Below are 55,464 nucleotides of genomic sequence, written 5' to 3' on the forward strand. Positions count from 1 at the left end.
CCGCTGAGCGGGAGGGTGGCGATCCGGTCGGCGGGCAGCGGCAGCACCCGCGCCATGATCATCGCGATGTCGTCCTCGGTGCCGTCGGTGACCAGGGCCGCGAGCACGGCGTCGCAGCTCTCCTCCAGGGTCCGGCCGGGCCCGGAGAGGGTGCGGGCGAGCAGGTCGATCCCGTCGTCCAGGTCCTGGCCGCGCCGCTCCACCAGGCCGTCGGTGTAGAGCGCGACCATGCCGCCCTCGGGGATGGTGAACTCGATCGACTCGAAGGCCACCCCGCCGACGCCCAGCGGCACGCCGGGCGGCACCTCGACCTTCTCGGCGGTGCCGTCGGGGGAGACCCGGACCGGTGGCAGGTGCCCGGCCGCGGCGACCTGGACGGTGCGCTCCAGCGGGTCGTAGACCGCGCAGATGCAGGTGGCGAACTGGCCCTCGCCGATTCCGGAGGCGGTCTCGTCCAGCCGGGTGAGGACCTGCTCGGGCGGCATGTCGAGGGTGGCGAGGGTCCGGGCGACGGTGCGCAGCTGCCCCATCGTGGCGGCGGCCCGGATGCCGTGGCCCATCACGTCGCCGACCACCAGGGCGACCCGTCCGCAGGACAGCGGGACCACGTCGAACCAGTCGCCGCCGACCTCGCTGACCACGCTGCTGGGCAGGTAGCGGTAGGCGATCTCCAGGCCGAGGGTGCGGTGCACCTCCTGCGGCAGCAGGCTGCGCTGCAGGGTGAGGGCGGTCTCGCGCTCGCGGCGGTAGAGCCGGGCGTTGTCCAGCGCGAGCGCGGTGCGCGCGACCAGCTCCTCGGCGAGGGCGACGTCGGCGGCGGTGAAGGGCTCGGGGTTGCGCATCCGGATGAACTCGGAGCCGCCGAGGACCATGCCCCGGGCGGTGATCGGCACCATCAGGTACGAGTGGATGCCCGCCGCCATGCCGGGGGCCACCCGGTCGTCGCTGGAGACCAGCCCGCGCAGCACTTCCTCGTCCACCTGGGCCCGCAGCAGGGGCTTCCCGCTGCGCAGGCACTGGGTGTAGCTGCGGTCGGGGGCGTACTCGGAGGTCTCGCCGACGACGTCGACGGCGCTCGCGAGGCCGGTCTCGTAGGACTCGCCGACGGCGACGGCGCGCAGGGTGACGGCCCGGTCGGAGGGGATCGGGGTGGGCTCGGCGCCGCGCAGCACCGGCTCCAGCAGGTCGACGGTGGCGAAGTCGGCGAACCGGGGGACGACGGCCTCGATCAGCTCCTCAGCGGTGCGCTGGAGGTCGAGGGTGGTGCCGATCCGCGCGGTGGCCTCGGCGATGGTGGCGAGCCGCTCCTGGGCCCGGGCGGCGCGGGCCTCGGCCTGGAAGCGCTCGGTGACGTCGATGATCGAGGAACAGACGCCGAAGACCCGGCCGGTGGAGTCCTCCAGGCGGAAGTAGGAGGCGGACCAGGCGCGGTCCCGCTTGGGGTCGCCGGGGACGCGGCCGTGCGAGCGGGCGTCCACCACGGGCTTACCGGTCTTCAGCACCTGCCGCATGGTCTGCTCGATCTCGGCGGTGTTGATGCCGGGCAGCACGGCCGATATCCGGCGGCCGAGGTGGGCGGCGACCGGCACGCCGTTCATCCGGGCGAGCGCCTCGTTGATCCGGACGAAGCGCAGGTCGGTGTCGTAGACGGCCATGCCGATCGGGGAGCCGCCGAAGATGCCGTCCAGCACCGCGAGGTCGGCTTCGACGGCGTGCAGGGCGCGGGTGTCGGAGGCCGTGGCGAGGAGCAGCAGGGTGCCGCCCGGGCCGGCGATGGGGTAGGTGCGGAACTCGAGGTCGATCTTGTGGCCGTCGCGGTGGCGGACCGGGAAGACGCCGGACCAGCCGGTGCCGCTCATGATCCGTTCGAAGAGGGCCAGCACCTCGGCGCGGTCGCCGCCGTCGGTGAGCAGCTGGGCGGCGTAGCTGCCGACGGCTTCGTCGGTGGTGTAGCCGAGCAGGGCCTCGGCGTCCTCGCTCCAGTGCAGGATCAGGCCGTCGTCCTGGAGCAGGGCCGTCGCGAGCGGGACGACCCGGTGGCCTTCGGGGCGGGCGCCTCCGGGGCGTATGCCCTCGGGACGGGTGCCCTCGGGAGGTATGCCCTCGGGACGTGCCGGAGTGCCGCCCGGTGCCGGGTCGGCGGCGGTGGCGTCCCACTCGTGTCCGTGCATGATCAGGCAGCACCCCGGTTCGGCTCGTGCCCGGCCGGGTCGGCCTCTCGGTCCGTGCCGGCCGGGGTTCTTCTCCAGACTGCACGGACATCGGCCGCCCGGCGACCCCTTGGTCAGGGGTTGTCCGGCCGCTCCTGGTGTACGGGCGTCATGGGCGTACCGGGCGCAGCGTACCCTCAAGAACGCCCGCCCACTGCCGGATCACTCCGGATCGTCGGAGGCTGTCGTCGGTGAGCAGGTTGGCCAGGCCCAGCCCGCGGGCGAGGTCCAGCGTGGCCTGCACGGATTCGCGCACGCCGGGGCGGGTTTCGTCGGCGTCGAGGAACTCCACGGCGGCCCGGTGGGCCTCGCGACCGACCCGGCCCTCGAGGGCGATGATCCGCTCGCGCAGCGCCTGCTCGGTGGCGGCGGCCGTCCACAGGTGCAGGGCGGCGCGGAACAGCGGTCCGGTGTAGAGGCGGACGATCATGTCGACCACCGCGCGGGTCCGGTCGGGGCCGGCGGCGGGCAGCTCGTCCGCGTGGGCGCGGACGGCTGTCAGCCGCTCGGCGGTGACGTGCTCGACGGCCGCGGTGAAGAGGTCCTCGCGGGTCGGGAAGTGGTGCTGGGCGGCGCCCCGGGAGACGCCGGCCCGCTCGGCGACGACCGTGACGGTGGAGCCGTGCCAGCCGAGTTCGGCGAGGCAGTCCACGGCCGCCGCGAGCAGCCGGGCCCTGGTCGCGCGGCTGCGGTCCTGCTGGGGGGTGCGGGCGGCGGCGTGGCTGGTCATGGCTGCGGGCGGCTCCTGTTCCGGTGGGGGCGCGGCGGGTCGATCCTCACAGACGGCTGCCGGTCTCCGCCCGCCGGGTCCCGGTGCGGCCCGGTCCGGTGCGGCCCGGTCCGGTGCGGCGGCAGCTCCGATGGACGGCAGCGGGCTCAGCCGACGGCGGCGCGCGCGGCCTCGCGGGCGCGCAGTTCGCGGCGGAGGATCTTGCCGGCCGCGGACTTGGGCACGGCGTCCACGAACTCCACCACGCGGACCTTCTTGTACGGGGCGACCAGCCCGGCGACGTACCCGGTGACCTCCTCGGCGGTCAGGTCGCTGCCCGGGGCGCGGACCACGAAGGCCTTGGGGCACTCGGTGCCCTCGGCGTCCACGACGCCGATCACCGCGGCGTCGGTGATCTGCGGGTGGCCGAGCAATACGGCCTCCAGCTCGGCGGGGGCGACCTGGTAGCCCTTGTACTTGATCAGCTCCTTGACCCGGTCGACGATGTACAGGTAGCCGCGCTCGTCCACGTAGCCGACGTCGCCGGTGTGCAGCCAGCCCTCGGCGTCGATCACCGCGGCGGTCTCGCAGGGGCGGCCGAGGTAGCCCTTCATCACCTGGGGGCCGCGGACCAGCAGTTCCCCCCGCTGCCCGGCGCCGAGGTCGCCGTCGGAGCCGTCCAGGGCGGCGATCCGCAGTTCGGTGGACGGGACCATTCGGCCGACCGAGCCGCGCGAGGGGTCGCCCTCCCGGGGGGAGACCACATGGGTGACCGGGGAGAGCTCGGTCATGCCGTAGCCCTGCAGCAGGTGCGACAGGCCGAGGCGCCGGGCGCAGGCGTCGGCGAGCTCGCGGTCCAGCGGGGCGGCCGCGCACAGCAGGTACTCGACGGAGGACAGGTCGAAGCGCTCCACGACCGGGTGCTTGGCCAGGGCGAGGGCGATCGGCGGCGCCACCACCAGGGCCTGCACCCGGTGCTCCTGGACGGCGCGGCAGAACTGCTCCAGCTCGAAGCGGGGCAGCACGACCACAGTCGCGCCGCAGCGCAGCGGCTGGTTGAGCAGGGCGGCGAGGCCGTAGATGTGGAAGAACGGCAGGACGGCGAGCACCCGCTCGCCCTCGGCGGGGCGGTAGAGGGCGTCGCACTGGGCGAGGTTGGTGGCGATCGAGCGGTGGGTGAGCATGACGCCCTTGGGCAGGCCGGTGGTGCCGCTGGAGTACGGCAGCACGGCGACGTCCTCGCCCGGGTCGATGGCGACCTCGGGGGCGGGGCCGGGCACGGCCAGCAGGTCGGCGAGCGAGCGGTGGCCGTCGGCGCCGTCCAGGACGACGATCTCGGTCAGCCGCCGGCCCTGCTCGGCGAGCAGCTCGGCGGCGGTACGGGCGGTGGGCAGGAACGGGGAGACGGTGACCAGCCAGCGGGCGCCGCTGTCGCGCAGCTGGCCGGCCAGTTCGGCGGGCGTGGCCAGCGAGGACACCGTGGTCACGGTGGCGCCGGCCCGGGTGGCGCCGTAGAACGCCATCGGGTAGGCGGTCGAGTTGGGGCTGAAGAGGGCGAGTACGTCGCCCCGGCGCAGGCCTGACGCGGCGAGTGCGGCGGCGAGCCGTTCGACGGCGTCGGCGAGCTGCGCGTAGCTGACGCACTCCCCGGTGAGGCCGTCGATCAGGGCCGGCCGGTCGCCGTAGCGGGCCGTGGCGCCGAGGACCGCGTCATGGATCGGCAGGTCGACCACGGGGACGTCCGGGAACTCGCTTCGGAACACCAAGGTAAGCCTCCAGTAAGGAAGTTGACGCGGCAACAAAACCTGCGAGGGCGCGTTCAGGAGCATACGGACAGCCAGGGGGGAGGCTGGGCCATTGTGGGGAACCGGGGGTGGAGCACGCGTGGCACATTTGCTCCGGGGGGCGCCCGCCCGGACGGTGTTGCACCACGGCCGCCCTTGCCCAGGAGCGGCCCCCCAACCCTGGAGCACCCCACCGTGAGCACCGTCTCCCATTCCACTTCCATGCCCCCTGCCCGCCGGCTGCTCGCCGCCGCCGGCGCCGCCCTCGCGCTCACCCTCGGCGCGGCCCCCGCTGCGTTCGCCGCGCCGGGCGACAACGGCGACGTCAAGATCCACAGCGACACCACCCCGGTGGCCGACACCCGCGACGATTCCAAGGTCTGCACCTTCTACCTGGACGCCTTCGACTTCGACACCGTCCAGCTGGTGAGCTGGACGATCTCGCAGCAGCCGCCGACCGGCACCGCGCTGGTGCTGGCCGACTCCATCGCGCTGACCAACGGCACCGGCCACACCCAGACGTACAGCCTTCCGGACGGGCACTACAAGCTCGAGTGGACGTTCGTGGGCGACAACGGCAACGCGAAGCAGAAGGTCTTCGACGTCGTCTGCGCCACCTCCTCGCCCTCCCCGACCAACTCGCCCTCGCCCACCGGCTCCCCCAGCCACTCGTACAGCCACTCCCCCGGCGGCTACCCGAGCCACTCGCCCAAGCCCGGCCCGCACGGCGGGGTCGGCACCGGTGGCGGCGGCACCTCCGGGACCGACGCCGCCGAGGTGATCGGCGGTGTCGCCCTGGTCGTCGGCGCGGGCGGGCTGGGCATCCGCGCGATGCGCCGCCGTCCCGGGCACAATGCCGAATCCTGACCGTCCGCACCGAGCGCCGCGCGGCGTCTCCGACCCCTGGCGGGCCGGGGTCGCCGCGCTGGTGCTCGCGGCGTGCGGCGTCTGGGTGGTCCACCACGGCACCACCGGCCGTACCGGACCACCGCTGCCGCCCGCGTCCTCGGGGCCCGCCCCCTCGGCCGCCGCCACGCCGTCGCCCGCGCCGGTCGCCACGGCGCCCCCGGTGCCCGCCGCACCGCCGCTGCCGGCCTCGGTGCCGACCAGGATCCGGATCCCGGCGATCAAGGTCGACGCCCCGGTCACCGGCCTCGGGCTGACCGCCGAGCGACAGCTCGCCACCCCGCCGATGGCGCAGCGCAACCTCACCGGCTGGTACCGCGACGGCGCCGCGCCCGGGGCCGCCGGGAACGCGCTCGTCGTCGGACACGCGGACAACCGCAGCGGGCCGGCAGTCTTCTACCGGCTCGGACTGCTGCGCCCGGGCGACACCGTCGAGGTGGTCCGCAAGGACCGGCACACCGCCGTGTTCACCATCGACTCCGTCCAGGTCTTCCCGAAGAAGGACTTCCCGGACGCCCTGGTGTACGGCGGCGGCAGCGCCGACCGCGCGGAGCTGCGGCTGATCACCTGCGGCGGCAGGTTCGACCCGAAGACCGGGTACGAGGCCAACACCGTGGTGTTCGCCCACCTGTCCTCGTCCAGGTGACGGCCCGGCCCGGCTCAGTACGACTTCGGCAGGCCGAGGGTGTGCTGGGCGACGTAGTTGAGCACCATCTCGCGGCTGACCGGGGCGACCCGGCCGACCCGGGTGGCCGCCAGCAGCGCGCCCAGCCCGTACTCCTGGGTGAGGCCGTTGCCACCGAGGGTCTGCACCGCCTGGTCGACGGTACGGGCGGCGGCCTCCCCGGCGGCGTACTTGGCCATGTTGGCGGCCTCCCCTGCGGCGAGGTCCTCGCCCGCGTCGTAGAGCAGCCCGGCCTTCTGGGTCATCAGCCGGGCCAGCTCGATCTCCACCGCGCACTGGGCGAGCGGGTGGGCCAGGCCCTGGTGGGCGCCGATCGGGGTGGACCAGACGGTGCGGGTCTTCGCGTACTCGACGGCCTTGCCGAGGGCCTGGCGGGCCAGGCCGAGCGAGAACGCGGCGGTGAGGATGCGCTCGGGGTTGAGCCCGGCGAACAGCTGCAGCAGGCCCGCGTTCTCGTCGCCGACCAGGGCCTCGGCGGGCAGCCGGACGTCGTCCAGGAAGACCTGGAACTGCTTCTCGGGGGCGACGAGCTCCATCGGGATCGCCCGGTACTCGAAGCCGGGGGTGTCGCGCGGGACGACGAACAGGCAGGGCTTGAGCTTGCCGGTGCGCGCGTCCTCGGTGCGGGCCACGAACAGGACGGCGTCGGAGTGGTCGATGCCGGAGACGAACACCTTGCGCCCGGTGAGCAGCCAGTCCTCGCCGTCGCGGCGGGCGACGGTGGAGATCCGGTGCGAGTTGGAGCCGGCGTCCGGCTCGGTGATGCCGAAGGCCATCTTGCGGCTGCCGTCGGCGAGCCCGGGCAGCCAGTGCTGCTTCTGCTCCTCGGTGCCGTAGCGGGCGATCACCGTGCCGCAGATCGCCGGGGAGACGATGAGCAGCAGCAACGGGCAGCCGGCGGTGCCGAGTTCCTCCAGGACGATGGCGAGGTCGGTGATGCCGCCGCCCCCGCCGCCGTACTCGACGGGCAGGTTGACGCCGAGGTAGCCGGCCTTGCCGGCCTCCGCCCAGAGTTCGTCGGCGGGTTCGCCGGCCCGGGCCTTGGCGAGGTAGTAGGCGGAGCCGTAGCGGCGGCCGAGGTCGCCGACGGCCTGGCGCAGGGCCCGGCGTTCGGGGGTTTCGAGGAGCTGACTGCCGATGGCGGACATGCGGGTCCTTCCTCAGGGCTCTCGGGGGGGGTTACTGCGGGGACTTGACGACGGCCAGCAGCGTGCCGAGTTCGACCTGCTGCCCCGGGGTGGCGAGGAGTTCGACGAGGACGCCGTCGGCGGGGGCGGTGACGCGGTGCTCCATCTTCATCGCCTCCAGCACGAGCAGCGGCTCTCCGGCGGTGACGGCGTCGCCGACGGCGGCGGTGGTGCGCAGCACCGTGCCGGGCATCGGGGCGAGCAGGGCGCCGGGGTCGGTGCGGACGGCGGGGTCGGGGAAGCGTGGCAGGGCGGTGAGCGCGGTACTGCCCGCGGGGGTGTCGACGTACACCCGGTCGCCGTACCGGGCGACGCGGTAGGGGCGTTGCACCTCGCCCTCCCGCAGGACGACCGACTCCGGTGTGGCGCTCACGAGTTCGACGTCCGGGTGGTCCTCGGCCCGCAGACCGGTGCGGGTGAGGCGGTAGCGGACCTCGAACTCGGTGCCGTCGTCCGCCCGGTAGCGCTTGAGCTGCGGTTGCGAGGGCAGGTTGCGCCAGCCGGACGGGAGCGCGGTGCGGCGGGCAGCGGCGTCGGCGAGGGCGGCGGCCAGGGCGGCGCGTCCGGCGCCCTCGGCGTCCGGCGCGGTGAGCTCGGCGCCGTGCTCGACCAGGAAGCCGGTGTGCAGGCGCTCGGCCAGGAAGGCCGGGTGCCGCAGCGAGCGAACCAGCAACTCCCGGTTGGTGGCGGGTCCGTGGATCCGGGCGCGGGCCAGCGCGTCGGCCAGCCGGCGGGCGGCAGCCGCGCGGGTCGGCGCCCAGGCGATCACCTTGGCGAGCATCGCGTCGTAGTGCGGGGTGATCACGCTGCCGACCTCAACCCCGGAGTCCAGCCGCAGGCCGCGCCCGGTGAACTCCTCGTGCGCAACGGTGAGTTCGAGGCTGCGCAGGGTGCCGGTGGCGGGCTGCCAGTCCTTGGCCGGGTCCTCGGCGTACAGCCGGGCCTCGATCGCGTGGCCGCGCGTCGCGGGAGGCTCCGGCGGCAGCTCCACCCCTTCGGCGACGGCGAGTTGGAGCGCCACCAGGTCCAGGCCGGTGACCGCCTCGGTGACCGGGTGCTCGACCTGGAGGCGGGTGTTCATCTCCAGGAAGAAGAACCGGCCGTCCTCGGCGAGCAGGAACTCGGCGGTGCCGGCTCCGACGTAGCCGATCGCCCGGGCAGCGCTCACGGCGGCGGCGTGCAGGTCGGCGCGGACGCCCGCCGGGAGGCCGGGCGCCGGGGCCTCCTCGACCACCTTCTGGTGCCGCCGCTGCAGCGAGCAGTCGCGGTCGCCGACCGCCCACACCGTGCCGTACACGTCGGCCAGCAACTGGACCTCGACGTGCCGCCCGGTGGGCAGGTAGCGCTCGCAGAACACCTCGTCGGGGCCGAAGGCCTTGGCCGCCTCGGCGCGGGCGGCGGCCAGCTCGCCGGGCAGGTCCGCCAGCCGGTGGACCACCCGCATACCCCGGCCTCCGCCGCCCGCCGCGGCCTTGACCAGCACCGGCAGATCGGCCTCGGTCGGCTCGGCGAGCGCGCCCAGGACGGGCACCCCGGCCTCGGCCATCAGGCGTTTGGCGGCGGTCTTGGAGCCCATCGCGGCGATCGCGGCGGGCGGCGGACCGATCCAGATCAGGCCTGCGTCCAGCACGGCCTGCGCGAACTCGGCGCTCTCGGAGAGGAATCCGTACCCGGGGTGGACGGCGTCGGCCCCCGCGGCCAGTGCGGCGCGGACGATCAGCTCGGCCCGCAGGTAGGTGTCGGCGGGCGCGGCCCCGGGCAGCCGGACGGCCGCGTCGGCCTCGCGTACGTGCGGGGCGCCGGCGTCCGGGTCGGAGTGGACGGCGGTGGTCGCGATGCCGAGCTCCCGGCAGGTGCGGAAGACCCGGCGGGCGATCTCGCCGCGGTTGGCGACCAGCAGGTTGCCGATCACGGTCTTGGAAGTCATCAGTGGCTCCATCGCAGGTGCTCGCTTACAGGGGATTCCCCCAGGGGGTCGCTCAGGGGCTCGCTCAGGTGCTCGCTCGGGGTGGCCCGCTCGGGGTGGCTCGCTCAGAGCCGGAAGACGCCGTAGCCCCGCGCGCCCTCGACCGGCGCGTTGTGGATCGCGGACAGGCACAGGCCGAGCACGGTGCGGGTGTCGCGCGGATCGATCACGCCGTCGTCGTAGAGCCGGCCGGACAGGAACACCGGCAGCGACTCGGCCTCGATCTGCTGCTCGACCATCGCCCGGATCGCCGCGTCCGCGTCCTCGTCGTAGGGCTGCCCCTTCGCCGCGGCCGACTGCCGGGCGACGATCGACAGCACCCCGGCGAGCTGCTGCGGGCCCATCACCGCGGACTTGGCGCTCGGCCAGGAGAACAGGAACCGCGGCTCGTAGGCCCGGCCGCACATGCCGTAGTGGCCGGCGCCGTAGGAGGCGCCCATCAGCACCGACAGGTGCGGGACGGTGGAGTTCGCCACGGCGTTGATCATCATCGCGCCGTGCTTGATGATGCCGCCCTGCTCGTAGTCCTTGCCGACCATGTAGCCGGTGGTGTTGTGCAGGAACAGCAGCGGGGTGTTCCGCTGGTTCGCCAACTGGATGAACTGGGCGGCCTTCTGGGACTCCTGGCTGAACAGGACGCCCTGGGCGTTGGCCAGGATGCCGACCGGGTAGCCGTGCAGCCGGGCCCAGCCGGTGCACAGGCTGGTGCCGTAGAGCGGTTTGAACTCGTCGAAGTCGGAGCCGTCGACCAGCCGGGCGATCACCTCGCGCGGGTCGAAGGGCACCTTGAGGTCGCCGGGGACGATGCCCAGCAGCTCCTCCTCGTCGTACTTCGGCGGCTCCGCGAGCGGGTCCGCCTCGGGGCCGGGCTTGCGGTGGTCGAGCCGGGCGACGATCCGGCGGGCCAGCCGCAGCGCGTCCGCCTCGTCCACCGCGAAGTGGTCGGCGAGGCCCGAGGTCCGGGCGTGCATCTCGGCGCCGCCGAGCGACTCGTCGTCCGCCTCCTCGCCGGTGGCCATCTTGACCAGCGGCGGGCCGCCGAGGAACACCTTGGCGCGCTCCTTGACCAGCACGGTGTGGTCGGACATGCCGGGGACGTACGCGCCGCCGGCCGTCGAGTTACCGAACACCACCGCCACGGTGGGGATTCCGGTGGCGGACAGCCGGGTGAGGTCGCGGAACAGCGCGCCGCCCGGGATGAAGATCTCCTTCTGGCTGGGCAGGTCCGCGCCGCCGGACTCCACCAGGTTCACCAGCGGGAGGCGGTTGTGCAGCGCGATCTCGTTCGCCCGCAGGGCCTTGCGCAGCGTCCAGGGGTTGCTGGCGCCGCCGCGCACGGTGGGGTCGTTGGCGGTGATCACGCACTCGACGCCCTCGATCACGCCGATGCCGGTGACCAGCGCGGCGCCGACCGGGTAGTCGCTGCCCCAGGCCGCGAGCGGGGACAGCTCCAGGAACGGCGAGTCCGGGTCGACCAGCAGCTCGATCCGCTCGCGGGCCGGCAGCTTGCCGCGCTTGCGGTGGCGCTCCAGGTACCTGGGGCCGCCGCCGGCCAGCGCCTTGGCGTGCTCGGCGTCCAGCTCGGCGAGCTTGGCGAGCATCGCGGCGCGGTGCTCGGCGTACTCGGGCCCGGCCGGGTCGACGCGGGTGGGCAGGACGGTCACAGCAGGGCCTCCGGGATGTCGAGGTGGCGGGAGCGCAGCCACTCCCCGAGGGCCTTGGCCTGCGGGTCGAAGCGGTGCCGGGCGGCAACGCCCTCGCCGAGCAGGCCGGTGAGGGTGAAATTGACCGCGCGCAGGTTCGGGAGCAGGTGCCGGGTGACGGGCAACTCCGCCGTCTCGGGCAGGAGTTTGCGCAGCCGGTCGACCGTGAGGGCGTGCGCGAGCCAGCGCCAGCCGTCCTCGGTGCGGGCCCAGACGCCGAGGTTGGCGTCGCCGCCCTTGTCGCCGCTGCGGGCGCCGGCCACCAGTCCGAGCGGGGCCCGGCGGGTGGGCCCGGCGGGCAGCGGTTCCGGCAACTTCTGTTCCGCATCGGCGGGTTGGGCGGTGAGCGGCGCGGGCGGGACGGCGATCCGGCGGCCGTCCGGCAGCACGGCGGTGTGCTCGACCGCCTTGGCGTCGACGTACCGGGCGGTGAACACCCCGTACGGCGTGCCCGGACCCGGCGGGGCGGTGAGGTGGAAGCCGGGGTACCCGGCCAGCCCCAACTCCACGGCAGCCTTGCCGAGTTCACGACCGACCTTGGCCGGGTCGGGGTCGCGGGCGGTCAGCCGGAGGAGGGCGGAGGCGCACTCCTCGGTCGGGGCGTCCGGGTGGTCGGTGCGGGCGAGCGTCCAGCGCAGCTCGGCGGGACGGGACTCGGGCGGCAGGGCCGCGGCGAACTGCCTCTGTACCAGGGCGGCTTTGGCCTCGATGTCCAGTCCGGTGAGGACGAACACCACCTCGTTGTGGTGGCCGCCGAGCGCGTTGAGGCCCACCTTCAGCGTGGCCGGCGGTGCCTCGCCCCGTACGCCGTCGATCCGGACCCGGTCCGGGCCCTCCTCGGTGAGGCGGACGGTGTCCAGCCGGGCGGTGACGTCCGGGCCGAGGTAGTGCGATCCGGCTGTCTCGTACAGGAGTTGGGCGGTGACGGTGCCGACGGTGACGGCGCCGCCGGTGCCCGGGTGCTTGGTGATCACGCTGGAGCCGTCGGCGTGCAGCTCGGCGATCGGGAAGCCGGGGTGCGTCACGTCGTGCTCGCGGAAGAACGCGTAGTTGCCGCCGGTCGCCTGGGCGCCGCACTCCAGCACGTGCCCGGCGACGACCGCGCCGGCGAGGGCGTCGAGGTCCTCCGGCGCCCAGCCGAACCGGGCGATCCCGGGCCCGACGACCAGCGCGGCGTCCGTCACCCGGCCGGTGACCACCACATCGGCGCCCTCCCGCAGACAGGTCGCGATGCCGAACGCACCGAGGTAGGCATTGGCGGCCAACAGGCCCTCGGGCAGACCGAGTTCCTCCCGGCGCGGCAATAGGTCGTCACCCTCGACGTGCGCGACGGCCGCCTCGACACCCAGGCGCCGGGCCAGTTCGCGCAGCTCATCGGCGAGCCGCGCCGGATTGAGGCCGCCCGCGTTCACCACGACCGTCACGCCGCGCTCGCGCGCCAGGCCGAGGCACTCCTCCATCTGCCGCAGGAAGGTCCGGGCGTACCCGCGCGACGGGTCGTTCAGCCGGTCCCGCGCCAGGATGAGCATGGTCAGCTCGGCCAGGTAGTCCCCGGTGAGCACGTCCAGCGGCCCACCGGTGAGCATCTCCCGCACCGCGGCGAACCGGTCCCCGTAGAACCCCGAGGCGTTGCCGATCCGCAGGACCGCTCGCTCGCGCACCAATGCCCCTCCCCTGACGCCGAGTTGGCGACGCTCCCACACGAGCACCGTCGGGCAGCAGCGTGGCACCGGCCGGAGAAAAAAGCAATCATGCCTGCTTGTTTTTCGGCATCCGGCTCCCGGCACGTCGGCAGGCTTCCTGTGACTGCGATCGATGGATTGGGAATGCGAGCTCAGGTTTGTGAGCGGCGGTCCGGACGTCGTCCAGCGACGCAGCCAGCCACCTGCCAGCCGGTCGGCGTCCTGGAGGCCCTGCCACAACCGTTCGAGCTGGACTTCGAGCATCGGGGCGGACGGTCGGAACGGACCATGATCCATCGCGTCGGCCGGCGGATGTACCTCTCCCTGGCCATCGGCCCGGGGGTGTACCCCGCGACCCCGCGTACATCCCCGGGGCGACGCGGCGAGCCGACGCCACTGAATACGATCTCCGTATGGAAGAGCTTCTCCAGCGTCTCTCGACATCGAAGCGCGTGACCTGGCTGACTGACCGGGCCGTGGTGCTGGCCACCACTGGCTTCTACGCGCTGATGCTCTGCTGGTCGATCGCTCAGGTTCGGGACCACGACGGCCTGTTCCGGTTTCCCGGCCTCGGGCCCTTCCAGATGATGGGTCTGTGTGTCGTGCTCGCCCTTCCGGTTCTCCTGATGCGCCGTCTGCCGGCGGCGGTCTTCGCGGTGATCCTGGGCGAATCGGTCCTCGGCGACATCTTCGGCGTGCGGCCCTGGATCGTGTTCGTCCTGCTCGTCGTCTTGGGCGGGCACCTCGCCGTCCGGCGGCCGAAGGCTGCCGCCGTCGGCTCCGTCGCGGCCGTCGCGGCCGCGTTCGTCGAGAACATCGACGTCTACCCCGGGGAGACCCTCGGCGACGCGGCCCAGTGGGCCGGGCAGTTCGCGTTGTGGTTCGCGGTCGCGTGGGTCTTCGGCGGGGTGTATCGCAAACGCCGTGAATACCTCGAAGCCCTCCACGAGCAGACCGCGGCCCGCGCCGTCATGGCCGAGCGGCTGCGGATCGCCCGTGAACTTCACGACAGCGTCGCGCACAGCATCGGGATCATCACGGTGCTGTCGGGAGCGGCGGCGCGGGTGGTGGAGACCAAGCCCGAGCAGACGCGGCAGGCGCTGACCGGCATCGAGACCACCAGCCGGGAGACGCTGCTCGGGCTGCAGCGCATGCTCGGGGCGCTCCGCCGCGCCGAGCCTGACGACGCCATGCCGCGGGCCGCTCCGCTGGCGCCGGCCGGCAGCCTGGCCGACGTCCCGCGGCTCGCCGAACGCACGGCCGACGCCGGGGTGCGGGTCCACGTGGCCTGGCGGGGCGAGCGGCGTCTGCTGCCGCCGGAGATCGAGCTGTCGGCGTTCCGGATCATCCAGGAGTCGGTGACGAACGTGGTGCGGCATTCCGGGGCGCGGGCGTGCCGGGTGGCGGTCGGTTACGAGCCGGAAGGGGTGACGATCGAGGTGGTGGACGACGGGGACGACGGTCTCGGCGGGCCGGGCCGTCCGAGGCACTCCGCGGCGGGCGGGAGCGGCTTCGGCCTGCTCGGCATGCGCGAGCGAGTGACGTTGCTGTCCGGCCAGTTCAGCGCCGGCTGGCGTCCGGAGGGCGGATTCCGGGTGACGGCGAGGCTCCCGGCATGAGCGTGCGGGTGCTGCTGGTCGACGACCAGCCGCTGATGCTGGTCGGGCTCGGGATCCTGATCGGCGACACCGACGACCTGGAGGTGGTCGGCGAGGCCGGCGACGGCCGCGAGGCGGTGCGCCTGGTACGTGAACTGCGGCCGGACGTCGTGGTGATGGACATCCGGATGCCGGGCATGGACGGGATCGAGGCGACCCGGCAGGCGACCGCCGAGCCGGACCCGCCCAAGGTGCTGGTGCTGACGACCTTCGACGACGACGAGTACGTCTACGGCGCACTGCGCGCCGGCGCCAGCGGATTCCTGCTCAAGAGCATGGCCCTGGACGCGATCCTGGACGCGATCCGCGTGGTGGCGGCCGGCGACGCGTTGATCGCGCCGAGCGTGACCCGACGGCTGATCGCGGACTTCGCCGGAACGTCCGGCCCCGCGGCCCCCGAACCGGACGCCGAGCCCGCCGCGGACTCGAGTCCCATCGCGGGGATCACCGACCGGGAGCGCGAGGTGCTGGCACTGGTCGGACAGGGACTGTCGAACGGTGAGATCGCCGAGCGGCTGGTGATCAGCGCGGCGACGGCGAAGACTCATGTCGCGCGTCTGTTCGCCAAGCTCGAGGCTCGGGACCGCGTCCACCTGGCGATCATCGCCTTCGAGTCCGGACTCGTGCCGCGTAGACGGTAGGGCAGGATGAGAAGGACGATCGCCGGCCACGACACCCTGGCCCGACGTCCACGACGCCGCGGCCAGTTCGCCTCCCGCGACGAACTGGCCGCGGCCATCGACACCTTCGTCTCGGCCTACGACGAACACGACGTCAAGCCCTACCGCCGGACCTACGACGGCAGCCCACTCAAAGCCGCATGAACCCCCGAAGGATCAACGCGGCGCTGCACTAGGACTGGAAGGCTACTTCCGGATTGTTCGGCGAGGGGCCGTCCAGCAGCGGACTGTGGATCCCCTTCAGCGTCTGGTCGAAGAACGCCGTCACGTACTCACGCGTGATCACGATTCCACGTTCGGGGTCGAGGGGCGGCACCGGGAACCCGGCCTGCTCCTCGAGCAGGTCCACGTCGATGAAGCTGGCGTGGTTGGCGCCGGTGACCGCCAGCCACTTCTTGTAGCCGCCGAGGGCGGCCCAGGCCTGCCCCCAGTTGTCGCCACCGCCGGCCGAGTGGACGTCGGCCCTGCCCAGCATGAGGAACGGCCGGTTGATCTGGCCGGGCAACGGGGCCGGGAAGAAGGAGCCGTCCATGTTCACCCCGGCCCGTACTCGCGGGTCGGCGATCATCGTGGCGGCGGCTGACGCTCCGCCGATGGAGTGTCCGGCCATGCCGATCTCGTGCTTGTCGATGAGGTGTGCCAGGGGCCACGCGCTATTGCCGTGCGTCAACTGGTCGATCAGGAAGGACACGTCCAGCGCGCGGCTGGCGGCGACGGAGTCGAAGTCGAACGTTTCCGGGTGATCGCAGATCGCGCACGGCGGCGTCTGGCCGTTCGCCAGCGTCTCGCCGCTGTCCTCGTAGGTGTGGCCGACGAGCGCGACGACGTAGCCGTGACTGGCCAGGTCGGTCGCGAGCGAGGTGAGCACCATGCGCTGGTCCCCGAACCCGGGTGAGAGGACCACCAGCGGATGCTTGCCCCTCTGCGGCCGCGCGCCGTCGAAGGCGTGAGTGGTGATGCTGGAAACGTTCTGCGGGGTGATGCCGGAGCTCGCCGGAATCTTCGCCTGCTGGATGTGTCCGGCTGCCTCGGCGAGGGTCATGTAGGGGGCCGGAGTCCCGGTCCCGGGGACGGCGGGGTAGACCATCGTGACGGTCAGTTGGCGGGGGCCGGACGACGGCACCCACGGGTCGAGGCGGCTCGTGTCGGTGAGGTGGATGATCTCCTCGCCGGCGGCGTAGGGGCCGGTCGGCGCGGGGAGGGCGCCTTGGAAGGACCGCGTGGGCGCGGTGGCCGGGGCCGGTGCGGTGTCGAACGTGTGCGTGGCCACCGGTGTGGCCGACGGTGCGGTCGTGGCGGCGAACCCGGCGCCGGTTCCGGTGACGAGGGCGGCGAGCGCCAGCGCCGCGACAGCGCTGATACGGCGATTGCGTTTCATGGGATCGACGCTAGGTTCCGCAGCTCCGTATCGAATCAGCCCATGGATGTAAACGCTCTGGTGTCGTTCGTAGCCCCCGTGAGGTACCGGAGTAATCCGCCGGGAGTATGTCGTGCGGCGCGGGGTTCCCTTCGCCGGCATCGTCGAGCGCCACCTTCGTCTTGGCCTACGACGAACTCGACGCCAAGCCCTACCGCTGGACCTACGACGGCAACCCACTCCAAGCCGCATGAACCGGGACGAACCGCAGACCCGCCCACCAACGACGACGTCCGGTCACAGCTTCCGTGATGTCCGTTCGCAGGTGATCTGGTGGATGCACTTGCTGAACTCTCGCTTGGCCTCTTGCGCGTCAGTCCGGCAGCCAGTGCAGCTCGTGCGCCAGGGTTTTGGCGACGGCACGGATGCGGCGGTGTAGCGGCGACTGCTCGCGCGGGAGGACCAGGTGGAACGTCAGGCTGGGCGCGTCCCGCAGCGGTCGCCAGGTGAGACCGGCCGGTTGTACCGTGGCTGCGGCTTCTCCGGCCGGGGCGAGGGTGACCCCGTCGCGCAGGTCGCGCTGGGACATGTCGAAAGCGACTGCGGGCGTGTGGAATCGGGGGCGCGGTCGGATGTCTCGGAACAGCGCGGACAGCTGATCGTGGATCACGGGGTTGGCCGCACGGTGCGGGAGTCGCAGCGGATACGCGGCCGCGTCGGCGATCTCGATCTCCGGGCGTTCGGCCAGCGGATGGTGCTGCGCCAGCTGGACCCCGATGCGCGCACGCCGCAGCAGGAACCGGCGCACGCCACGGCCCGGCTGTTCACCGCGGGTGATCCCGGCATCGATGCGGCCGTCGGCGACCGCGGGGGAGATCTCCGGTGTCGCCATCGGGACCGCGCCGACCTCGAGTCCGCTGTTGCCGCGAATCAGCCTGTCCACCAGAGCCGGTGCCGTCTCGGCCCCGGCGCTGAGGCTGTATCCGATGCGCAGCGTGCCCAGTTCACCGGCCGCCGCGCTCCGGGCGGCGGCCCATGCCCGATCCAGCGCCGCCAGCGCGGGCGGCGCGGACTCCGCCAAAGCCGCACCGGCCGGGGTCAGTACGACGCTGCGCGTGTTGCGGACCATCAGGGCCGCGCCGAGTTCCGACTCCAATCGGCGCATCCGGGCGCTGAGTGCGGGCTGTGCGATACCGATCCGTGCGGCCGCGCGGGTGAAGTTCAACTCCTGTGCCAGCACCAGGAAGTACTGCAGGCTCACCGTATCCGGCGCCACGTGCCCTCCGTGCCGATTGATAACGATTCGTTCTGAGCCTATCCCGTACCGGTCTTTCCCTCGACCGCACAGCAGGCCCTAGCGTGCGCATATGACGATCCGACTGACGGCAGTTCCTGTCGCCGGGATCGATCGATCCGAGTGTCCATTCGACGTCGGACATGTCCGGCCGAACGCAGGAGGTTTCCATGGCCAAGGGCTACTGGGCCAGTGTCTACCCCGCCCTTCCCGACCCGGAGACGCTGACTGCCTACAGCAAGCTGGCGGGTCCGGCGGTCCGGGCAGCGGGCGGGCGGACCCTGTCCCGTGACGGTCGAGTCGTCGCCCATGAGGCCGGAATCGCGCAACGCGTCGTTCTGATCGAGTTCGACAGCTTTGAACAGGCCGTCGCGGCCTACGAGAGCGAGGCATACCAGAAGGCGCTGGTGGCCCTCCCCGACGGCTTCGAGCGCGACTTCCGCATCATCGAAGGCATCGACTGACCGGCACCCGGCCGTCACTGGGCATCCGTCACCTGATACGCACACGGTGCTCAACGACGACTCACGAGCCGGTCGGATCGCCATGTCCACTGAGAACGGACATCTGCGACTGCCGCCGTTGGACGGCCACGGTCGGCGACAGCCGGCCACGTGGGGGAACTACCGGAGACGGGTCGCAGTCCGGACGAGGTCGGCGACGGCTCTGGACCGGCTGTGCGGCGGCCAGGCGATCACGGTGGTGACGTTCGGCGCGTCCAGCACGGGCACGGCGGCGAGGTCACCGGGCAGTTGGGCTCGGCACGACTCCGGTGAGACCGCGCAAGCCCGGCCGAGCGCGACGAGCTGCAACAACTGCGCGTGGTCGCGGACTTGCGGGCCGGGGCCGGGCGGGTAGGTGCCGTCGGGGTCGGGCCAGCGCGGCAGGGGCAGGCCGGGCAGCCCGGTGATGTCGGCCATGTGCACATGGGTCCGGACGGTGAGCGGATGCCCGGCCGGCAGGACCGCGACCTGGCCCTCCGTGCCGAGGTCTTCGGTGTGGAACCCGGCCGTCGAGTCGAACGGCCGGTGCAGCAGCGCCACATCGGCCCGGCCCTCGCGCAGAAGTCGTTCCTGCTCGGCCGGGCCGCACAGGAGGACGTCGACGGGGACCGCGCCGGGTTCGGCAGCGTACGCGTCCAGCAGTTCCGCCAGCAGTTCGCGGGACGCGCTGGCCTTCGTGACCAGGACCAGGCCGGGACGGCCGGCCGGGGGAAGGGCGGCGCGGCGGGTCCGGCGCTCGGCCGCGTCGACCGCGTCGAGGGCCGCCCGGCCCTCGGCCAGCAGCACCGAGCCGGCTTCGGTCAGCGTGACGGTACGGCTGGTCCGATCCAGCAGCGCTGCCCCGAGTCGGCGTTCGAGCTGCTGGATCGCCCGTGACAGCGGCGGCTGTGCGATCCCGAGCCGCTGCGCGGCGCGCCCGAAGTGCAACTCTTCGGCGACAGCGACGAAGTAGCGCAGTTCCCTGGTCTCCATCCGGCCACGGTACTCCGGATCAATACCTGGAAGGTATCGCTGCCCACCCAATCGGTCTTGGACCCCCGCCAGGGTCCGAGAGCAGCATGGTCCCCATGAGCGAACGAACGATTGCGCTGGTCACCGGCGCGAACAAGGGAATCGGCTACGAGATCGCCGCGGGCCTGGGCGCCCTCGGCTGGAGCGTCGGCGTCGGCGCCCGCGACGATCAGCGTCGCGAGGCCGCGGTGGAGCGACTGCGCGCGGCCGGCGTCGACGCGTTCGGCGTACCGCTGGACGTGACCGACGACGCGAGCGCGACAGCCGCCGCACGGCTGATCGAGGGACAGGCCGGGCGCCTCGACGTGCTCGTCAACAACGCCGCCATCACCGGCGCCATGCCCCAGGAGCCCACCCGCGTCGACCCCGCCACCATCCGCACGGTCGTGGAGACCAACGTCATCGGCGTCATCCGCGTCACCAACGCGATGCTGCCGCTGCTGCGCCGCTCCGCCTCACCGCGGATCGTCAACATGTCCAGCAGTGTCGGCTCCCTCACCCGGCAGTCAGGGACCGCCGGCGAGCTGACCACCGGTCCGGTGGCCGCGGCGTACTCGCCGTCGAAGACGTTCCTGAATGCCGTCACCCTCCAGTACGCCCGGGAGCTGAGCGGCACGAACATCCTGATCAACGCCGCCTGCCCCGGCTACGTCGCGACCGACCTCAACGGCTTCCGGGGCGTGCGCACCCCCGAACAGGGCGCGGCCATCGCCATCAAACTCGCGGCCCTGCCCGACGACGGCCCGACGGGCCGGTTCTTCGACGACGCCGGAGTAGTGCCCTGGTGACGTGCACGGCGGTCATCACCGGGTGAGGTTGTCCGTCATCAGTCCGAGGGGGAACTCGAACCGGTCGTTCAGAACCGCCGTGGTTTCACGCCTCCGACGGCGCGTCACTGCCCTGGCGCTGCCGTCGGCGGTGTTTGCGCATGGACACCTGAGAGCCGCAGCCGGTACTGCAGTACAGCCCTCCCCCGTTGCGGGTGCGGTCGAAGAAACCGAAATGGCACGGGGGGGGTTCCGGCACGCCTTGATGCGGCTCCAGTCGCCGGTCTGCGCGAACGTCGTCACGGCAGCCAGGACGGTTCCGAACACGCGCGGCACCCCCGCCTGCGGCCAGGCCAGCTCCACACCGCCGGCCGTGACCACCTCGCCAGCGGGTAGAGCGAACCCACCCGTCGCAGGTGCCGCTCGGCACGCAGCAGCGGCTCACCCAGGCTCTCCTCGTCGCCCGAGTGCGCGAGCAGCAGAGTCACCAGGGCATCGCGCAGCTCGCGCGCGACCGCGGCGTCAGCGTCGGTCACCACGGTCTCGCCGCCGAACTGATGCAGACCGATCAGGATTGGAGAAGCATCCGCCCCGGGCCCGCGCCTAGCGTTGCGGTCATGAGCGACATCACCATCCACTGGACCTTCCTCCCGCACACCGACCCCGAGGCCTCCCTCGCCTTCTACCGCGACCTGCTCGGCTTCGAGGTCCGCAACGACGTCGGCGGCGGCGCGATGCGCTGGATCACCGTCGGCCCCGCCGACCAGCCCGGCGTCTCGCTCGTCCTGGAGCCGCCGGCGATCGACCCGGGCGTCACCGAGGACGAGCGCAGGACCATCACCGAGATGATGGCCAAGGGCACCTACGCCCGGCTCGTCCTCGGCACCCGCGACCTGGACGGGCTCTTCGACCGGCTGAAGTCCGGCGGAGCCGAGCTGGTGCAGGAGCCGACCGAGCAGCAGTGGGGCGCGCGCGACTGCGCCTTCCGCGACCCGGCGGGCAACCTGATCCGCTTCAACGAGGTTCGCTGACCGGACGGCCAGGCCATCCGGCAGCCGAAGCCCGGCAGCCACCGCCCGACGGGCCCGCCCCCGCAGCACCGGATTCTGGTTGGATCGAAGGGATCCACCGGTGACCGCGGGGCGGGCCCGCCCGATCGACAGGGAGAGACGAGACGATGCCCAAGAGGACGGACGCGCACTCCGTGCCGCACGCCGCCGACAGCCACGACCTGATCCGCGTCCACGGCGCGCGCGAGAACAACCTCAAGGACGTCAGCGTCGACATCCCCAAGCGCCGGCTGACGGTGTTCACCGGTGTGTCCGGCTCGGGCAAGAGCTCGCTGGTCTTCGACACCATCGCCGCCGAGTCCCAGCGGCTGATCAACGAGACCTACAGCGCCTTCGTCCAGGGCTTCATGCCCACCCTGGGCCGCCCCGAGGTGGACGTCCTCGAGGGCCTGACCACCGCGATCATCGTCGACCAGCAGCGGATGGGCGCCGACCCGCGCTCCACCGTCGGCACCGCCACCGACGCCAACGCGATGCTGCGCATCCTCTTCAGCCGCCTCGGCACCCCGCACATCGGCTCCCCCAAGGCCTTCTCCTTCAACGTCCCCTCGGTCAGCGGCGCCGGCGCCGTCACCCTCGAGCGCGGCGGCAAGACCGTCAAGGAGCGGCGCAGCTTCAGCATCACCGGCGGCATGTGCCCGCGCTGCGAGGGCCGGGGCAGCGTCTCCGACATCGACCTCACCCAGCTCTTCGACGACAGCAAGTCGATCTCCGAGGGCGCGATCACCATCCCCGGCTGGAAGACCGACAGCTGGTGGACGGTCGGCGTCTACGCCAACTCGGGCTTCCTCGACCCGGACAAGCCGATCCGCAAGTACACCGAGAAGGAGCTGCAGGACTTCCTCTACCGGGAGCCGACCAAGGTCAAGGTCAACGGCGTCAACCTCACCTACGAGGGCCTGATCCCCAAGATCCAGAAGTCCATGCTGTCCAAGGACAAGGACGCGCTGCAGCCGCACATCCGCGCCTTCGTGGAGCGGGCCGTCACCTTCACCGACTGCCCCGACTGCGGGGGCACCCGGCTCAGCGAGGCCGCTCGCTCCTCCAGGATCGCGGGCATCAGCATCGCCGACGCCTGCGCGATGCAGATCAGTGACCTCGCCGACTGGGTCCGCGGGCTGGACGAGCCCTCGGTGACGCCGCTGCTCACCACCCTCCGGCAGACCCTCGACTCCTTCGTGGAGATCGGCCTCGGCTACCTCTCCCTCGACCGCCCGTCCGGCACGCTCTCCGGCGGCGAGGCGCAGCGGGTCAAGATGATCCGCCACCTCGGCTCCTCGCTCACCGACACCACGTACGTCTTCGACGAGCCCACCACCGGCCTGCACCCGCACGACATCGACCGGATGAACAAGCTGCTGCTGCGCCTGCGGGACAAGGGCAACACCGTGCTGGTGGTCGAGCACAAGCCGCAGACCATCGCGATCGCCGACCACGTGGTCGACCTCGGGCCCGGTGCCGGTACGGCGGGCGGCACGGTCTGCTACGAGGGCGGCGTGGACGGGCTGCGGAGCAGCGGCACCGTCACCGGCCGCCACCTGGCCGACCGGGCGCCCCTGCGGGAGGAGGTGCGCAAGCCCACCGGGAAGCTGGAGATCCGGGGCGCGAACACCCACAACCTGCGGGACGTGGACGTGGACGTCCCGCTCGGGGTGCTCACCGTGGTGACCGGGGTGGCCGGCTCCGGCAAGAGCTCGCTGATCCACGGCTCGCTGTCCCGACGGTCGGGGGCCACCGCCGAGGGCGTGGTCTCAGTCGACCAGGGCGCGATCAAGGGTTCGCGGCGCAGCAACCCGGCCACCTACACCGGGCTGCTGGAGCCGATCCGCAAGGCCTTCGCGAAGGCCAACGACGTGAAGCCGGCCCTGTTCAGCGCCAACTCCGAGGGCGCCTGTCCGACGTGCAACGGCGCGGGCGTGGTCTACACCGACCTGGCGATGATGGCCGGGGTCGCCACCACCTGCGAGGACTGTGAGGGCAAGCGCTACCAGCCGGCGGTGCTGGAGTACCGGCTGGGCGGCCGGGACATCGCCGAGGTGCTGGCGATGTCGGTCACCGAGGCGGAGGAGTTCTTCCGCACCGGCGAGGCGAGGCTGCCGGCCGCGCACCGCATCCTGGAGCGGCTGGCGGACGTCGGGCTCGGCTACGTCAGCCTCGGCCAGCCGCTCACCACGCTCTCCGGCGGCGAGCGGCAGCGGCTGAAGCTGGCCACCCACATGGCGGACAAGGGCGGGGTCTACGTCCTGGACGAGCCGACCACCGGCCTGCACCTGGCCGATGTGGAGCAGCTGCTCGGGCTGCTGGACCGGCTGGTCGAATCGGGCAAGTCGGTGATCGTGATCGAGCACCACCCGGCGGTCATGGCGCACGCCGACTGGATCATCGACCTCGGCCCGGGCGCCGGCCGCGACGGCGGGCGGGTGGTCTTCGAGGGCACCCCGGCCGAGCTGGTCGCCGCCCGCTCCACGCCGACCGGCGAGGCCCTGGCGGCGTACGCGGGCTGAGGGGTCGTCGAGGACGATGCCGCCCCTGGCCCGGCGTCAGTCCAGCGGGAGGACCATCTCCAGGATCCGCGCCGAGGAGTCCAGTACGTACGGCGTCTCGCCCCCGGTGTACGAGAACCCGCGCCGCAGGTAGAAGGCGGCGGCGCGGGGGTTCGCCTCGTGCACCCCGAGCAGCATCCGCCGCGCGCCCCGGCCGCGGGCCCAGACGAGGACGGCGTCCAGCATGGCGTCCGCGACGCCGCGCTCGCGGCCGCGGTGCGCCGGGTCCACCCAGACGCCGATCAGGTCGACGGCGTCGGCGTGGTCCTTGTCGGGAACGGACAGCATGGTGCCGACCCACTCCCCCTGGTCGTCCACCGCGACCAGCCCGACCTTGTCGGGTTCGTTGACCCAGTTCGTCCGGGCCCGCCACTTGCCCTCGCCCTGGTGGCTCGCGTACTCGTAGGGTTCGCCGAACGCCAGCGGGGTGTCGAGGAGTTGGGCGAGGCGCACCTTCCGCAGCCGCTGCCAGTCCTCGCGCCCGATCCGCTCGATCCGGTACCGCACCTCGCCCGACCCCCCGTGAAAAAGCCTCCGCTGCCGGTGACCACCGGCAGCGGAGGCAGCATAACCGCGGCTCGGGCGCCGGCCCGCGCTACGGCTTGATGCGGACCACCTGCGGGTCGTGGTCGCTCGCCTGCTGGGCGAACTCGGCGTTGATGTGCACGACGTCGTACTTGGCGTAGCCGACCTCGGGGCTGACCAGGATGTGGTCCAGCACCTGCGAGTTGCCCTGGTAGACGTACGAGTACTGCTCGGTCTCCGGCAGTTCGTTCACCAGGTCGCGCAGCACGCCGCCCTTGGTGAGCGCGGCCAGGGCGGGCGAGAACTGGTAGTCGTTGAAGTCGCCGAGGGAGACGACCCTGGCCTCCTTGTCGGCGGCCAGCAGCCCGGCGACGAAGGCCTGCTCGACGGTGGCCTGCTTGACCCGCTGCACCTCGGAGCTGCGGGTCGGGGCCTGGAAGCGGCTGTCGATGCCCTGGTCGCCGCCCTTGCTGTTGAAGTGGTTGGCGATGACGAAGACCTTCTGGCCGCGGAAGACGAACTGGCCGACCAGCGGTTTGCGGCTGTTGGTCCAGGCCTCGTCGCCCGGCTCGATGCGCCCGGGCGAGGCGGTCAGCGCGGTGGTGGCGCCGGTGCCGGTGACGCCGACGGCGGTGGTGGCGTTGCCGCCCGGGATGTCGGTGAATGAGACCCGCTGCGGGTTGAACAGGAACACCTGGCGGATGTTGCCGCCGGGCTCGCCGCCGTCCTTGCCGTCCTGCGGGTCGATCGAGCGCCAGTCGTAGGCGGGGCCGCCGGCCGCCTTGATCGCGGCGATGAACTTGGCGACGGTCTGGCTCGCGCCGACGGTGCCGTCGTTCTTGGAGCCGTTGTCGTCCTGGATCTCCTCCAGGGCGACGATGTCGGGCGAGCGCAGGTTGGTGACGACGCCCTTGGCGAGCTCGGCGAACTTGGCGTCCGGGTTGTTCGGGGCCAGGTTCTCCACGTTGTAGGTGGCGAGGGTGAGTTCGCGGTCCGCGGCCTGGGCGGTGACCTCGCGCTGGAGGTGGTTGTCCTTCAGCGTGCCGACGGTTCCGGCGACGAGCGTGTAGCCGCCGAAGTTGTTGTAGTCCAGCGGGCCGGTGGTGGCGCCGGTCAGCTCGTCGCCGACGTTGGCCACCGGGAAGGGCTGCTGCGCGGCCGGCGCCTGCTGCTGCACCATCAGGCGGCCGACGTTGGGCTCGCGGTAGGACTCGTACAGGACGCCGCCGCGCTTGCTGCGCTGGTCCTGGCGGTCGGCGGCGACCCACAGCTCGTTGTACTTGTCGGTCGCCTGGACCACCCGGACGTCCTTGACCTGGACGAGCATGCCCTCCAGGGACTCGTAGAAGTCCAGGGCGTACTTCTCCGGGTCGAGCTTCACGCCGTCGATCGAGCCGTCCGCACCGGCCGCCGGGCTGTAGGTGCCGGGGATGTTGCGGGTGTCCACGACCACCGGGGCGGGCAGCGGGTTTCCGGAGGAGACGACCGTGATGCCGGGGGCGGAGATCTCGGTGAGGGACTGCGAGCCGCCGGAGTAGTTCGGGTAGTACTCGGTGACCTTGCCGCTCACCAGCACCGAGTCGCCGACCTTGACGGTCGGGTTGCCGCCGGTGAAGACGAAGACGCCCTCGCTGGTGGCCGGGTCGGCGTCCGGGTTCGGGTCCTGGATCCAGAAGCCCTTGGAACTGCCGTACGCACGCACGCCGGTGACGATGCCGGGCACACCGGTGACGGGCTTGCCGGCCTGCGGGGATATCCGGGTGGCGCCCTGGACGTCGTGGATCCGCAGCGGGCCGGCCTCGGTCGGGGCGGGGGTGGCGGCACCGGCGGCGTTGGCCACCGGGAGCGGGACGAGCACCAGCGAGGCGGCCAGCGAGGCCGGGATCAGGGCGGCACGCAGGAGGGTTCTGTGCGGGCGGGGTGCGGGGGCGGTGGTCACCTGGGCAGGGCTCCTAGCTCCGTCGTGCGGCACGGTCGTGGCACGGCGGTCCGGGCGGAGGCACGCTTCGAGCGCGCGCTACTCGCGTAGAGAAGAGCAGGGGACGGATCGCCGCCCCCCGCGGCGCCCCTCAAGATACGCGCGTAGAAAATGCCCCGACAAGACCCCGTCAGTGAACTGTCGGTTCCGTACACATGACTTGACGCCCGCTCAGTCCGCGCAGCTCACAGCCCGTTCACAGGCCGCTCCCAGCGGACTCCCAGGAACCCTCGACGCGCTCCACCACCAGCTCGCACAGCTCGTGGGTGCGCAGCGCGTCATGGGCGTCGAGGGTCCTGCCGCCGCGGACGGCGTCCAGGAACGCCAGCACGCACTGCTCGATGCCGCGCTGACGGGCGACCGACACCCAGTCGCCCCGGCGACGGACGGTGGGCTGGCCGCGGTGGTCGATCACCTCGGCGAGGTTGCGCACCTCGCGCTTGGAGTCGCCGCCGGAGACCTCCAGCACCTCCTCCGTCGAGCCGGACAGCCGGTTCATGATGCCCAGCGCGGTGAACCCCTCCCCGCCGAGGGTGAGCACCACGTGCTCCACCAGCCCGTCGCGCACCCGCGAACGGACGTCCACGTGCTCGATCTCACCGGGCGCGAGGAAGCGGAGCAGGTCCACCACGTGGATGAAGTCGTCGTAGACCAGGGTGCGGGCGGCCTCGGACAGGCCCTCCCGGTTCTTCTGCAGCACGATCAGGTCCCGCGGCCGCTCCTTCGCCTGGACGTAACCGGGCGCGTGACGCCGGTTGAAGCCCACCATCAGCGAGCGGCCGGTGCGGTCGGCGAGGTCGACCAGGCGGCGGGCGCCGTCCAGGGTGTAGTCCAGCGGCTTGTCCACGTACACATCGACGCCCGCCGTCAGCAGCTGCGAGACGATCGGCACGTGCTGGTCGGTGGCGGCGTGCACGAAGGCGGCGCGGATCCCGCTGCCGATCAACTCCCCGAGATCGGTGAACCGCTTCTCCGCCGCGATCCGGTACGCATCACCGATCCGGTCCAGCTTCGCCGCGTCCCGGGTCATCAGCCGCAGGTCGAGGCCGGGCAGCGCGGTGAGCACCGGCAGATAGGCCTTCTGCGCGATGTCACCGAGCCCGATCACCCCGACCGGAAGAAGGGCGCCGTCGGGGACAGAGGTCGAACTCATGGGATTCTCCATTGACGCGCCGACACCATCACCCCACCCTATTCACCGGCTCCCGCACCCCACCAACCCGGCTCAGCGGCGGATCTTGGTGAAGCAGAGCGTGAAATCGGTGCTGCGGCGGGCGTAGTACTGGATGCCGTAGTCGAAGTCCTTGCCGCAGTGCTTGCCCGCGCCGAGCAGACGGTCCGCCGTCTTGTACTGGGCCTCGGGAGAGGCGCAGTCCACGATGGTCGGCACCGGCTCCCCCTCCGGGTCCGCGATCTTGACGCAGTCCCCGATGTTCGGATCATGCGTCTTGGCCTCCACCGCCTGCGCGGACCGCGACGCCTCCGCCTTGGCCTTGCCGCCGGTGGGGCTGGTGTTGTAGTTCCACACGTACCAGGCACCGCCGCCGAAGACCGCCAGCACGATGCCGACGGACAGCACCGAGTGCAGCGGGCTGCGGCGCCGGGGCCCCGACGGACCGGCCTGCGGGCGTGGCGCGGGCGCGGGCGGCTGGCCGTAGCCGGGCTGACCGTAGGCGGGCCGGCCGTCGTAGGGCTGCGGGGCCGGCGACTGCCCGTACGGCTGGTGCGGGTAGGGCGGCGGTGCGGACATGAGTGGGTAACCCCCGTGGCTGACGAATGCGAGCGACCACCTGAATGGTGATCACCGAAGGGTAGTCACTCGGCGCACCTCCTCGGCCCACTGAGCGGCGCCCCGGCGAATCCCCCCACAATTCCCGCACTTTGCCTGGCCTTGACCTCCACGAGAGGGTGGTCTCGGGTTCCGATCACCGTCGCGTCGCGGTCACCTGCGCGGTGTCCCGGCCGGGGCGGGTGGCGGCTACGGACGGGGACTGGGGGGCGAGGAGGGACTCCGCGATGGTGCGGGCGCGCCAGGCGGCGTCGGGGGTGCCCTCGCGCAGGGCGGTGACGATGGCGCCGTCCATCAGGAGCGCGAACTGCCGTGCGCGGCAGTCGGGTTCGGGGATGTCGGCGTCGCGCATGAGCTGCTCGACCAGCTCGATGACGCGCCGTTTGTGCAGCGCCGCCATCTCGCGGGCCGGGCTCGCGCGGTCGGCGATCTCGGTCATGGTGTTGATGGCGACGCAGCCGCGGTAGTCCTGCGCCGAGAACCGTTCGGCCAGCGCGTCGAAGACGTGCAGCGGGTGGCCGCCGAAGGCCGCGACCCGCTCGGAGAGCCAGGCCCGCCACCGTGCGTCGCGGCCCTCCAGGACCGCGGTCACCAGGGCCTCCTTGCCGGTGAAGTGCCGGTAGAAGGAGGCCCGGCCCACTCCGGACTCGGACAGGATGCGCTCCACACCGACCGCGTGGATCCCGTTGGCGTAGAAGAGGGACTCTGCCGTGCTCAGCAGGCGCGCCCGTGCGTTGACTGCCATGGCAGCGATCCTAACCGCCCTTGACGCCAAACGGCACCGATCGGTACCGTCTTCGACGTCGGAACGGAACCGATCGGTACCGTTTCGGGGGAAGAGCCTTCCAGGGACGGTCCCTTCGGGGACCACCGTTCAGGGGACAGCCGAACAGCGGGGGGACGCGGTCGGACCTCCGACAGCCCCCGAGGACCAGCGGCTGCACGGCCGCCCGGGCCGGGACGCCACGCCACCTGCACACGGCGCGGCCGCCCGACCCGGGACGCCGAGCAGCCGCACAACCTTTCCGGAGACCCCTTTCCGGACGCCGGCCGGAGCGCTACGCGCCCGCGGCGGCCGCCTCGGCGAGGGCGTCGAGGACCGGGCGGATCAGCGGGTGCCCGTCCGCGCCGGCCCGGACGGCGGCGAAGACCCGCCGGGTGGCGAGCTCGCTGTCCACCGGGCGGACGGCGACCTGCCCGAGGTCCACGCCGCGCAGCGCCGAGCGCGGGACGAGGGCGACCCCGGCGCCCGCCGAGGCGAGGGCGACGACGGCGCGGAAGTCGTCCGAGGAGTGCACCAGCCGGGGCTGGAACCCGGCGTGCTCGCAGGCCAGCAGCACCACGTCGTGGCAGGGGTTGCCCGGGTAGGGGCCGATCCAGGGCTCATCGGCCAGCGCGGCGACGGCAAGTGGTCCGTCTTCGCCCGCCAGCGGGTGGCCGAGCGGCAGGACGGCCTCGAAGGGCTCGGCGTACAGCGGCACCCTGGTCAGCCGGGCGTCGTCGGCGCGCGGGGCGCCCCGGTACTCGACGGCCACCGCGAGGTCGGCTCGGCCCTCCAGGACCATCGGCAGGCTGGCGTCGCCCTCGGCGTCCAGCACCTTGAGCCGCACGCCCGGCGCGCGCTCGGCCAGCAGCCCGATCGCGGGGGCGAGCACCAGCCCGATGCCGGTGGCGAAGGAGGCGACGGTGACCTCGCCGGAGACGCCCGCGCTGTACGCGGCGAGGTCGGCCTCGGCGCGCTCCAGCTGGGCGAGCACGACATCGGCGTGGCCGAGCAGGATCTCCCCGGCGGCGGTCAGCCGCACGCCCCGGCCCTCGCGGGCGAGCAGGTGGTGCCCGGTCTCCTGCTCCAGGGCGGCCAGCTGCTGGGAGACCGCGGAGGGGGTCAGGTAGAGCGCGGCCGCCGCGGCGGTCACGGTGCGGTGGTCCGCCACGGCCCGCAGGGTCCGCAGCCGTCGTGCGTCGATCACATGCCAATTCTGCCAGCGCCGCGGAGCGGACCGGACGGGTCGAGTCCCGTCGGCCTCCCCCGGCGGGAACGGCCCGTCGGGCGGAGCTACGACCGGTGGCGTATTTCCGGACGGGATCGCTTCGCTTCGTTGACCACCGGGCCGTACGGCGCTTGGCTCGTGCCCTACCGGGCCGCGGGGGTCGAGCGGGCCCGGCACCGCTATCTGGGGAGGATGATCGATGACCACCGCACGCACCCGCCGCCGGCTGGCGCGGACGGCCTGCGTCCTCGCCGCCGCCACCGCGGTCGGCGCCGCGATGCCCGCCGCCGAGGCCCGGCCGCCCAAGGGCGACACCGCCCGGGTGAGCGAGGGCGTCAGGGGCGAGCAGCTCCGCCGCGACCTGTGGACCGGGCGGATCGAGCGGGTGAGCGTCACCGCGGACGGCTCCCAAAGCGCCGTCGGCTCCTACAACCCGTTCATCGACGCCACCGGCGACACCGTGCTCTTCGACGCCGAGGACGGCGACCTGGTGCCGGGGGACACCAACACCTTCACGGACGTCTTCCGGCGCCGCCTGTGACCCCGAGCCCGCCGATGGGCCCGCTGGCCTGATCCTCCGTACGGAATACGTCCGTTGACGTATTTTCCGCCGATATCACCCACGGTCGTTGACCACCCCTCCCTCCCGGCGATTGGCTCTCCCCGAGCCCGTCGCCGGGAGGGAGCCCGGCGCAGGGGCGATCACAGGGGGAGGACCACGCCCATGACCACGCCCAGGACCCGCAGCACCCGGAACCGGTGGCTGTCCGGCGGCGGCAGCATCCTCGCGGCCGCCGCCGTGCTCGCCGTGACCGCCGCCCCGGCCCAGGCCGCCCCGGCGCCGCGCGGCACCGTCCAGGTCAGCGTCGGGCTGGACGGCGCCGCGCCGGACAACCAGTCGCAGAGCCACGGGGTGAGCGCCGACGGCCGCTACGCCCTGTTCACCTCGTGGGCCACCGACCTGGTGTCCCAGCCCGCGAGGAGCGGACGCGACGCCTACGTCCGCGACCTGCGCACCGGCCGCACCGAGCGGGTCAACCTGGCCGACGACGGCTCGGCGCTGAACGGCTTCACCGACTACGTCGCGATCAACGCCGACGGCCGCTACGTCGCCTTCGAGAGCGACGCCGAGAACGTGCTGCCCGGCATGCCGGTGCCGGGACGCACCGAGGTGTACCTCCGCGACCGCAGGACCGGCCGCACCGAACTGGTCAGCAGCGGGCTGAACAGCGCCGACAGCGACAAGTTCCATGCCTCGTACGCGCCCTCGATCAGCGCCGACGGCCGCTACGTGGCCTTCGTGTCCAGCCGCACCGACCTCGTCCCGGGCATGACGGGCGGCGACCCCTCGCTCACCAGGCCGTACACCTGGGACTACAACATCTACGTCACCGACCGCCGGACCGGGACGACCCGCCTGGTGTCCCTCGGCGCGGACGGCAAGCCGGGCGACGGCATGTCCCTCAACCCGACCATCAGCGCGGACGGCCGCACCATCGGCTTCACCTCCTTCGCGTCCAACCTGCTGCCCGCCGCGCAGATCCCGGCCCTCGCCGCGCCCGCGTCCCCCGCGGTCGCCGCCCCAGCCGACGTCGAACTGGCCCCCGGCACCGCCCCGGCCCTGCCGCGCAGCACCCAGGAGGGCCCGGCGAAGGCGAACCTGGCCCGGCCGACCACCGGCGCCTACTACACCTACGACGTGGAGTCCGGCCGCATCTCCGCCGCGAGCCTCGACCTCGACGGCAAGCTCGGCTACGCGAGCTTCGACGCGACGATCAGCCCCGACGGGCGGCGCGCGATCTACGCCCTGCCCGAGCCCGGCGGGTCGACCAACGGCCACCGGTACCACCTGGTGCTGTACGTCCGGGACCTCAGGAAGGGCACCGTGACCAAGGTCAGCGGCGGCCTGCCCGGCACCACCTCGGTCGGCACCTCCGACCACGGCAGCATCACCGCCGACAACCGCTGGATCTACTTCTCCTCCGCCGCCGACAACCTGGTGGCCGGCCCGCAGCACCCGGGGTGGGACGTCTACCGCCAGGACCTGTGCACCGGCCGCACCGAGCGGGTCTCCACCGCACCGGACGGCTCCCTCGGCAACGGCTCCTCGGTCGACCCCTTCGTGGACGCCCGCGGCGACACGGTCGTCTTCGGTTCGACCAGCGGCAACCTGGTCGCCGGCGGCAACGCCCCGGCGGGCGACAACCAGGTCTTCGCCCGCGCCGACGGACACCACGGCGACGGCAACGACGACGACCAGGGCCAGGACGAGGACTGACCCGGACGGCGGGCCGGCCCCGGAAACCGCGACGGGGGCGGGACGTCGGCCGGGCCGGCGTCCCGCCCCCGTGCGGGAGGGTGGGGCAGGTGGTTGGGCGCCGCGCGGCGGAGAGGCATCGACGCGCCTCCGCCGCACGGCAGTTCGTGAGCCCGTGCGGGCTGATGAGCCCGCGGGCCGGTCCGGTTCCGAGCGGTCCGGCCCGCGGGCAGTCGGTGCGGGACCCTGCCGGGCCCGGCGGGGGTGTTACTCCCCCAGCGCGGCGCGCGCGTCCACGAAGGCCGCGACGGCGCGCTCGACGTCCTCGGTGGAGTGCGCCGCGGACAGCTGCACCCGGATGCGGGCCTGGCCGTGCGGGACCACCGGGTAGGAGAAGCCGATCACGTACACGCCGCGCTCCAGCAGCAGTTCGGCGAGCTTGCCGGCCTTGGCCGCGTCGCCGATCATCACCGGGGCGATCGGGTGGTCGCCGGGCAGGATCTCGAACCCGGCCTCGGTCATCTTCGTGCGGAACAGCGCGGTGTTGGCCGCCAGCCGCTCCCGCAGCTCGTTGGACTGCTCGACCAGGTCGAGCACCTTCAGCGAGGCGGCCGCGATCACCGGGGCCAGCGAGTTGGAGAACAGGTACGGGCGGGAGCGCTGGCGCAGCAGCGCGACGATCTCCCGGCGCGCGGCGACGTAGCCGCCGGAGGCGCCGCCGAGGGCCTTGCCCAGGGTGCCGGTGATGATGTCCACGCGGTCCATCACGCCGTGCAGCTCGGGGGTGCCGCGGCCGCCCGCGCCGACGAAGCCGACGGCGTGCGAGTCGTCCACCATGACCATGGCGTCGTAGCGGTCGGCCAGGTCGCAGATCTCCCGCAGCGGGGCGACGTAGCCGTCCATGGAGAACACGCCGTCGGTGACGATCAGGCGGCGGCGGGCGTCCTGGGTCTCCTGAAGCTGCTTCTCCAGGTCGGCCATGTCGCGGTTGGCGTAGCGGTGGCGGCGGGCCTTGCTGAGCCGGATGCCGTCGATGATGCTGGCGTGGTTCAGCGCGTCCGAGATGACGGCGTCGTTGGCGTCGAGGAGGGTCTCGAAGACGCCGCCGTTGGCGTCGAAGCAGGAGGAGTAGAGGATCGTGTCCTCCTGGCCGAGGAAGGCCGAGAGGCGGTCCTCGAGCTCCTTGTGGACGTCCTGGGTGCCGCAGATGAAGCGCACCGAGGCCATCCCGTAGCCCCAGCGGTCCAGCGCGTCCTTGGCCGCGGCGAGCACCTCGGGGTGGTCGGCCAGGCCGAGGTAGTTGTTGGCGCAGAAGTTCAGCACCTCGCCGGGCTTGCCGCCGCCGGTGACGGTGACCGCGGCGCTCTGCGGGGTCCCGATCACCCGCTCGGGCTTGAACAGGCCGGCCTCGCGGATCTCGTCGAGGGTGGCGGCGATGTCGGCGCGCACGTTGTCGAACACAACAGGCTCCTTTTGCGTCGGCGGGGTGGCTCAGGCGGTCCAGTCGAGGATGATCTTGCCGCAGTTGCCGCCCGCGGCGTCGTCGAAGGCGGTCTGGAAGTCGTCGGCGGCGTAGCGGCCGGTGATCACCGGGCTGAGGTCCAGGCCGCCTTCCAGCAGCACGGACATCGCGTACCAGGTCTCGAACATCTCGCGGCCGTAGATGCCCTTGATGGTGATCATCGAGGTGACGATCCGCGCCCAGTCGACGGCGAAGTCGTCGGCCGGCAGGCCGAGCATGGCGATCTTCCCGCCGTGCGTCATGTTGGCGATCATCGACTGCATCGCCTCGGGGCGGCCGGACATCTCCAGGCCGACGTCGAAGCCCTCGCGCAGGCCGAGCTTCTGCTGGCCCTCCTCGATGGTGTGCTCGGCGACGTTGAGCGCCAGCGTCACGCCGACCTCGCGGGCCAGCTCGAGGCGGTACGGGGAGACGTCGGTGATCATGACGTTGCGGGCGCCGGCGTGCTTGGCGACGGCGGCGGCCATGATGCCGATCGGGCCGGCGCCGGTGACCAGCACGTCCTCGCCGACCAGGGGGAAGGACAGCGCGGTGTGCACGGCGTTGCCGAAGGGGTCGAAGATCGCGGCCACGTCCAGGTCGACCGGCACCCGGTGCACCCAGACGTTGGAGGCGGGCAGGGCCACGTACTCGGCGAACGCGCCGTCGCGGTTGACGCCCAGGCCGACGGTGTTGCGGCACAGGTGGCGGCGGCCGGCCTGGCAGTTGCGGCACTTGCCGCAGACCAGGTGGCCCTCGCCGCTGACCAGGTCGCCGACCGCGACGTCCGCGACGCCTGCGCCGATCTCGGCGACCTCGCCGACGAACTCGTGGCCGATCGTCATCGGCGTCCTGATGGTCTGCTGCGCCCAGCCGTCCCACTTGCGGATGTGCAGGTCGGTGCCGCAGATGCCGGTCCGCAGCACCTTGATCAGCACCTCGCCGGGGCCGATCTCGGGCTTCGGGACGTCGATCATCCAGAGGCCGGGCTCGGCCTTCTGCTTGACGAGTGCCTTCACGGGCGACGGCTCCTGACGTGCGGGTGGGACGGCCTTCGGGGGTCGGGCAGGCCGCGGCGGCCCGGTTCGGCCGCTCCTGGCGGGCGCACTCCGGGCAGGCAGAAATCTGCCTGGTGGGAGCGGGTGCGGTCCATCGAGGAATTCTTAAGGGCGGCCACAGCTGGGCTAAACGATCGTGCCCGAGTAGCGGGCAAGGGCGGGTGCGGCGTGCCGGTGCTCACCCCTTCGGCCGAGCGCGGGGCGGCCGCCGCGACACCAACCGGCGCTCGGGCGGGGGTACTTGACAGCACTCGGCAACGCCCGACAGCACTTGCCGACGCGTGGCGGGACTCGGCGACGCCGGGCAAGGCTCCCGAGCCGTCGACGGCGGGCACCGCCAGCCGAGCCGGGCCACTCGGGTGGGGTCGGGCCCGTTCGGGCCAGCCCGGCCGCAGCCGACGCGCGGGCGTTCGAGGGCGGTGCTTACGGTGGCGAGGCTCCCCCGCGGCCCCGTGGAGCAGCACCCCGGGGCCCACCGCCCCAGAGAGGCCGCCCCGACCCATGACCAAGACCCGACGGCCGCGCCCGGCCGCTCCCCGCTCTGTCGGCCGTGCGACCGCCGCCGCCCTGGCCCTCACCGGGCTGCTGGCCGTCTCCGCCTGCTCCGGGGACTCCACGCCCGCCCGGCAGGCCGACGGCCCCGCGGTCACCGCCGAACCCCTCGCGCTCAGCCCGTCCCCGACCGCCACCGGCGGGGCGTCCGGCTCGGCGTCGGCGTCGGCGAGCGTCGTCCCGCTCACCCCCGCCGTCACCGCCAAGCTCGACGCCGCGATCAAGGACGTGATGAGCCAGGTCGGCATCCCCGGGGTGATCGTCGGCTACACCACGCCCACCGACACCTACCTGCGCACCTTCGGCGTCTCCGACAAGAGCACCGGCGCGGCGATGACGCCCGATATGTACATGCGGATCGGCAGCGTCACCAAGACCTTCACGACCACGGGCATCCTGCGGCTGGTGGACCAGGGCAAGGTCGGCCTGGACGACCCGATCTCCAAGTACATCCCGAACGTGCCCGGCGGCGACCTGATCACCATCCGCGAACTCGGCGAGATGCGCAGCGGCCTGTACAACTACACCTTCGACCCGGACTTCCAGCAGGCGTTCTTCAGCAACCCGAACCGCCCCTTCACCCCGGAGGAGCTGCTCGGGTTCGCGTTCAAGCACCCGGCGAACTTCGCGCCGGGTGCCAAGTTCGAGTACTCCAACACCAACCTGATCCTGCTCGGCCTGGTCGTCGAGAAGATCGGCGGGCAGCCGCTCGCGGAGTTCCTGAAGCAGCAGGTGTTCACCCCGGCCGGGCTGGGCAAGACGATCATGCCGACCGACGCGACCTACCCGTTCCCGCACGCCCACGGCTACACCAACCAGACGCTCAGCGGCGCGGTCGAGGACGCCACCGACTGGAACCCGTCCTGGGCCTGGTCCGCCGGGGCCATCATCTCCACCCTCGCCGACCTGCAGACCTGGTCGAAGGTGCTGGCCACCGGCACGCCGCTGATCACCCCCGCCACCCAGGCGGAGCGGCTGAAGGTCGTGGACGTCGGGCCGAGCCCCGACCTCGCGTACGGCTTCGGGCTGTTCAAGACGCACGGGTGGATCGGGCACAACGGCTCGCTGCCCGGGTACGAGAGCGTGGTGCTGTACCTGCCGGAGGCGCAGGCCAGTCTGGTCATCCTGCTCAACACCGACATCCTGCACGACGGTTCGGAGCCGTCCACGTTCCTCGCCCGGGCGATCACGCAGATCGTCTCGCCGAACAACGTCTACACCCTGCCCAGCCCGCCCGCTTCGGCCTCGTCCTCGGCCTCGTCCTCGGGGGCCAAGCCCAGCTCCCCGGGCTCCCCCACGCGGACGACACCGTCCACGCCCGGCTCCTCCGCCACGCTGCACATCTCCTGAACCCGCCGTCACGCCGTCGGCCCGACCCGAACACAGGTCGGGCCTACGGAATTTGAGCTTCCGTCAGATACCCAGCACCCGGGACAGGTCGTACGAGACCGGCTCCTCCAGCTGCTCGTAGGTGCAGCTCTCGGGGGTGCGGTCCGGCCGCCAGCGGCGGAACTGCGCGGTGTGCCGGAAGCGGGTGCCCTCCATGTGGTCGTACGCGACCTCGACCACCCGCTCGGGGCGCAGCGCGATCCAGGAGAGGTCCTTGCCGCCGGTCCAGCGGCTGACCGCGCCGGGCAGTCGGCCCTCGGCGTGCGCGGCCTCGTCCGCCCAGGCGCCCCAGGGGTGCCGGGAGAGGTCGTCCATCCGCAACGGGGCCAACTCCTCGGCGAGTTCGCGGCGGCGGGCCATCGAGAACGCCGCGCAGACGCCGACGTGCTGCAGCCTCCCGTCCGCGTCGTTGATGCCGAGCAGCAGGGAGCCGACCACCGGGCCGCTCTTGTGCTCGCGGTAGCCGGCCACCACGCAGTCGGCGGTGCGCTCGTGCTTGATCTTGTACATGGTCCGCTCGCCCGGCCGGTACGGTTGGTCCAGCGGCTTGGCGACCACCCCGTCCAGCCCGGCGCCCTCGTACTCGGCGAACCAGGTCTGCGCGAGGTCGCGGTCGGTGGAGGCAGGGGCGGTGAACACCGGGTCGGCGGCGTCGGCGAGCGCCGCCTCCAGGGCCGGGCGGCGCACCGACAGCGGCTCGTCCAGCAGGGAGTCGTCACCGAGGGCGAGCAGGTCGAAGGCGACGAAGGAGGCCGGGGTCTGCTCGGCGAGCAGCTTCACCCGGCTCGCGGCGGGGTGGATGCGCTCCAGCAGCTCCTCGAAGCGCAGCCGCCCGTCCCGGGCGATCACCACTTCGCCGTCCAGCACGCAGCGGGGCGGCAGCTCGCGCCGGAAGGCCTCCACCAGCTCGGGGAAGTACCTGGTCAGCGGCTTGCCGGTGCGGCTGCCGAGCTCCACCTCGGCACCGTCGCGGAACACGATGGTGCGGAAGCCGTCCCACTTGGCCTCGTACTGCATGCCGGACGGGATCTTGGCCACCGACTTGGCGAGCATCGGCGCCACCGGTGGCATCACGGGCAGGTCCATGCGTCCGATCCTCGCCCGGTTCGCCCCGGGACGCGCGGCGGGCCCGGGGCGCTTAGCGTGAGGGGCATGGGCTCAGCCGTGGAACTGGAAGTCGCCGGGCGCACCGTCCGGCTGTCGAATCCGGACAAGGTGTACTACCCCGAGCGCGGCTTCACCAAGCTGGACGTCGCGCAGTACTACCTGGCCGTCGCCGACGGGGTGCTGCGCGGCCTGCGCGACCGCCCGACCACCCTGCAGCGCTTCCCGGACGGCGTGGACGGCGAGTTCTTCTACCAGAAGCGGGCGCCCAAGGGCCTGCCGGACTGGCTGCCCACCGCCCGGATCGAGTTCCCCAGCGGCCGCTCCGCCGACGAGATCTGCCCCACCGAGCCGGCCGCCGTGCTGTGGGCCGCCAACCTGGGCTGCCTCACCTTCCACCCCTGGCCGGTACGGCGCTCTGACACCGACCACGTGGACGAGCTGCGCATCGACCTCGACCCGCAGCCCGGCACCGACTTCCACGACGCCGTCCGCGCCGCCCACGAGCTGCGCGCCCTGCTGGAGGAGTACGGGCTGCGCGGCTGGCCCAAGTCCTCCGGCGGGCGCGGCCTGCACGTGTACGTGCCGCTGGCGCCCGAGTGGACCTTCACCGACGGACGGCACGCGGTGATCGCCCTCGGCCGGGTCCTGGAGCAGCGGATGCCCGGCAAGGTCACCACCGCCTGGTGGAAGGAGGAGCGCGGCGAGCGGATCTTCGTCGACTACAACCAGATGGCCCGCGACCGCACCATCGCCTCCGCCTACTCCCTGCGCGCCCGCCCCCGCGCCACCGCCTCCACCCCGCTGCACTGGGAGGAACTGGACGACGCCTCCCCCGAGGACTTCGACCTGCGCACCGTCCCGGCCCGCTTCGCCGAACTCGGCGACCTCAACGCGGAGATGGACGGCCAGGCGTTCCGCCTGGAGGCCCTGCTGGAGCTGTACGAGAAGCAGCTCCACGACGAGGGCCTCGGCGAACTCCCCTACCCGCCCGACCACCCCAAGGCCGCGGGCGAGCCGACTCGCGTCCAACCCAGCCGGGCCCGGAAGAAGTGAACGCGGCGTAGGCTGGCGCTCTTCGAGGGCTGGGGGCGCGGATGGGCGTGCGGGCGCTGGCGGAGATCCTGGCGGACGCGGCGGGCGGGGTGTTCCCGCCGCCGGACGGTTCGGTCACGGTGGTGCCGCAGCCGTCGCCGCGCGAGGCCGGGGTGGTCGCCTTCGCCGCGCACGCGGTCGTCTTCACCGACGAGGACCCGGCCTGGGTGCGCGAGACCCTCGCCGCCACCCCCGGCGACCCGCTGTCCGCGCCGCTCTGCCCGCCCTTCCTGACCGCCTTCGCCGAGCGCACCGGGCGGACCGTCGACAACATCGACCTGCTGACCGCCGCCGACCGCCTCCCCGGCGAGCCGCCGGTCCCGCTCGAGGAGGTGCGCGACCGCGAGCACCCCCGGGTGGTCCGCGCCCTGCGCTACCGCGAGGACGTCCGGGTCTTCAGCACCGACGGCGGCGTGCTCGTCCTCGGCCGCGGCGTGGCCGGCCGCTGGGAGTGCGCCGTCGAGGTCGACCCGCACACCCAGGGCCGCGGCCTCGGCCGCGCCCTCGCCACCGCCGCCCGCCACCTCCTCCCCGAGGGCCAAACCGTCTGGGCCCAGCAGGCCCCCGGCAACGCCCCCAGCGTCCGCGCCTTCCAGGCGGCGGGCTACCGCCCGCTCGGCGCGGAGGCCCTGCTGGTGACGGGGCAGCCGTAGGGTCTGTCCGACGGTTCCCTCCGGGCGGTCATTCCCGCCGGGCCCCCGCCGGTGCCAGGTCGGCGATGAGTCGCACGGCGTCGGCGATCTGGCCGTCGGTCAGGTCGCCGCGGGCGGTGAGGCGCAGCCGGGAGATGCCGTCCGGGACGGACGGGGGGCGGAAGCAGCCGACGGCGAGGCCCGCGCGACGGCAGTCGGCGGCCCAGGCGACGGCGGCTTCGGGGCCCGGGGCGCGGACGGAGACCACGGCGGCGTCGGGCTCGCAGGCGTGCAGGCCGGCGGCGGTGAGCTGCCGGGCGAGGGTGCGGGCGACCTCGCGGGCGCGCTCGGCGCGGGCGGGTTCGGCGCGCAGCAGGCGCAGGGCGGCGAGGGCGGCACCGGCGGCGGCGGGGGCGAGGCCGGTGTCGAAGATGAAGGTGCGGGCGGTCTCGGTGAGGTGGCGGATGACCCGGCGCGGGCCGAGGACGGCGCCGCCCTGGGAGCCGAGCGACTTGGAGAGCGTCACGGTGGCGACGGTGTCGGGGCGCCCGGCGAGTCCGGCGGCCGCGAGGGCGCCGGTGCCGCCGGGGCCGAGGACGCCCAGCCCGTGCGCGTCGTCCACGAGCAGGGCGGCGCCGTGCGCGCCGACGGCTTCGGAGAGGGCGGGCAGCGGGGCGGCGTCGCCGTCCACCGAGAACACCGAGTCGCTGACGACCAGCGCCCGCCGCTGGGCGCGCCCGGCGAGCGCCTCGGCCACGGCGGCGGGGTCGCTGTGCGGGGCGCGGTAGACGTCGGCGCGGGAGAGCCGGCAGCCGTCGATCAGCGAGGCGTGGTTGTAGGCGTCGGACACGATGAGGGTGTCCGGGTCGGTGAGCGCGGTGAGCGCGGCGAGGTTGGCGGTGTACCCGGAGGAGAACACCAGCGCCGCCTCGGCCCCGCAGAAATCGGCGAGCTCCTCCTCCAGTTCGGTGTGCAGCGCGGTCGTGCCGGTGACCAGCCGCGAGCCGGTCGAGCCGCCGCCCCAGCGCAGCGCGGCCTCCGCCGCCGCCCGCGTGACCACCGGGTGCCTGGTCAGCCCCAGGTAGTCGTTCCCGGCGAGGTCCAGCACCGGGTCCTCGGCCCCCCTGCTGCGCAGCGTACGCGTCAGCCCGGCGTCGGCCCGCAGCACGGCGGCCTCGTCGAGCCAGTCGAAGACGGTCTCGGGGGCGAGGACGGAGGGACGCGGTTCGAACGCGAGGGGCTGGCTCATGCCCGGCACTCTGGCACGCCGCCCGAAGCGGGATCAATGTGCGGCTCGGCACATGATCGGCGCACCCGCCTGGCCGGTCGCCACAACGCGCCCGTCCCCTCCGGTCGGCCCCGGGCTTTGCCGGGGGTGGCGGCAAGCAGGCAAGATAGCCGGGTGACCCTCCTTGATCTGATGCCGAAGCCCGCCACGCCCGACGCGCTGTACGAGACGTTCGCCGCCTGGGCGGAGGAGCGGGGGATCACGCTGTACCCGGCGCAGGAGGAGGCGCTGATCGAGCTGGTCTCGGGGAACAACGTGATCCTGGCGACGCCGACCGGCTCGGGCAAGAGCCTGGTGGCGGCGGGGGCGCACTTCGCGGCGCTGGCGGAGGGGCAGCGGACCTTCTACACCGCGCCGATCAAGGCGCTGGTGTCGGAGAAGTTCTTCGACCTGGTGAAGATGTTCGGCACCGAGCAGGTCGGCATGATGACCGGCGACGCGAGCGTGAACCCGACCGCGCCGATCATCTGCTGCACCGCCGAGGTGCTCGCCCAGATCGCGCTGCGGGACGGCGCGCGGGCGGACATCGGCCAGGTGGTCATGGACGAGTTCCACTTCTACGCCGAGCCGGACCGCGGCTGGGCCTGGCAGATCCCGCTGCTGGAGCTGCCGCAGGCACAGTTCCTGCTGATGTCGGCGACGCTCGGCGACGTCCGCCGCTTCGAGGAGGACCTGACCCGCCGGACCGGCCGTCCGACGACGGTGGTCCGCAACGCGACCCGTCCGGTGCCGCTGTTCTACGAGTACCGCCGCACCACGATGCACGACACGCTGGAGGAGCTGCTGCAGACCGGCCAGGCGCCGGTCTACGTCGTGCACTTCACGCAGAAGGAGGCGGTGGAGCGGGCGCAGTCGCTGATGAGCATCAACATGTGCTCGAAGGCGGAGAAGGAGGCCATCGCCGAGCTGATCGGCAACTTCCGCTTCACCACCAAGTTCGGCCGCAACCTGTCCCGTTTCGTGCGCCACGGCATCGGCGTGCACCACGCGGGCATGCTGCCGAAGTACCGCCGGCTGGTCGAACGCCTCGCCCAGGCGGGCCTGTTGAAGGTGATCTGCGGTACCGACACGCTGGGCGTCGGCGTCAACGTGCCGATCCGCACGGTGCTGTTCACCGCCCTGTCGAAGTACGACGGCACCCGGGTGCGGATCCTGCGCGCCCGCGAGTTCCACCAGATCGCGGGCCGGGCCGGTCGGGCCGGGTTCGACACCGTCGGCCAGGTGGTGGCGCAGGCGCCGGAGCACGTGATCGAGAACGACAAGGCGATCGCCAAGGCCGGGGACGACCCGAAGAAGAAGCGCAAGGTGGTGCGCAAGAAGGCGCCGGAGGGCTTCGTCGGCTGGACCGAGGAGACCTTCGAGAAGCTGATCGCCGCCGACCCGGAGCCGCTGGTCTCCCGGTTCAAGGTGAGCCACGCGATGCTGCTGTCGGTGATCGGCCGCCCGGGCAACGCCTTCGAGGCGATGCGCAAGCTGCTCACCGACAACCACGAGGACAAGGGCGCGCAGCGCCGGCACATCCGCACCGCGATCGCCATCTACCGCTCGCTGCTGGAGGGCGGCGTGGTGGAGCGGCTGCCGGAGCCGGACGCCGAGGGCCGGATCGTCCGGCTGACCCTGGACCTGCAGGAGAACTTCGCGCTCAACCAGCCGCTGTCCACCTTCGCGCTGGCCGCCTTCGAGCTCCTCGACCCGACCTCGCCCTCGTACGCGATGGACGTGGTCTCCGTCGTCGAGGCGACCCTCGACGACCCGCGCCAGATCCTCGCCTCGCAGCAGAACAAGGCGCGCGGCGAGGCCGTCGGCGAGATGAAGCGGGACGGCATCGAGTACGAGGAGCGGATGGAGCGGCTCCAGGAGATCACCTACCCGAAGCCGCTGGAGGAGCTGCTCACCCACGCCTACGAGGTGTACCGCCGGGCGCACCCGTGGATCGGCGACCACCAGCTGCAGCCGAAGTCGGTGGTCCGCGACCTGTACGAGCGGGCGATGACCTTCTCGGACTACGTCGGCTTCTACGAGCTGGCGCGCACCGAGGGCATCGTGCTGCGCTACCTGGCCGGCGCGTTCAAGGCGCTGGAGCAGACCGTCCCCGAGGACGTGAAGACCGACGACCTCAAGGACGTCATCGCCTGGCTCGGCGAGCTGGTCCGCCAGGTCGACTCCAGCCTGCTGGACGAGTGGGAGCAGCTGGCGAACCCGACCGAGCCGCAGGCCGCCGAGGTGCGGCTGGACGACAAGCCGGCGCCGGTCACCGCCAACGCGCGCGCCTTCCGGGTGCTGGTCCGCAACGAGATGTTCCGCCGGGTCGAGCTGTGCGCGCTGGAGCACTGGGACGAACTCGGCGAGCTGGACGGCGAGTACGGCTGGGACGCGGACCGCTGGGCGGACGCCATGGACGGGTACTGGGACGAGTACGACGACCTCGGCACCGGCCCGGACGCGCGCGGCCCGAAGATGCTGATCATCGAGGAGGAGGACTCCGCCTGGCGGGTCCGCCAGATCTTCGACGACCCGGAGGGCGACCACGACTGGGGCATCAGCGCCGAGGTCGACCTGTACGGCTCGGACGAGGAGGGCCGGGCGGTGCTGCGGGTGACGGCGGTGGACCGGCTCGGCGGCTGACGAGCCGTCACGTACCGAAAGGGGGCCCGGCGCGCTGCCGGGCCCCCTTCGCCGTTCACCGCCGAGCGTTCGTCACATCCAGACGAACGGCGACCCCGCCGCGAACGAGATCGCGCGGGTGGCCTCGTCCAGGTTCTGCTCGGCGCTGGGCGCCGTACCGGTGGGCGTCGGGGCGGGGCCGGCGGGCGGCGTGGCGGCGCCGGTCGGGGTGGCGGGAGTCGTCGGGCGGCCGTCGCCCACCCGCGAGCTGGTGACCGTCACGTAGTGCCCGACCGCCTCGACCCGCGGGTCGCCGGCCGGCTTGGCGCCGGCGGGCTGGGCGGGGGCGGTGACGGCGTCCGCCAGGATGAAGGCGACCGACCCGGGCTTGGCCCGCAGGGCCTCGGCGGCCCTGGCGGCGGCGGCCTGGTCGGGGAAGCGCAGCAGGGTGACGCTGCTGAGCACCGGGCGGTCCTGGCCGCTGAAGCTGACGGTCAGGTACGCCTGGCAGCCGCTGTCCTTCAGCGGGTCCTGGGCGCGGTCCTGGAGCACCTCGGCGCAGTTCTCGCCCTGCCGGGCGCCGTTGCGCCGCGCCTTGTACCCGCCGACCTCGACCAGCCGCTGGGCGGGGAAGATGTTGTCGACGTTGAGCGCCTCGGGGTCGGTGCGCGGCGGCGCGGTTCCCACCACGGGCGGCGTCCGGGTGGCGTCCTTGGTGGACGGGCCGAGCCCGGGTATGTAGTCGCCGGGCGTCGGGCGGGTGATGATCCAGCTGCCGGCCACGACCACGCCGACCACGACGATCCAGCCCGCCGCCCGACGGCCGGTCAGCCGCGGGCCCGGCCTGCGGCCCGCGACGGGGCCGGTACCGGCGGCGGTACTGGTACTGGTACTGGTGGCGGTACTCTCGCCGGTGTCGGCACCCCCGCCGGTCCGCTGTCCTGCCTGGCCTTCCCGGCCCTCTCCCGGTGTCGGGGTGCGCTCCCCCTGCGTGGTCATGGCGCAGATTCTAAGCACCCCGGGGGTGGCCTGGATCACGGGGTCGGGGGTTGTGGATCATCATCCGGGGATCGCCCCGGGCATCGCCCGGAGATCGCCCGGAGATCGTCGACGGGCGGTCGCCACTACCCGCCGGTAACCTCCGCCCCGGCCCCGCGTCAAGCTCGTGACCAGCGGCGGAGCCGTGACCTTCGACACTGTGGCAATCGGCACATCCTCACACCGATCTTCTGGCGGGTTTGCTCTGGCGCCGCTCGATGACCAGCAGGCAGGATCGCCCCATGGATCTGCTCGATACCCTCACCGCCAAGGGCCTGCGCGGCGAAGTCCCGACCCGCGAAGAGGCCCTGGCCGTCCTCGCCACCACCGACGACGAGCTGCTCGACGTGGTCGCCGCGGCCGGCAAGGTGCGCCGCCGCTGGTTCGGCCGCCGGGTCAAGCTCAACTACCTGGTGAACCTCAAGAGCGGGCTCTGCCCCGAGGACTGCTCGTACTGCTCGCAGCGGCTCGGGTCGAAGGCCGAGATCCTCAAGTACACCTGGCTCAAGCCGGACCAGGCCGCCGACGCCGCCCGCGCCGGGGTGGCCGGCGGCGCCAAGCGCGTCTGCCTGGTGGCCAGCGGCCGCGGCCCGACGGACCGCGACATCGACCGGGTCACCGACACCATGGCCGCCATCAAGGAGGCCGACCCCGAGGTCGAGATCTGCGTCTGCCTCGGCCTGCTCTCCGACAACCAGGCGGAGCGGCTCAAGGCCGCCGGCGCCGACGCCTACAACCACAACCTCAACACCTCCGAGGGCACCTACGGCGACATCGCCACCACCCACACCTACGCGGACCGGGTGGACACCGTGCAGAAGGCGCACGGCGCGGGCCTGTCCGCCTGCTCCGGCCTGATCGCGGGCATGGGCGAGAGCGACGAGGACCTGGTCGACGTGGTCTTCGCGCTGCGCGAGCTGGGCTCGGACTCCGTCCCGGTCAACTTCCTGATCCCCTTCGAGGGCACCCCGCTCGCCAAGGAGTGGAACCTCACCCCGCAGCGCTGCCTGCGCATCCTCGCGATGGTCCGCTTCGTGAACCCGGACACCGAGGTGCGGATCGCCGGCGGGCGCGAGGTGCACCTGCGCACGATGCAGCCGCTCGGCCTGCACATCGCCAACTCGATCTTCCTCGGCGACTACCTGACCAGCGAGGGCCAGGCCGGACAGGCCGACCTCGACATGATCAAGGACGCCGGTTTCGAGGTCGAGGGCGCCGGCGAGGCCACCCTGCCCCGCCACCGCGCCGACATCGCCGAGGCCGCCCAGGCCGGCGGCGGCTGCGGCACCGCGGCCTCGGCCTCGGCCTGCGGCAGCGGCGGCGGCTGCGGCCCGTGCGGCGGGCACTCCCACGCGCCGGCGCCGGAGGCCACCACCGCCGAGAACCCGGACGGCGACGAGCTGCGCAGCGACCTCGTCAAGGTCCGCCGCCGCGGCGCCGGCACCGAACTCGCGCCCAACGCCTGACACACCGGAGGTCCCTCGCCATGCCCCAGCTGTCCGCGGACACGCTGCTCACCCTCGACCGCGCCCACGTCTGGCACCCGTACGGGCCGATGCCCGGCACCGTCACCCCGTACGTGGTGGAGTCCGCGTCCGGCGTGCGGCTGCGCCTGGCCGAGCCGGTCGCGGGCGGGCAGCGCGAGCTGGTCGACGGGATGTCGTCCTGGTGGGCGGCGATCCACGGCTACCGGCACCCGGTGCTGGACGAGGCCGTGCGCGAGCAGCTGGGGCGGATGAGCCACGTGATGTTCGGCGGGCTCACCCACGAGCCCGCCGTCCGGCTGGCGGCCAGGCTGGTGGAGATCACCCCGGAGCCGCTGCAGCACGTCTTCCTCGCCGACTCCGGCTCGGTCGCGGTCGAGGTCGCGATGAAGATGTGCCTGCAGTACTGGCAGTCCATCGGGCAGCCGGGCAAGCGCCGACTGCTGACCTGGCGCGGCGGCTACCACGGTGACACCTTCCACCCCATGTCGGTCTGCGACCCGAACGGCGGGATGCACCACCTGTGGGGCGGGGTGCTGCCCGGGCAGCTCTTCGCGCCGCAGCCGCCGGCCGGGTTCGACGCCCCGCTCGACGCCGAATACGCGGCGCGGTTCGAGGAGTTGATGGCGCGTCACGCCGACGAACTGGCCGCCGTCATCGTCGAGCCGGTCGTCCAGGGCGCGGGCGGCATGCAGTTCCACTCCCCCGCGTACCTGCGGATGCTGCGCGAACTCTGCGACCGGTACGGGGTGTTGCTGGTCTTCGACGAGATCGCCACCGGATTCGGCCGCAGCGGCGCCCTGTTCGCCGCCGACCACGCGGGCGTCTCGCCGGACGTGATGTGCCTCGGCAAGGCCCTCACCGGCGGCTACCTGACCCTGGCCGCCGCGCTGTGCACCGGCGAGGTCGCCGACGGGATCAGCCGCGGCGAGATGCCGGTGCTCGCCCACGGCCCGACCTTCATGGGCAACCCGCTGGCCTGCGCGGCCGCCAACGCCTCGCTGGACCTACTGCTCGGACAGGACTGGGCGGTGGAGGTCAAGCGCATCGAGGGCGGCCTGCGGGACGGCCTCGCGGCAGCCGCCGACGTACCGGGCGTTCAGGACGTGCGGGTCCAAGGCGCCATCGGCGTCGTGCAGCTGGACCACCCGGTGAACATGGCGGCGGCGACCGAGGCGGCCGCGCGCAACGGCGTCTGGCTGCGCCCCTTCCGGGACCTGATCTACACCATGCCCCCCTACGTGACGGAGGACGAGGACGTGGCACGCATCACGGCCGCCGTGACCGCAGCGGCGGTGGCGGGATGAGCGCGAACACCGACAGGACAGGTGCACCCACCGGCAGGACGGGCGCGCGAATCCTCTTCGTGACGGGGACGAACACGGACGTCGGCAAGACCGTCGCCACCGCGGCCCTCGCCTCGGCCGCGCTGCGGGGCGGGCTGAAGGTCGCCGTGCTCAAGCCCGGGCAGACCGGCGTCACCGCGAACGAGCCGGGCGACGCGGCCGAAGTCCGGCGCCTGGCAGGCGAACTGACGTACCGTGAGCTCGTCCGCTACCCCGAGCCGCTGGCCCCCGACACCGCCGCCCGGCGGTCCGGGCTGCCGTACCTCGCCCCCGCCGAGGTGGTGGCCGAGGTCGCCGAACTCGCCGCCACCCACGACCTGGTCCTGGTCGAGGGGGCGGGCGGACTGCTCGTCCGCTACGACGACGAGGGCCGCACGCTCGCCGACCAGGCCCGGGCCGTGCTCGACGCCGGGCTGCCCGCCGAGATCCTGCTCGTCGCCTCCGCCGGCCTCGGCACGCTCAACATCGTCGCCCTCACGGCGGAGGCCCTGGCAGCGCGCGAACTCCCCCTCACCGGCGTCCTCGTCGGTTCCTGGCCCGCAGCCCCCGGCCTCGCCGAGCGCTGCAACCTCGCCGACCTGCCGCGCTCGGCCGGCGCCCCGCTGCTCGGCGCCCTGCCGGAACGGGCGGGCACGGCCGAGGACTTCGCCGCCCTGGCGCTCGCCTCCCTGGCCCCCGAGCTGGGCGGCAGCTGGGACGCGGAGCACTTCGCGCACGTCCATCACGCCGAATAGGCCCGGCTTCGCTCGAAGGTGTGATCTCCGCGCCCGAACCATGGGAATCGGCGCTACCGGCTGAATACCGTTCCTTCCATGACAGACGGGCTCACCGTGGACGAGGCCCTGCGGGCCTTGGCCGCCCTGGAGGCGGCGTGGAAGGACGACGAAGAGGCACTGTCCGCCCTGGCGGCGGGCAGCACCGGTGAACGGCCGCTCCCGGCGCTGGTCGCCGCGTACGGCGAACACGCGATGGACACGCTCATGGCGCTGGCCTTCGGCCTGCGCTCCACCATGAGCGACGAGGAGCTCGCCGAGATCTCCGACGCGGTCAGCTCCAACATCGGCGCCCGGATGAGCGCCCTGCTCACCCAGACCCTGAAGGCCTGGGGCACCCTGGCCGCCCCGGACGACTTCGGCATCACCAAGATCATCGCCCACACCGTGATCGACGCGATGCGGGCCGTCACCGAGGACCCCAGCAAGACCGAAGTCCTGCCCCTGCTCGCCACCTTCCGCAGCTACGCCCTCAGCGACACCTGAGAGCCGCACCGTTCGGCGCTTCGGCGCGGGCTTCGAGCCTCCTCGAAGCCCGCGCCGCCCGAGGGCCACCCCGCTCGGACGTCTCCCCTCGACCGGTGGGACGCAGGCGCGGTTCATCCGCCCGCGGTGCCCTCGGCCTCCCAGCGAAGCAGGTCGCCCGGCTGGCACTCGAGCGCCTCGCAGAGCGCGGCGAGCGTCGCGAAGCGCACCGCCTTGGCGCGGCCGTTCTTAAGTACCGCCAGGTTGGCGGGCGTGATCCCGACCCGCTCTGCGAGCTCGCCCACGGACATCTTCCGCCTGGCCAGCATGACGTCGATCTCGACGGTGATCGGCATCAGATGACCTCGTCCAACTCGGCCTGCATCTGCGTCGCTTCGGCGTCGCGGGCGACGGCCTGGGCGAGCAGCATCCGCAGCACGAGCACGATGAGCGCGACTCCCAGGATGGCCACGCCGATCCCGCCCATGATGAGGGTGACGCCCGGGTCGTCCCGCTGGCCGGGCGCATTCACGGCCGTGACCGCGAACCACAGGAGAGCGACCGCGACGATCGCGCCGATGATGACGTCCACGTACCGGAAGGCGGCGTGGGAGAACACGGTCCCGCGTCGCACCATCGTCACCAGTCGCCAGACACAGACCAGGGCGACCTGGGCCGCCCCGATGCCCAGGATCGTGATCACGCGCAGCGGGGTCAGCGGGAGCGACCCGTCCTCCGGGTCGCTCCCGCTGACCAACACCCACGCCATCAACGCCTGGACGAACACGGCGCCGGTGAGCACCACCACGAGCACGGCGCGCAGCGCGCGCACTGTCAGCTTTCCCATGACCCATCTTTCCATCGAGTTACGATGGGAATCTATCGATTCTCGATAGGTGAGGCAAGAGTCGGGTCGAAGGGCACACACGGCTTCGCCGGACCGGACCTCGACGGCCGACTCGATCGCCTCTCGCTACCGCCACCGCCGGCCGGACCGTGAAGAACAGGCTCGAGTGATTCACTGCGCTCGACTCGCCAGCCATCCCGATCGGGAGCTCGGCCCGGATTCCGGCGGCCTGGAAGGACAGCTCGATTCCTGAACCGGGGCCTGGCGGGAACACCTATCGCGATATATCGTGAGTTCCCAGCTTCGCTGCCGACCGTGTCGCGCGAAGACCGTCGTCGAACCCAGGACGGGAAGTATGCCGGGAGAGATCTCGACCGCCGGGATGCGTTCCGGCCACAACTCGCAGCCCGAGATGCGGGCCTCGCACGCCGACCGGGACCGAGTGGTCGACCTGCTGAGCGTCGCGGCGGGCGAAGGCCGACTGACCGCAGAGGAACTGGATCAGCGCCTGGAGTCCGCCCTGGCGGCGCGGACGCTCGGCGAGCTGACCGAACTCACCGCCGACCTGCCGCCGGCGTCGGTCGTCACCGGCGGGGTTGCGGCGGAGGCCAAGGACGTCCTCCGGATCGACCAGGCTTTCAGTCCGGTCGAGCGGACGGGGCGCTGGATGGTGCCGCGACGGCTGGAGCTCTGTGTGCAGTGGTGCGAGGTGACACTCGACTTCACCGAGGCGGTGATCACGCATGACACCTTGCAGATCGACACGAACATGCAGGGCAAGACCCTCACGCTGGTCGTCAGGCCGGGCATCGTGGTCGACCCCTATGGCCTGAGCCTGGAGTTCAGCAAGCTGAAGAACCACCAGGTTCCGGACTCCGATACGCCGATCGCGCTGCGCGTGGAGCTGGTCGGCAAGAAGAGCTTCGGTCGCGTCATCGTGCGGCAGCCCCGGAGGACCGCCGGGCAGTGGCTGCGGAGGAGTTGACCTCGGTGCGGGCTTCGAGCGTCCTCGAAGCCCGCACCGCTATGTGCGCACCACCCTCATCCACCCTGCGGCGAAGGCGAATCCGCCCGTCGAGGCGGCGAGGAAGAGGAGCACGAACACCAGCGCACTCGCCGAGGTGGGGACGCCCTCGGGGATCGCGAGGAGGGCGACACCCGCGATCGCGAGGCCCCCGACGACGATGACGCCGGCGGCGACTACGGCCGCATACCTCTGCGGAGGACGACGACCAGCCGTTCGATGACGTCCGGCCGGACGGCCCCGAGGTCGATCAGGATGACGCCGGTGGCCTTGGCCGAGCGCCAGTCGATGCCGAGGGACGGGAGTTTCACGTCGGCGGCGCTCAGGACGGCCTGGAGGTCGTCGAGAATGTCGGCCGCGCTGCGACGGTCCTCGGCCGTGATCCTGTCGATCATGCTGCTCATGGGACATCTCACTGTTCGGTGTTCGAGATCCAACGCGCTTCGGTGTCCCACTCGATGCCGCCGCCGAGGGGGCGGAGGAAGGCGAGCCCGTGCTGCCACCCCATGAAGGTGGCCCAGCACCCGGAGCGGACGTCGAAGACCCGCTCCCCGACGGCGGTGGGGCGGTAGGGTTCGGACGGCGGCGCCACCCGTCGCACGGGCGGCGCCGCCGGGGCGGTGGCGTGGCTGCCCAGTCGGGCCTCGGGGACGGACTCGCCGCACCGCGCGCACCGGCAGGGCGGGAAGTTCCGCCGCAGGATGAGGCTTTCGCCCGATTGAGTGTTCGTCATATCCACTGAATAGCTCCTCTCTGTTGCCAACTCCTCACCAAGAGTGGCCATCCACAGCTAGCATCGGAAGAGCTTTTCTTTGACAGCGCATGTTGTGGAATCGAGTGATCACCGTGCCCGCTCAGGAACTTGACCCCACGTCATCCCCGAACAAGGCCATCGGCGTCCAGCTGCGCCGGTTCCGCCAGGCGAGAGGGCTCACCCAGGTCGAACTGGGGGAGCTGATCAACTACAGCGACTCGCTCATCTCCCTGATCGAGACCGGCGCACGCCCCGCCCCGCTGACCCTCCTCCGGCGGGCCGACAAGGTGCTCGACACCTGTGGAGCACTTGAACTCCTGTACTGGAGCACGAAGAGAAGCACGCTGATCGGCGGATTCCTCGCCTACATCGAGCACGAGAGCAAGGCCACCGCGTTCAAGATCTACGAGCTGAACCTCATCCCTGGGCTGCTCCAGACACGCGGCTACGCATCCGCGATCATCGGCGCCGAGGCTCGACGAGGCGAGATCCCCGAGGACAAGGTCAACGAACGCCTGAACGTCCGCATGGCACGGCAAGCCCTGTTGTACCGGGAACCCGCTCCCTCCATCCACATTGTCATGGAAGAGAGCTGCCTACGGCCGGTTGGCGGCCCCTTCGTCATGGCCGAACAACTCCGTCGACTGGAGAGCGTGGCCGGCCTTCCGCATGTCATGCTGCAGATCGCGCCGTCCAGCCTCGGTGAAAACCTCCCAACGGTCTGGCCGTTCACACTTCTGAGATCCCCGGAGCAGGCGTGGATGGCCTACCTCGAAACCATCCAACGGGGTTACGTCGAACGCGACGACGAGAACGAGATCAGCTCCCTCGCAAGGACATACGATTGGCTCCAGGCCCAAGCCCTCTCATGTGCGGACTCTCTGGCTCTCATCCGCACGCGTCTCAAGGAGTTCCACGCCATGTACCCCATCGCGGCTGCCAAGCCCACCTCCTGGCTGAAGTCCTCGTACAGCAGCGGCGGTGGCAACTGCATCGAGGTTGCGCCGGGCTTCCCGGGCGTCCTCCCCGTCCGCGACAGCAAGGACCCCCACGGTCCGCAGCTCGCCTTCGGCACGGACGCCTGGCAGTCGTTCATCGGTGGTATCAAGGCCGGTGAGTTCGGCACCATCTGATTCGGCCTCATCTTCCCATCAGGGGGAATGCCTTGCCGTTAGTCGGTGGTCCGAATCCGCTCAGCTTCGCGCTGCTCGGAGCGCTGCGCGTGCAGCGCTCCGGCACCAGCGTCGAACTGGGGGCTCCTCGGCAGCGGTCCGTACTTGCCGCCCTCCTGCTGCGGCCCGGCGCGGTCGTCACGGTCGACGAACTCATCGACGACCTGTGGGGCGACCAGCCGCCCGGTTCGCCCGCACGCTCGCAGGTGCCGGTAGACACCCGATCAACGCCCGCATTCCCGGTCCCACGGCACCGCGCTCCGCCCGCGGTCTCAGCGGGCGTCCGCGACCCTGAACGTGCCCGCGTTCCAGTGCAGGCTGGCCGGACCGCCGGTGGGCCAGTCGTGGTTCAGGCGGCGCCGGTCGCGGCCCAGGGCGCCGAGCTCGACGGGGCGCAGGGTGCCGGCGACCAGACCGGTCGCCTCCGCGGCGGTGAGCGGCATGACCGTCACGTGCTGGGCGTCGTCGCCGCCCATCCAGTCGACGGAGGTGGTGACGATCCAGACGAACCGCTGCGAGCAGTCCCGGCAGCGCCGGACGTCCACCGAGAAGCGCGAGCCGTCGACCACCTCGGTCTCCTGCTCGAAGCCCTCCCGCTGCCCCCGCCACACCGCATGCGCGTCCTCGCCGTAGCACTTCGCACAGCCGAACGCCATCATCGGCCTTCTCATCGGTCGACTCCCTGTTCCGCCTGTTTCCACCTGCTCCGCGACGTCCCGTCGCGGCCCATGATGCCCCGCCCCGGCGCCACGTGGCAGCAGTCCGCCGAACGGCGCCCGGCACGGGTTACGGCCGTCCGAGGGAGTCATCGGCGGCCGGCCACCCCGACGGCACCGACCTGCCGGGAGGGCGACGAACCCGCCCCTCATGGCCCGTACGCAGGGGCAACGCGCCCCCGGGCCCCAAGCGCCCCACCCCTCCCACGCCCCCACCCCCGCAACAAGCCCGTCCATCGAGGCCGGTCGAACCGGAACCCCGACGGATGAACAATTCACGGACCGTTTCCACGTCGTTCGTGCACCCGAGGCGGAACATCGGAGGGGCCGTTGACGCCCCGCCCGGCCCGACCGTCACGGCGCGAGGTTGCGAGGCATCCCGATCTGCAGCAGTGCCGGGGCCGGTGCCGGGCGCTTCATCCCCGCGTACGGGCAGTGCACCGCGCTCTCGTCGCCGGCCGCCCAGCCGCGCACCCACGGGGCCAGCAGCTCGTTGTCGATCCGCAGCGTGCCGTCCGGCAGCAGCCGGCCGACCGCGTTGGCGGGATCGGCGAGCGCCACCGTGCACTTGGCGACGGTGCCGTCGGCCCGGATCACCAGGGAGTTCGGCTGCGCGGCGTAGCAGACGGGCAGGGCGTCGTCGGGGCCCGGCTCGGCCGGGAGCCCGTCGTACGCCACGGCGGTGAGCCCGTTCAGGATCTGCGGGCGGAGCTCCTGGGCGAGGATCTCCATCGTCCGGTCGTTCGGCCCGCCCATCCGCTCGACCGGCTTGAGGTGGAGCGAGAACCGCTCGTCCTCCAGGAAGGTGTCGCGCAGCCGGGCCAGGAAGTCGGGCATCAGGGGCAGGTTGGCGGGCGTGAGGTGGACCCGCAGCACCACGCCGACGTCCACGCCGCTGTCCCGGATCTCCAGCAGGTTCCGCCAGATCCGGTCGAAGGAGCCGCGGCCGTCCGCGCGGAGCCGGGTGGTGTCGTGGGCGGCGGCGGGCCCGTCCAGGGAGATCTGGTACCGGTCGACGCCGAGCGCCGCGAGCTTGCGGGCGGTCTCGGCGTCGAGCAGGTGCCGTTGGTCGTCATGTCGGCCCGGTAGCGCAGGTCGTCCCGACCGGCGGCCAAGTCCGCCGCGTGGCCCGAGAGTTCCTCGACGATGGAGCGCGCCAGCAGCGGCTCCCCGCCGAACCAGGAGATGTCCAGGCGCCGCAGGTCCGCCGCGCGCCGGTCGATCAGCCGCTTGAGGCCGCCGACCACGGCCTCGCTCATCCGCCCGACGGTGAAGTCCTCGTAGCAGTAGGTGCAGCGGAAGTTGCACTGCTCGGTGGGGAGGACGATCAGGTGCAGGACCTGGTTCGTCAGGGATGCCGCGGCCTGCGCCCGGAACGCCGGGGAGGTGTTCGGGCCCGTAGCGGGCGCGGTGAGGGTCTGCGTCATGGTTGCGGTTCTCCTCGGGGCGGCGGTCGGGCTACTGCGGGGGGGTACTGCCGCAGCCCGCGACCATGTTGGGGCAGATGTTGGTGATGCCGCCGCCGTGCCCGAGGTGCTCGAAGGGGACCTCGCCCCCGGTGCTCACGAACTTGGCCAGCTGGGGTGAGGTGACGACGACGCGGCCCTGTTCGTCCAGCTTGACGTCGACGCCGCTCGTACCGGTCTGCGGAGTGCTCATGGCGACTCTCCTCGGGGGTTGGGCGCGAGGGTTCGGTCCCTCGCGGCACCCAGGACTCTTCCGCACACCACCGGACGCTGCCACTCCTGGCGGCCGCCCGGACGACGGGCGCCCTGCCGGGCCGACGGGACGGCACAGCCGCGAACCCCGTTCGGCAAACCGAACAACCGGACCGAGGAACCAACCCCCGCGCGGCTCAGTGCTCGCTCTCCAGCGCGAGCCGCCCGGACGTCTCGTCGCCCCCGTCACCCCGGTCGCCCTCGCCGCCCCGATCGGCCAGGTGCAGCCGCTGCTCCGCGCGGTACTGCAGCAGGAGCACCGAGCGGACCGGCTCGCCGCCGACGGCGGTGTAGGAGTGCGGCAACGCGCCGTCGAAGCCGATGTAGTCGCCGGGGCCGAGCTCGACCTCGCGGCGGCCCGCCCGCACGCGCAGCCGGCCGGACTGGACGATGGTGTGCTCGGTGCCGGTGTGGCCACCGGAGATCTGGGTGCCGTCGGTGCGGACCTGCTGGTCGTAGACCTCGAACACCACGTCGCCGGACTCGATCCGGCGCAGCGGGCGCAGGTCGACGCCCCGGCCGCTCAGCACCTCGACGTCGGCGGCGCGCACCACCGTGACCTCGTCGGCGGGTCTCGCCTCCACCAGGTCGGAGATCGGTACGCCGAGCACCCGGGAGAGCCCGAGCACGGTCTCCAGGGTCGGGTTGC

General features: G+C 72.5%; 53 protein-coding genes (2 of these 53 running past the window's edge). 21 read left to right on the top strand and 32 right to left on the bottom strand.

Going from position 1 to position 55,464, the window contains the following annotated elements:
• From ACZ3TI_RS21995 to ACZ3TI_RS22005, 3 genes are all read right to left on the bottom strand, one after another.
• Positions 1-2,171 carry the 5' portion of a SpoIIE family protein phosphatase gene (locus tag ACZ3TI_RS21995; protein ID WP_465728618.1) on the bottom strand. 352 nt of this gene lie to the left of the window's left edge, so 2,171 of the gene's 2,523 nt are visible here — the first part of the coding sequence; its start codon is at positions 2,169-2,171; the stop codon falls past the left edge of the window.
• Between the two features lie 148 nt (positions 2,172-2,319).
• Entirely contained in the window at positions 2,320-2,940 is a 621-nt protein-coding gene (locus tag ACZ3TI_RS22000) for a TetR/AcrR family transcriptional regulator (RefSeq protein ID WP_465728620.1), read from the bottom strand.
• 146 nt (positions 2,941-3,086) lie between these two features.
• The gene (locus tag ACZ3TI_RS22005; protein WP_465728622.1) at positions 3,087-4,685 is read right to left on the bottom strand and encodes an AMP-binding protein; all 1,599 of its coding nucleotides are present in this window, start codon (positions 4,683-4,685) and stop codon (positions 3,087-3,089) included.
• Positions 4,686-4,925: 240 nt separating this feature from the next.
• On the opposite strand from ACZ3TI_RS22005, the gene ACZ3TI_RS22010 reads away from it, so the two are divergent.
• Both ACZ3TI_RS22010 and ACZ3TI_RS22015 read left to right on the top strand, forming a co-directional pair.
• A complete protein-coding gene (locus tag ACZ3TI_RS22010; protein ID WP_465728624.1) occupies positions 4,926-5,570 on the top strand; it encodes a hypothetical protein in 645 nt (214 codons plus the stop codon).
• The gene (locus ACZ3TI_RS22015) at positions 5,557-6,255 is read left to right on the top strand and encodes a class F sortase (protein WP_465728626.1); all 699 of its coding nucleotides are present in this window, start codon (positions 5,557-5,559) and stop codon (positions 6,253-6,255) included. Before ACZ3TI_RS22010 ends, ACZ3TI_RS22015 begins: the two co-directional genes overlap by 14 nt.
• 14 nt (positions 6,256-6,269) lie before the next feature.
• Here the strand turns inward: ACZ3TI_RS22015 and ACZ3TI_RS22020 are convergent, their stop codons facing one another.
• The 4 genes from ACZ3TI_RS22020 to ACZ3TI_RS22035 all read right to left on the bottom strand — a co-directional run bounded on the left by ACZ3TI_RS22020 (position 6,270) and on the right by ACZ3TI_RS22035 (position 12,811).
• Complete coding sequence (locus ACZ3TI_RS22020; RefSeq protein WP_465728628.1) at positions 6,270-7,442, bottom strand: acyl-CoA dehydrogenase family protein; 1,173 nt, start codon at positions 7,440-7,442, stop codon at positions 6,270-6,272.
• A 31-nt stretch (positions 7,443-7,473) separates the two neighbouring features.
• Positions 7,474-9,408 (bottom strand): acetyl/propionyl/methylcrotonyl-CoA carboxylase subunit alpha, encoded by a 1,935-nt coding sequence (locus ACZ3TI_RS22025; protein ID WP_465728630.1) that lies wholly within the window; start codon positions 9,406-9,408, stop codon positions 7,474-7,476.
• Positions 9,409-9,512: 104 nt separating this feature from the next.
• Positions 9,513-11,111, bottom strand: coding sequence for an acyl-CoA carboxylase subunit beta (locus ACZ3TI_RS22030; RefSeq protein WP_465728632.1), 1,599 nt, complete (start codon positions 11,109-11,111; stop codon positions 9,513-9,515).
• Positions 11,108-12,811, bottom strand: coding sequence for an acyclic terpene utilization AtuA family protein (locus ACZ3TI_RS22035; protein ID WP_465728634.1), 1,704 nt, complete (start codon positions 12,809-12,811; stop codon positions 11,108-11,110). The genes ACZ3TI_RS22030 and ACZ3TI_RS22035 overlap by 4 nt, the downstream gene beginning before the upstream one ends.
• Positions 12,812-13,284: 473 nt before the next feature.
• On the opposite strand from ACZ3TI_RS22035, the gene ACZ3TI_RS22040 reads away from it, so the two are divergent.
• The 3 genes from ACZ3TI_RS22040 to ACZ3TI_RS22050 are packed head-to-tail and all read left to right on the top strand — an operon-like array spanning position 13,285 to position 15,314.
• Positions 13,285-14,451, top strand: a complete 1,167-nt coding sequence (locus ACZ3TI_RS22040; RefSeq protein ID WP_465728636.1) for a sensor histidine kinase — start codon at positions 13,285-13,287, stop codon at positions 14,449-14,451.
• On the top strand, positions 14,448-15,131 hold the full coding sequence (locus ACZ3TI_RS22045) for a response regulator (RefSeq protein ID WP_465728638.1): 684 nt from the start codon (positions 14,448-14,450) through the stop codon (positions 15,129-15,131). The genes ACZ3TI_RS22040 and ACZ3TI_RS22045 overlap by 4 nt, the downstream gene beginning before the upstream one ends.
• 6 nt (positions 15,132-15,137) lie before the next feature.
• Positions 15,138-15,314 (top strand): hypothetical protein, encoded by a 177-nt coding sequence (locus ACZ3TI_RS22050; protein ID WP_465728640.1) that lies wholly within the window; start codon positions 15,138-15,140, stop codon positions 15,312-15,314.
• Between the two features lie 28 nt (positions 15,315-15,342).
• Here the strand turns inward: ACZ3TI_RS22050 and ACZ3TI_RS22055 are convergent, their stop codons facing one another.
• Together ACZ3TI_RS22055 and ACZ3TI_RS22060 are read right to left on the bottom strand one after the other, a co-directional pair.
• On the bottom strand, positions 15,343-16,548 hold the full coding sequence (locus ACZ3TI_RS22055) for an alpha/beta hydrolase family protein (protein WP_465728642.1): 1,206 nt from the start codon (positions 16,546-16,548) through the stop codon (positions 15,343-15,345).
• 352 nt (positions 16,549-16,900) lie between these two features.
• Positions 16,901-17,803, bottom strand: a complete 903-nt coding sequence (locus tag ACZ3TI_RS22060; protein WP_465728644.1) for a LysR family transcriptional regulator — start codon at positions 17,801-17,803, stop codon at positions 16,901-16,903.
• A gap of 188 nt (positions 17,804-17,991) precedes the next feature.
• Between ACZ3TI_RS22060 and ACZ3TI_RS22065 the strand changes: the two genes are divergently transcribed.
• A complete protein-coding gene (locus ACZ3TI_RS22065; protein ID WP_465728646.1) occupies positions 17,992-18,285 on the top strand; it encodes a DUF1330 domain-containing protein in 294 nt (97 codons plus the stop codon).
• A 159-nt stretch (positions 18,286-18,444) separates the two neighbouring features.
• Here ACZ3TI_RS22065 and ACZ3TI_RS22070 read toward each other — a convergent pair whose 3' ends face one another.
• Positions 18,445-19,296, bottom strand: coding sequence for a LysR family transcriptional regulator (locus ACZ3TI_RS22070; protein ID WP_465728648.1), 852 nt, complete (start codon positions 19,294-19,296; stop codon positions 18,445-18,447).
• A 95-nt stretch (positions 19,297-19,391) separates the two neighbouring features.
• On the opposite strand from ACZ3TI_RS22070, the gene ACZ3TI_RS22075 reads away from it, so the two are divergent.
• Positions 19,392-20,123, top strand: a complete 732-nt coding sequence (locus ACZ3TI_RS22075) for an SDR family NAD(P)-dependent oxidoreductase (RefSeq protein ID WP_465728650.1) — start codon at positions 19,392-19,394, stop codon at positions 20,121-20,123.
• Positions 20,124-20,208: 85 nt separating this feature from the next.
• On the opposite strand, the gene ACZ3TI_RS22080 is transcribed toward ACZ3TI_RS22075, so the two are convergent.
• Positions 20,209-20,361 carry a CGNR zinc finger domain-containing protein gene (locus ACZ3TI_RS22080; protein ID WP_465728652.1) on the bottom strand — a complete coding sequence of 51 codons (153 nt, stop codon included), beginning with the start codon at positions 20,359-20,361 and terminating at the stop codon, positions 20,209-20,211.
• A gap of 40 nt (positions 20,362-20,401) precedes the next feature.
• Positions 20,402-20,638, bottom strand: coding sequence for a hypothetical protein (locus ACZ3TI_RS22085; RefSeq protein WP_465728654.1), 237 nt, complete (start codon positions 20,636-20,638; stop codon positions 20,402-20,404).
• Between the two features lie 81 nt (positions 20,639-20,719).
• Between ACZ3TI_RS22085 and ACZ3TI_RS22090 the strand changes: the two genes are divergently transcribed.
• On the top strand, positions 20,720-21,133 hold the full coding sequence (locus ACZ3TI_RS22090) for a VOC family protein (RefSeq protein WP_465728656.1): 414 nt from the start codon (positions 20,720-20,722) through the stop codon (positions 21,131-21,133).
• Positions 21,134-21,279: 146 nt separating this feature from the next.
• A complete protein-coding gene (locus ACZ3TI_RS22095; protein WP_465728658.1) occupies positions 21,280-23,676 on the top strand; it encodes an ATP-binding cassette domain-containing protein in 2,397 nt (798 codons plus the stop codon).
• A gap of 36 nt (positions 23,677-23,712) precedes the next feature.
• On the opposite strand, the gene ACZ3TI_RS22100 is transcribed toward ACZ3TI_RS22095, so the two are convergent.
• The 6 genes from ACZ3TI_RS22100 to ACZ3TI_RS22125 form a co-directional block, all read right to left on the bottom strand.
• Positions 23,713-24,222 carry a GNAT family N-acetyltransferase gene (locus ACZ3TI_RS22100; RefSeq protein WP_465728660.1) on the bottom strand — a complete coding sequence of 170 codons (510 nt, stop codon included), beginning with the start codon at positions 24,220-24,222 and terminating at the stop codon, positions 23,713-23,715.
• An 88-nt stretch (positions 24,223-24,310) separates the two neighbouring features.
• Complete coding sequence (locus tag ACZ3TI_RS22105; protein ID WP_465728662.1) at positions 24,311-26,179, bottom strand: endonuclease/exonuclease/phosphatase family protein; 1,869 nt, start codon at positions 26,177-26,179, stop codon at positions 24,311-24,313.
• A 235-nt stretch (positions 26,180-26,414) separates the two neighbouring features.
• Entirely contained in the window at positions 26,415-27,371 is a 957-nt protein-coding gene (locus ACZ3TI_RS22110; RefSeq protein ID WP_465728664.1) for a Gfo/Idh/MocA family protein, read from the bottom strand.
• Between the two features lie 72 nt (positions 27,372-27,443).
• Positions 27,444-27,968: an LppU/SCO3897 family protein gene (locus ACZ3TI_RS22115; protein ID WP_465728666.1), complete on the bottom strand. Its 525-nt coding sequence runs from the start codon at positions 27,966-27,968 to the stop codon at positions 27,444-27,446.
• 175 nt (positions 27,969-28,143) lie between these two features.
• Complete coding sequence (locus tag ACZ3TI_RS22120) at positions 28,144-28,752, bottom strand: TetR/AcrR family transcriptional regulator (protein WP_465728668.1); 609 nt, start codon at positions 28,750-28,752, stop codon at positions 28,144-28,146.
• 313 nt (positions 28,753-29,065) lie between these two features.
• The gene (locus ACZ3TI_RS22125) at positions 29,066-29,977 is read right to left on the bottom strand and encodes a LysR family transcriptional regulator (protein WP_465728670.1); all 912 of its coding nucleotides are present in this window, start codon (positions 29,975-29,977) and stop codon (positions 29,066-29,068) included.
• A 220-nt stretch (positions 29,978-30,197) separates the two neighbouring features.
• On the opposite strand from ACZ3TI_RS22125, the gene ACZ3TI_RS22130 reads away from it, so the two are divergent.
• Together ACZ3TI_RS22130 and ACZ3TI_RS22135 are read left to right on the top strand one after the other, a co-directional pair.
• On the top strand, positions 30,198-30,539 hold the full coding sequence (locus tag ACZ3TI_RS22130; RefSeq protein ID WP_465728672.1) for a hypothetical protein: 342 nt from the start codon (positions 30,198-30,200) through the stop codon (positions 30,537-30,539).
• Between the two features lie 183 nt (positions 30,540-30,722).
• Positions 30,723-32,276 carry a TolB family protein gene (locus tag ACZ3TI_RS22135; RefSeq protein ID WP_465728674.1) on the top strand — a complete coding sequence of 518 codons (1,554 nt, stop codon included), beginning with the start codon at positions 30,723-30,725 and terminating at the stop codon, positions 32,274-32,276.
• Between the two features lie 246 nt (positions 32,277-32,522).
• On the opposite strand, the gene ACZ3TI_RS22140 is transcribed toward ACZ3TI_RS22135, so the two are convergent.
• Together ACZ3TI_RS22140 and tdh are read right to left on the bottom strand one after the other, a co-directional pair.
• On the bottom strand, positions 32,523-33,716 hold the full coding sequence (locus ACZ3TI_RS22140) for a glycine C-acetyltransferase (protein WP_465728676.1): 1,194 nt from the start codon (positions 33,714-33,716) through the stop codon (positions 32,523-32,525).
• A gap of 30 nt (positions 33,717-33,746) precedes the next feature.
• Complete coding sequence (gene tdh / locus ACZ3TI_RS22145) at positions 33,747-34,775, bottom strand: L-threonine 3-dehydrogenase (protein WP_465728678.1); 1,029 nt, start codon at positions 34,773-34,775, stop codon at positions 33,747-33,749.
• Between the two features lie 540 nt (positions 34,776-35,315).
• Between tdh and ACZ3TI_RS22150 the strand changes: the two genes are divergently transcribed.
• On the top strand, positions 35,316-36,716 hold the full coding sequence (locus tag ACZ3TI_RS22150) for a serine hydrolase domain-containing protein (protein WP_465728680.1): 1,401 nt from the start codon (positions 35,316-35,318) through the stop codon (positions 36,714-36,716).
• Between the two features lie 63 nt (positions 36,717-36,779).
• Here ACZ3TI_RS22150 and ACZ3TI_RS22155 read toward each other — a convergent pair whose 3' ends face one another.
• Positions 36,780-37,841 (bottom strand): ATP-dependent DNA ligase, encoded by a 1,062-nt coding sequence (locus ACZ3TI_RS22155; RefSeq protein ID WP_465728682.1) that lies wholly within the window; start codon positions 37,839-37,841, stop codon positions 36,780-36,782.
• A gap of 78 nt (positions 37,842-37,919) precedes the next feature.
• Here ACZ3TI_RS22155 and ligD point away from each other — a divergent pair, with 78 nt between their 5' ends.
• A complete protein-coding gene (gene ligD / locus ACZ3TI_RS22160; RefSeq protein WP_465728752.1) occupies positions 37,920-38,915 on the top strand; it encodes a non-homologous end-joining DNA ligase in 996 nt (331 codons plus the stop codon).
• A gap of 41 nt (positions 38,916-38,956) precedes the next feature.
• The gene (locus ACZ3TI_RS22165) at positions 38,957-39,607 is read left to right on the top strand and encodes a GNAT family N-acetyltransferase (protein WP_465728684.1); all 651 of its coding nucleotides are present in this window, start codon (positions 38,957-38,959) and stop codon (positions 39,605-39,607) included.
• 28 nt (positions 39,608-39,635) lie between these two features.
• On the opposite strand, the gene ACZ3TI_RS22170 is transcribed toward ACZ3TI_RS22165, so the two are convergent.
• Complete coding sequence (locus ACZ3TI_RS22170) at positions 39,636-40,835, bottom strand: 8-amino-7-oxononanoate synthase (RefSeq protein WP_465728686.1); 1,200 nt, start codon at positions 40,833-40,835, stop codon at positions 39,636-39,638.
• A gap of 171 nt (positions 40,836-41,006) precedes the next feature.
• Here ACZ3TI_RS22170 and ACZ3TI_RS22175 point away from each other — a divergent pair, with 171 nt between their 5' ends.
• Positions 41,007-43,499 carry a DEAD/DEAH box helicase gene (locus tag ACZ3TI_RS22175; RefSeq protein WP_465728754.1) on the top strand — a complete coding sequence of 831 codons (2,493 nt, stop codon included), beginning with the start codon at positions 41,007-41,009 and terminating at the stop codon, positions 43,497-43,499.
• A 72-nt stretch (positions 43,500-43,571) separates the two neighbouring features.
• On the opposite strand, the gene ACZ3TI_RS22180 is transcribed toward ACZ3TI_RS22175, so the two are convergent.
• Entirely contained in the window at positions 43,572-44,477 is a 906-nt protein-coding gene (locus ACZ3TI_RS22180) for a hypothetical protein (protein ID WP_465728688.1), read from the bottom strand.
• Positions 44,478-44,758: 281 nt separating this feature from the next.
• Between ACZ3TI_RS22180 and bioB the strand changes: the two genes are divergently transcribed.
• The 4 genes from bioB (at position 44,759) to ACZ3TI_RS22200 (ending at position 48,605) form a co-directional block, all read left to right on the top strand.
• Complete coding sequence (gene bioB, locus ACZ3TI_RS22185; RefSeq protein WP_465728690.1) at positions 44,759-45,982, top strand: biotin synthase BioB; 1,224 nt, start codon at positions 44,759-44,761, stop codon at positions 45,980-45,982.
• 20 nt (positions 45,983-46,002) lie between these two features.
• Positions 46,003-47,307 carry an adenosylmethionine--8-amino-7-oxononanoate transaminase gene (locus ACZ3TI_RS22190; protein ID WP_465728692.1) on the top strand — a complete coding sequence of 435 codons (1,305 nt, stop codon included), beginning with the start codon at positions 46,003-46,005 and terminating at the stop codon, positions 47,305-47,307.
• Positions 47,304-48,080 carry a dethiobiotin synthase gene (bioD, locus tag ACZ3TI_RS22195; protein ID WP_465728694.1) on the top strand — a complete coding sequence of 259 codons (777 nt, stop codon included), beginning with the start codon at positions 47,304-47,306 and terminating at the stop codon, positions 48,078-48,080. Before ACZ3TI_RS22190 ends, bioD begins: the two co-directional genes overlap by 4 nt.
• 78 nt (positions 48,081-48,158) lie before the next feature.
• Positions 48,159-48,605: a hypothetical protein gene (locus ACZ3TI_RS22200; RefSeq protein ID WP_465728696.1), complete on the top strand. Its 447-nt coding sequence runs from the start codon at positions 48,159-48,161 to the stop codon at positions 48,603-48,605.
• A gap of 113 nt (positions 48,606-48,718) precedes the next feature.
• Here ACZ3TI_RS22200 and ACZ3TI_RS22205 read toward each other — a convergent pair whose 3' ends face one another.
• Both ACZ3TI_RS22205 and ACZ3TI_RS22210 read right to left on the bottom strand, forming a co-directional pair.
• The gene (locus ACZ3TI_RS22205) at positions 48,719-48,940 is read right to left on the bottom strand and encodes a helix-turn-helix domain-containing protein (RefSeq protein WP_465728698.1); all 222 of its coding nucleotides are present in this window, start codon (positions 48,938-48,940) and stop codon (positions 48,719-48,721) included.
• Positions 48,940-49,431 carry a DUF2975 domain-containing protein gene (locus ACZ3TI_RS22210; protein WP_465728700.1) on the bottom strand — a complete coding sequence of 164 codons (492 nt, stop codon included), beginning with the start codon at positions 49,429-49,431 and terminating at the stop codon, positions 48,940-48,942. Before ACZ3TI_RS22210 ends, ACZ3TI_RS22205 begins: the two co-directional genes overlap by 1 nt.
• A gap of 412 nt (positions 49,432-49,843) precedes the next feature.
• Here ACZ3TI_RS22210 and ACZ3TI_RS22215 point away from each other — a divergent pair, with 412 nt between their 5' ends.
• Positions 49,844-50,416, top strand: a complete 573-nt coding sequence (locus ACZ3TI_RS22215) for a DUF1707 SHOCT-like domain-containing protein (RefSeq protein ID WP_465728702.1) — start codon at positions 49,844-49,846, stop codon at positions 50,414-50,416.
• Positions 50,417-50,631: 215 nt separating this feature from the next.
• On the opposite strand, the gene ACZ3TI_RS22220 is transcribed toward ACZ3TI_RS22215, so the two are convergent.
• On the bottom strand, positions 50,632-50,850 hold the full coding sequence (locus tag ACZ3TI_RS22220; protein ID WP_465728704.1) for a hypothetical protein: 219 nt from the start codon (positions 50,848-50,850) through the stop codon (positions 50,632-50,634).
• 17 nt (positions 50,851-50,867) lie between these two features.
• Positions 50,868-51,188: a hypothetical protein gene (locus ACZ3TI_RS22225; RefSeq protein WP_465728706.1), complete on the bottom strand. Its 321-nt coding sequence runs from the start codon at positions 51,186-51,188 to the stop codon at positions 50,868-50,870.
• A gap of 104 nt (positions 51,189-51,292) precedes the next feature.
• Here ACZ3TI_RS22225 and ACZ3TI_RS22230 point away from each other — a divergent pair, with 104 nt between their 5' ends.
• On the top strand, positions 51,293-52,342 hold the full coding sequence (locus ACZ3TI_RS22230) for a Scr1 family TA system antitoxin-like transcriptional regulator (RefSeq protein ID WP_465728708.1): 1,050 nt from the start codon (positions 51,293-51,295) through the stop codon (positions 52,340-52,342).
• Between the two features lie 311 nt (positions 52,343-52,653).
• Here the strand turns inward: ACZ3TI_RS22230 and ACZ3TI_RS22235 are convergent, their stop codons facing one another.
• The 5 genes from ACZ3TI_RS22235 to ACZ3TI_RS22255 all read right to left on the bottom strand — a co-directional run.
• Positions 52,654-53,052: a hypothetical protein gene (locus ACZ3TI_RS22235; RefSeq protein ID WP_465728710.1), complete on the bottom strand. Its 399-nt coding sequence runs from the start codon at positions 53,050-53,052 to the stop codon at positions 52,654-52,656.
• 399 nt (positions 53,053-53,451) lie between these two features.
• Entirely contained in the window at positions 53,452-53,934 is a 483-nt protein-coding gene (locus ACZ3TI_RS22240) for a hypothetical protein (RefSeq protein ID WP_465728712.1), read from the bottom strand.
• Positions 53,934-54,524, bottom strand: coding sequence for a radical SAM protein (locus tag ACZ3TI_RS22245; RefSeq protein WP_465728714.1), 591 nt, complete (start codon positions 54,522-54,524; stop codon positions 53,934-53,936). Before ACZ3TI_RS22245 ends, ACZ3TI_RS22240 begins: the two co-directional genes overlap by 1 nt.
• A gap of 31 nt (positions 54,525-54,555) precedes the next feature.
• A complete protein-coding gene (locus ACZ3TI_RS22250) occupies positions 54,556-54,756 on the bottom strand; it encodes a hypothetical protein (RefSeq protein WP_465728716.1) in 201 nt (66 codons plus the stop codon).
• Between the two features lie 196 nt (positions 54,757-54,952).
• Positions 54,953-55,464: the 3' portion of a helix-turn-helix domain-containing protein gene (locus tag ACZ3TI_RS22255; protein WP_465728718.1), read on the bottom strand. The gene runs 145 nt beyond the window's last position; the window shows 512 of its 657 coding nt (coding positions 146-657); its start codon lies beyond the right edge, outside the window; its stop codon occupies positions 54,953-54,955.

This window comes from Kitasatospora sp. NPDC023120, assembly GCF_055560835.1.

Excerpts from the sequence above, each read along its gene's own strand:
- ACZ3TI_RS22000 (WP_465728620.1), bottom strand. The coding sequence starts at position 2,940 with ATGACCAGCCACGCCGCCGCCCGCACCCCCCAGCAGGACCGCAGCCGC.
- ACZ3TI_RS22010 (WP_465728624.1), top strand. The coding sequence starts at position 4,926 with ATGCCCCCTGCCCGCCGGCTGCTCGCCGCCGCCGGCGCCGCCCTCGCG.
- ACZ3TI_RS22015 (WP_465728626.1), top strand. The coding sequence starts at position 5,557 with ATGCCGAATCCTGACCGTCCGCACCGAGCGCCGCGCGGCGTCTCCGAC.
- ACZ3TI_RS22020 (WP_465728628.1), bottom strand. The coding sequence starts at position 7,442 with ATGTCCGCCATCGGCAGTCAGCTCCTCGAAACCCCCGAACGCCGGGCC.
- ACZ3TI_RS22025 (WP_465728630.1), bottom strand. The coding sequence starts at position 9,408 with ATGACTTCCAAGACCGTGATCGGCAACCTGCTGGTCGCCAACCGCGGC.
- ACZ3TI_RS22045 (WP_465728638.1), top strand. The coding sequence starts at position 14,448 with ATGAGCGTGCGGGTGCTGCTGGTCGACGACCAGCCGCTGATGCTGGTC.
- ACZ3TI_RS22050 (WP_465728640.1), top strand. The coding sequence starts at position 15,138 with ATGAGAAGGACGATCGCCGGCCACGACACCCTGGCCCGACGTCCACGA.
- ACZ3TI_RS22055 (WP_465728642.1), bottom strand. The coding sequence starts at position 16,548 with ATGAAACGCAATCGCCGTATCAGCGCTGTCGCGGCGCTGGCGCTCGCC.
- ACZ3TI_RS22065 (WP_465728646.1), top strand. The coding sequence starts at position 17,992 with ATGGCCAAGGGCTACTGGGCCAGTGTCTACCCCGCCCTTCCCGACCCG.
- ACZ3TI_RS22070 (WP_465728648.1), bottom strand. The coding sequence starts at position 19,296 with ATGGAGACCAGGGAACTGCGCTACTTCGTCGCTGTCGCCGAAGAGTTG.
- ACZ3TI_RS22075 (WP_465728650.1), top strand. The coding sequence starts at position 19,392 with ATGAGCGAACGAACGATTGCGCTGGTCACCGGCGCGAACAAGGGAATC.
- ACZ3TI_RS22090 (WP_465728656.1), top strand. The coding sequence starts at position 20,720 with ATGAGCGACATCACCATCCACTGGACCTTCCTCCCGCACACCGACCCC.
- ACZ3TI_RS22095 (WP_465728658.1), top strand. The coding sequence starts at position 21,280 with ATGCCCAAGAGGACGGACGCGCACTCCGTGCCGCACGCCGCCGACAGC.
- ACZ3TI_RS22110 (WP_465728664.1), bottom strand. The coding sequence starts at position 27,371 with ATGAGTTCGACCTCTGTCCCCGACGGCGCCCTTCTTCCGGTCGGGGTG.
- ACZ3TI_RS22115 (WP_465728666.1), bottom strand. The coding sequence starts at position 27,968 with ATGTCCGCACCGCCGCCCTACCCGCACCAGCCGTACGGGCAGTCGCCG.
- ACZ3TI_RS22120 (WP_465728668.1), bottom strand. The coding sequence starts at position 28,752 with ATGGCAGTCAACGCACGGGCGCGCCTGCTGAGCACGGCAGAGTCCCTC.
- ACZ3TI_RS22130 (WP_465728672.1), top strand. The coding sequence starts at position 30,198 with ATGACCACCGCACGCACCCGCCGCCGGCTGGCGCGGACGGCCTGCGTC.
- ACZ3TI_RS22135 (WP_465728674.1), top strand. The coding sequence starts at position 30,723 with ATGACCACGCCCAGGACCCGCAGCACCCGGAACCGGTGGCTGTCCGGC.
- ACZ3TI_RS22150 (WP_465728680.1), top strand. The coding sequence starts at position 35,316 with ATGACCAAGACCCGACGGCCGCGCCCGGCCGCTCCCCGCTCTGTCGGC.
- ACZ3TI_RS22155 (WP_465728682.1), bottom strand. The coding sequence starts at position 37,841 with ATGGACCTGCCCGTGATGCCACCGGTGGCGCCGATGCTCGCCAAGTCG.
- ACZ3TI_RS22165 (WP_465728684.1), top strand. The coding sequence starts at position 38,957 with ATGGGCGTGCGGGCGCTGGCGGAGATCCTGGCGGACGCGGCGGGCGGG.
- ACZ3TI_RS22170 (WP_465728686.1), bottom strand. The coding sequence starts at position 40,835 with ATGAGCCAGCCCCTCGCGTTCGAACCGCGTCCCTCCGTCCTCGCCCCC.
- ACZ3TI_RS22175 (WP_465728754.1), top strand. The coding sequence starts at position 41,007 with ATGCCGAAGCCCGCCACGCCCGACGCGCTGTACGAGACGTTCGCCGCC.
- ACZ3TI_RS22180 (WP_465728688.1), bottom strand. The coding sequence starts at position 44,477 with ATGACCACGCAGGGGGAGCGCACCCCGACACCGGGAGAGGGCCGGGAA.
- bioB (WP_465728690.1), top strand. The coding sequence starts at position 44,759 with ATGGATCTGCTCGATACCCTCACCGCCAAGGGCCTGCGCGGCGAAGTC.
- ACZ3TI_RS22190 (WP_465728692.1), top strand. The coding sequence starts at position 46,003 with ATGCCCCAGCTGTCCGCGGACACGCTGCTCACCCTCGACCGCGCCCAC.
- bioD (WP_465728694.1), top strand. The coding sequence starts at position 47,304 with ATGAGCGCGAACACCGACAGGACAGGTGCACCCACCGGCAGGACGGGC.
- ACZ3TI_RS22200 (WP_465728696.1), top strand. The coding sequence starts at position 48,159 with ATGACAGACGGGCTCACCGTGGACGAGGCCCTGCGGGCCTTGGCCGCC.
- ACZ3TI_RS22205 (WP_465728698.1), bottom strand. The coding sequence starts at position 48,940 with ATGCCGATCACCGTCGAGATCGACGTCATGCTGGCCAGGCGGAAGATG.
- ACZ3TI_RS22210 (WP_465728700.1), bottom strand. The coding sequence starts at position 49,431 with ATGGGAAAGCTGACAGTGCGCGCGCTGCGCGCCGTGCTCGTGGTGGTG.
- ACZ3TI_RS22215 (WP_465728702.1), top strand. The coding sequence starts at position 49,844 with ATGCGGGCCTCGCACGCCGACCGGGACCGAGTGGTCGACCTGCTGAGC.
- ACZ3TI_RS22220 (WP_465728704.1), bottom strand. The coding sequence starts at position 50,850 with ATGATCGACAGGATCACGGCCGAGGACCGTCGCAGCGCGGCCGACATT.
- ACZ3TI_RS22225 (WP_465728706.1), bottom strand. The coding sequence starts at position 51,188 with ATGACGAACACTCAATCGGGCGAAAGCCTCATCCTGCGGCGGAACTTC.
- ACZ3TI_RS22235 (WP_465728710.1), bottom strand. The coding sequence starts at position 53,052 with ATGAGAAGGCCGATGATGGCGTTCGGCTGTGCGAAGTGCTACGGCGAG.
- ACZ3TI_RS22240 (WP_465728712.1), bottom strand. The coding sequence starts at position 53,934 with ATGCCCGACTTCCTGGCCCGGCTGCGCGACACCTTCCTGGAGGACGAG.
- ACZ3TI_RS22245 (WP_465728714.1), bottom strand. The coding sequence starts at position 54,524 with ATGACGCAGACCCTCACCGCGCCCGCTACGGGCCCGAACACCTCCCCG.
- ACZ3TI_RS22250 (WP_465728716.1), bottom strand. The coding sequence starts at position 54,756 with ATGAGCACTCCGCAGACCGGTACGAGCGGCGTCGACGTCAAGCTGGAC.